This is a genomic window from Xanthomonas albilineans (assembly GCF_002939705.1).
In the GTDB taxonomy this organism is placed as follows: domain Bacteria; phylum Pseudomonadota; class Gammaproteobacteria; order Xanthomonadales; family Xanthomonadaceae; genus Xanthomonas_A; species Xanthomonas_A albilineans.
In genome coordinates this window covers 1-57,483 of the sequence record NZ_MDCB01000017.1, presented here as the reverse complement: position 1 = coordinate 57,483, position 57,483 = coordinate 1, and the positions used below count along the sequence as shown (strand labels likewise).

The following is a 57,483-nucleotide window of genomic DNA, read 5'->3' as shown; positions in this document are numbered from 1 at the left end:
GCCGCACGGCGCAGCGACCTGGGGCACCGGCAACGCCGCCACCGACTGGAACTCGGCGGCAGAGCGCGCCTCCGCGGTCGTGCTGAGCGCCGTGCCGAACTGGCTGATCTTTGTCGAAGGTATCGCCTCGAATTCGAGCTGCTCCAGCAACACCGCCCACTTCTGGGGCGAAGACCTGGAACCGCAGAAGTGCTCCCCGCTCAACATTCCCGCAGATCACCTGGTGCTGAGCCCGCACGTGTACGGCCCGGACGTGTACGGGCAGCCGTACTTCAGCGACTCGAACTTCCCGAACAATATGAAGGCCATCTGGGAACAGCACTTCGGCCAGTTCTCGCCCAACAATGCGGTGATACTGGGCGAGTTCGGTGGCAAATACGGCCAGGGCGACCCGAAGGACGTGACCTGGCAGAACGCGCTGGTCGATTACCTGATCGGCAAGCAGATCAACAGCGCGTTCTACTGGGCGTGGAATCCGAACAGCACCGACACCGGCGGCATCCTCAACGACGACTGGACTACGGTGCGCACCGACAAGGTTGCCTTGTTGCATAAACTGTGGGGCACCGACGGTTCCGGTGGTGGTGGCTCCACCGGTGGTGGCGGCTCCACGGGTGGTGGCGGCTCCACCGGTGGTGGCGGCTCCACGGGTGGTGGCGGCTCCACCGGTGGTGGTGGCTCCACGGGTGGTGGTGGCTCCACCGGTGGTGGTGGCTCCACGGGTGGTGGTGGCACCACCGGTGGTGGTGGCTCCACGGGTGGTGGTGGCTCCACGGGTGGCCCCAGCTTCAGCACTCATGTCATCGTCGATAACGATTGGCAGGCTGGCTATTGCGAGCGCGTGCAAGTCACCAACAACGGCACCACAGCAGGCGACTGGAAAGTGACTCAGACGATCAGCGGTACGGTCAACAACCTGTGGAATGCCAAGTGGACACAGTCAGATACCAAGCTCAGCACCAATGGCCTGGATTCGAACAAGACCCTGGCGCCCGGCCAAATGACCGAGTTCGGCTTCTGTGCCAATCGCTGATTCCATAGAGTAATACCTTCACCGTGCTCACTGGACGGTGACTTACCAACGGCAGCGTCGCCAGACGCTGCCGTTGGTACTTTGGGTCATCGCAACGCGTTGGCCACCAGACATTGCAGCAACCGATCATCAAGAACGAAGCAGTTACAGCCGTGCCGATCTGCATCCGGCGCAATGCATTTTCTTGCTGGCACCGGCGATAACCGGTATAAAGCCAACTATAGCGTCGGCAAGAACCAGGTCGATCGCACCGCCGGCGTACCGGACATTGCCCAGTTCCCTAGCCTGCGTTTCCCGCAGTTACAGCGCGGCAAGCTCAATAACGGCATCGAGGTGGTATTGGCCGAGCGCCACACCATTCCGGTCACCCAAATCAAACTGCTATTCGACGCCGGCGACGCGACCGACCAGGGCCACAAGCTCGGCACCGCCAACTTCACCGCGGCGCTGATGAACGAGAGCACCGGCAATCTGGATTCGGTGGACGTGGCACAGCGCCGCCAGCGCCTGGGCGCGATGACCAGCGTGTCCTGCGCACTGGACAGCTGCGACGCCTCGCTCAACGCACTCAACGACCAATTGACGCCGTCGCTGCAACTGTTCGCTGACATCGTGCGCAACCCTGGATTCAAGGCCGAGGACATCGCGCGCATCCGCAGCCAATGGCTGTCCTCCATCGCGCAGGAAAAAACCCAACCAAAGAGCCTAGCGCTGCGTATCCTGCCACCGCTGCTGTACGGTCCGCAGCATCCCTACGGCGTGCCGCTCACCGGCACCGGCACCGAAGCGGCAATCAAGGAATTGAATGCCAGCGACCTGCGCGCCTTCCAGAACAATTGGCTGCGTCCGGACAACCTGCGCATCCTAGTGGCGGGCGATACGACGCTGGCGCAGATCATCCCGCAGTTGGACGCCGTCTTCGGTGACTGGCATCCGCCGAAGAGCAAGCGCCCGGCCAAGCCACTGCCGCAAGTCGCCGCACAACCCAAGCCGTGGGTGTTCCTGCTCAACCGCGACGACGCGCCGCAATCGCTGATCCTGGCCGGCCTGCTGGCGCCCTCGACCAAGACACCGAACAATCTGGCCATCGACGTCGCGAACGGCGCATTCGGCGGCAGCTTCACCTCGCGGTTGAACATGAACCTGCGCGAGGACAGGCGCTGGGCCTATGGCGCCGAAAGCTTCATGCAGGATGCGCTGGGACAGCGTCCGTTCCTATTCTTCGCGCCGGTGCAGACCGACAAGACCGCCGAGTCCGCGTCGGAGATTCTGAAGGAGGCCAAGGCGGTGATCGGCGACAAACCCTTGACCAACGAGGAGATCGCCAAGACCAAGAACCAGCTCATCCATGCCCTGCCGGGCAGCTTCGAGACCACCAGCGCGGTACTCGGCGCAATGAAGGACATCGTCCAGTACGGGCGTCCGGACAACGATGTGCAGACCTTGAAGGCACGTCTGGAAGCGGTCGATCAACCCGCCGCAGAAGCGGCGATCAAGGACATCGTCGCGCCGCAGGCGATGACCTGGGTCATCGTCGGCGACCTTAAACAGATCCAAGTCCCGGTGCGCGCACTGAAACTCGGCGAAGTACAGGTGCTGGACAGCGACGGCCAACCGATCAAGCACTGATCCACGACCGCGTGCGCCGCGCCTGCGCCTAAATCGCAGCGCGGACACAGCACCCGTCGAGATGACCACGACCATGGAGGATACACGGCGGACGCACCATCACGCTCGACTCCCCATCGATGCCTTACTGTAGTCGTGTGAGTTATGGTATGGGGCGTTGCGCGATCTTTACCAGAATCGATGAACACCAGCGCCATGACCGACGAAGCAAGACGCCAGCACGTGCTCGACCGTTATCGCATCGTCGGCAGCCCGCCCGATGATGCCTACCAGGACATCGTGCAGGTCGCCGCGTCGCTATGCGATACGCCTATCGCACTGATCTCGCTCCTGGACCGCAACCGGCAGTGGTTCAAGGCACGAGTGGGACTGGAAGCACAGCAGATCGAACGCAGCCAGGCGGTGTGCGATTACGCCATCCGCCAACCCGGACAATTGCTGGAAATCCCCAACCTTGCCGAGGATCCGCGCTTCGCCGACATGCCCCTGGTGAACGGCGACATCAGCGCACACTTCTATGCTGGCATGCCGCTGGTCACCGGCGAGGGCATCGCACTAGGCACGGTGTGTGTGTTGGATATCGCACCACGCCTACTCAACGACACCCAGCGCGAGGGCCTGCACGCACTGGGACGCATGACCATGCGGCTACTGGAAGAGCGCCTGCACGCACTGCAACGTGAGCGCGAGGCGATCCTGCAACCGCACCAGCCGACCGATGTCCAGCACACCGACGTCGATAGTCGCTATTGGGTGGTCATCCTGGAAGTACAGGAACTGGCCGCACTGGCCGATCAGCAAAGCGAGCGCCTGCTAGGTAGTGCCCTGCAACAGCTCGACCGCACCCTCACCAGCTACGTGCAAGACGGAGGGAGCGACAGCGTGGATCGCGCGACCGAGCATGCGGAGTTCATCGTCATGCTGCACGGTGCAGATGCCGAGCGGAAACTGCACGGCTTACGCCAGATCGCAGCACGGCAGCGTGCATTGGGACTGACCGTGCTGATGGGCGATGCCGAAGCCACCTGTGCTGACGAACCAATCGGCCAAGTATTTATGCGCGCCGAAGCCGCACTCAGCGGCGAGAAAGACCGCTATCAACAAGACACCACCTAGGCGTTCGACGCCCATCCGCCGCACATGCGGCGACGGCATCGGACTCACGGCGATGCACGGCCATTGGCCGCATACGGCACATTTCTTGCATGTCATTACATCGCGACCAAGTATCGGCCTGCATCCGTTCGTAATCACATTATTGTTTGCGTCATTTACCATGCCCCACGCATCCTGCTCTGGACCCAACATGAGCCATGCTGCTCCTCCCTCCTGCACGCCGCTGCTGAGCTTGTCGCTCGGCCTGCTACTCGGCAACTGCGACGCCACTGCCAAACAGGCCGTGCCGGTGCTCACACAAACCAAGCAAGAACCACCGCAGACACCGGATCTGGCCTACCCGGAACTTTTCCAGGACGTGCAGGAACAAGCACTGTTCGACGACCAGAAGCACTTCGTCGATGCGACACCGCGACGTGATCCGGCGCTCATCAATACCGACTATTTGGCGCAACGCCAGAAACCCGACTTCGATTTGCGCCACTTCGTCGCAGCCAACTTCGAGGAGTCCGGCCCAGCGCTGCCCGAGGCGATCCACCAAGAGAGCGACCTGCGCACCCACATCGACGCCCTGTGGCCGCTGCTGGTGCGACATCAGACGGAAGTGCCGGCCTACAGCAGTCTGCTGGCACTGCCGCACCCGTACGTGGTGCCCGGCGGACGCTTCGGCGAGATCTACTACTGGGACTCCTACTTCACCATGCTCGGCCTGGTACACAGCGGCCAGACCGAACGTAGCCGGCAGATGCTGGACAACTTCGCCTATTTGATCGACACCTACGGACACATCCCCAACGGCAACCGCACTTACTACCTGAGCCGTTCGCAGCCACCGTTCTTCTCGCACATGGTCCAATTGCAGGCACAGGTGGAAGGCGATACGGCCTATGCGCGCTATCTGCCGCAGTTGCAGAAGGAATACGCGTACTGGATGGACGGCGCGCAGTCACTGACTCCGGGCAGCGCACAGGCGCACGTCGTACGACTGACCGACGGCAGCCTGCTCAACCGTTACTGGGATGCGCGCGACACCCCGCGTCCGGAAGCCTGGCTGCATGATGTGCGCACCGCCGCCGCGGCCAAGCGCCGCCCTGCCGCGGAGGTCTACCGCGATCTGCGCGCCGGCGCCGAAAGCGGCTGGGACTATTCCAGCCGCTGGCTCGGCGACCGCAAGACACTCGCCAGCATCCGTACCACCGCCATCGTCCCGGTCGATCTCAACAGTCTGCTTTATCACTTGGAAAGCACCCTGGCCCTGGCCTGCGCGAAGAACCCGGGCGCTGCCGGCTGCGACACCGACTACGCAGCCCTGGCCAGCGCACGCAAGACCGCGATCGACAAGCATCTTTGGAGCAGCGCCGGCTACTACGCCGACTACGACTGGCAAAAGCGCCAGTTGCGCGAGCAGGTCACCGCAGCGGCACTGTACCCTTTGTTTGTGGGTCTCGCCTCACAGGATCGCGCCAAGCGCAGCGCCGACACCGTGCAAGCGCAGTTGCTGCGCCCTGGTGGTCTGGCCACCACCCGCTTGCATACCGGCCAACAATGGGACGAACCCAACGGCTGGGCGCCGCTGCAGTGGATCGCAGTGGACGGCCTGCGCCGCTACGGCCAGGACGCCATCGCCCAACGCATCGGCAGCCGCTTTCTGGCACGAGTGCAGGCACTATTCGCGCAGCGGCACACACTGGTGGAAAAGTACGCGGTCGATGGCCAGACCAACGGCGGCGGCGGCGGCGAATACCCGCTACAGGATGGCTTCGGCTGGACTAACGGCGTGACCTTGTTGCTGCTGGATCTGTACGCACCCGAGAGTGCTACATCGCCACAGTCTCAACACCAACCGGTGTCTGAAGCGATGTTGGAACCGGCCATGCTCTGAGTAGACACGCACACGGTGGTGCCAGACATACCTCGCGGTGCTGCTCAAACTCGACCAGCGCCTGACGGGGTAAAGTCACTGGTTTCACCGCCCCGCCCAGACGCTTTTTCGAACGCAATCGGCGCGGCCTTATCAACATGATCAGCGGCATCGCTGCCGAGGTTGCTACTCTCTAGTTGCTGCTCTCTACATGCAAGGCCGCTTTGAAAAGCACGTCCGCAAACTGCCACGCCATCGCCAGTCGTGCAGGATCGCGCAGAAACCCGCTAAGGTAATACGCGTCGGCAGCGCGACAGCTATCGAATCGTCAGCGTACACAGACATCCGCATGCCATCGAGGAGAACCGCATGACCCGAGGCCTCGCCGCCGGCCTGCTAGGCACCATCCTCGCGCTGCCGCTACACGCCGCCCCGTCGCATCTGGACAGCATCGTGCACAGTGGCGCGCTACGCGTGTGCACCACCGGCGACTATGCGCCGTACAGTTTGCTGCGTGCGGACGGCAGCTACGAAGGCATCGACATCGCCCTGGCACAGTCGTTGGCGGCCAGTCTGGACGTCCCGGTGCAGTGGGTGCCCACACGCTGGCCGATGTTACTGCCGGATCTGCTTGCGGACCGCTGCGATATCGCGGTCGGTGGCATTTCGGTGTCGTTGCCGCGGCAACGCCAGGCCGGGTTCAGCTCCGTGCTCGAGGTCGACGGCAAGATCCCGCTGCTGCGTTGCATCGACCGCGATCGTTACCGCACCGTCGCTCAGATCGACCACCCCGAGGTCCGCGTGATCGAACCGCGCGGCGGCACCAACGAAGCCTTCGCGCACCGCGTATTGCCGCACGCGCAATTGATCTTGTCCGACGACAACCCGGCGATTTTCAACGAACTGCGCGAAGGCCACGCCGACGTGATGATCACCGACGCCTCGGAAGCCCGCTTCCAGCAGCGACGCACGCCTGGGCTATGCGCGGTGAATCCGCAACAGCCGCTGCAGTATGGCGAAAAGGCGTTCCTGCTGCCGCGCGACGACATCGCCTGGAAAGCCTACGTCGATCAGTGGCTGCACCTGAGCAAGGCCAGCGGCGCCTACGCAAGGATCGTGGCCGATTGGCTGGAGGAAATCGACACCTCCCCGCCCAAGCCAGCGGCGTTCACGACGCAAAAATAATGATGCCGAGCCAAAGAATCGGCATGCAAAAACCGCTCGGGGCGCGTTCGCGCATGATCCACTACTGGTCGTACACCGACCGTGTTCGCCGTCGAATCGACCCGGGCCATCGCGTAAGGCAAGCCACCCCGCTCGCAGCACGCAAGGATTTGTATCTCCAACCATTCGCCGCGCTCAGATCCAACCGCGGCGACGGAACCATGCCAGCGGCAACAGCACGCTCAGGACGATCACGCTCAATGCCCAGTAGTAAGCGTTGTGCCATTTCAGCTCGGGCATGTGTGCGAAATTCATGCCCCAAACACCCACCAGCACCGTCGGCGGAATGCCCACCACCGACGCCACCGCCATCACCTTCATCACGTTGTTCTGGTCCACGTTGATCATGCCCAGCACGCTGTCGAGCAGGAACTCGATGCGGTCGTTCAATTGCTGCTCGAATTCACTCAGGGTAACCAGATCCTTGCGCAGCAGACCGATGCGTTTGGCCGCATCCGCGCCGAACCACTCCGGCACGGCATCGTCCAGATACGTGGTCAAGCGCAGCAGCCCATGACCTGCGTTGTGCATCCCGCCAAGCCGCTGGCCCATGTCGCCGACATCGCGCAGCATCCGCTCCAGATGGCGCGACTTGTGCCGCGCATGCGGCTTGTCGAATGCCAAGCGCGTGGTCTCGGTGATTTGCACCTCCAGCGCTTCCAGCCGGTCGGCCAAACGTCCGACGAGTTGATCGAGCAGGCGCAGCAGCAGGTCATCGCTGCTGCGGCACGGGCTACGCTGCAACTGCGCGGCCAGCGCATCAAACGACTCCATCGGCTGCTCGCGCTGGGTCACCAGCACCCGCGGCGACACGGCAAACCCCAGCGGCGCAGTCGGGCCATCGTCGTCCTGGAAGCGCGGCACATTGAGGAACACCACATCGCCCTCGATGCGCACCCGGCTACTGAATTCGATCTCGCCGATCGCCGCACGCGTGGGCACGGCAAAGCCGACCTTGCGGTCGATCTCGACCAACTCCTCGGCGCTGGGCTGGCACAGATCCACCCAGCACATTGGCGCGTCGGCAGTTCCGCCAATGCGGTGGATCGTCATCATCGGGCGCGGCTCGCAGAAGGCATGAGCGCGAGCATCCGCTGCCGGGTGCGCAGCGTCAACGACGGCTGTGCGCGCATCGGCTCAAGCACCGTCGTTGCGACACTTGAGCGCATAGCCCACGCCGAGAATCAGGAACCATACCGGACTGGCCAACAGTGCCTGGCGGGTGTCGGTCTGCAAGGTCAGCAACGCCACGACAAAGGCGAAGAACGCCAGGCAGAGGTAACACATCGCCACGCCGCCGGGCATCTTGAACGCAGATGCCGCATGCAACTGCGGACGCTTGCGCCGGTAGGCAATATACGCGCACAGGATCAGCGACCAGACGAACATGAACAACACCGCCGCCAACGTGGTGACCAGGGTGAAGGCGGTGACCAGGTTCGGGATCAGATACACGAGCGACGTGCCGCCGAGCAGGCAAGCGCACGAGAACAGCAACCCACGCGCTGGCACCGCCGCGTGCGAGAGCCGGGCAAAACCACGCGGCGCATGCCGCTCTTCGGCTAGGCCATAGAGCATGCGGCTGGTGGAAAAGATGCCGCTGTTGGCTGAGGAAGTGGCCGAAGTCAGCACCACGAAATTGATCAGACTGGCGGCGGCGGGCACGCCGGCGAGCACGAACAATTCAACGAACGGGCTCTTGCCCGGCACCACCTCGCGCCACGGTGTCACCGCCATGATCGCCACCAGCGCCAGCACGTAAAACACCAGAATCCGCACCGGGATCGAATTGATCGCCTTGGGCAGGTTGCGGCGCGGGTCGGCGGTTTCGGCAGCGGTGGTGCCGACCAGTTCGATGCCGACGAAGGCGAATACCGCGATCTGGAAACCAGCGAAAAATCCGTTCAGACCCTTCGGGAACAGCCCACCATCGTTCCACAGGTTCGCCAACGAGGCCACGTGCCCGGACGGCGCGCGGAAGCCCCAGGCGACCAGACCAGTACCGGTGAGGATCAGCGCGCAGATGGCGACGATCTTGATCAGCGCGAACCAAAATTCCATTTCGCCGAACAGCTTCACCGTCACCAGATTCAAGCTCAACAGTACCAGCACGCACAGCACCGCCGGAATCCAAGGCGCCAGCGTCGGGAACCAGAACTGCGCGTAGGCGGCGATCGCAATCACGTCGGCGATGGCGGTGATGATCCAGCAGAACCAGTAGGTCCAGCCGCAGAAAAACCCGGCCCACGGCCCCAGCAAGTCGGTAGAAAAATCGATGAACGACTTGTATTCCAGGTTCGACAGCAACAACTCGCCCATCGCGCGCATCACGAAGAACAGCATCACCCCGATGATCAGGTACACGAACAGGATCGACGGCCCGGCCAAGCTGATGGTCTTGCCCGAGCCCATGAACAGGCCGGTGCCGATCGCGCCGCCGATCGCGATCAGCTGCAAGTGACGGTTGGACAGGCTGCGCTGCAGGTGGTCGGGTAGAGCGGATGGATCGGTCATGGGCACAGGCCATCGCGGGGGAATGGCCTACCAACATAAAAGATGGTGACAGCGCGCGCCAGCATTACCGCACCTTAGCAGGGCCTGCATGCGTTCCCGGCGGCGATGGCATCGCTGCGCTGCACACGCGGGCGTATGGCGATTTCCTGATCGATGCCGGTCTGGCCGGACTGCGCGTCGTTGTGCCTGAAACGCTGACAGGATTCAATTACACGATCTTGGTCCGCCGCCACCATTGGGTGACTTTTTCCTCGCGCACGAGCGTGAACAACCCGGCGCCCAGGATCAACGCGATCCCCACCGCCATCGGCCAATCCAGGCGATCGTGAAACACCCAGTAGCCGAAGCCGATGGCCCACAGCATCTGGCTGTACTGGGTCGGCGCGACCGCGCTGACCGGCGCCGCGTGCGAAGCACGCATCATGAAGATCGCCGCCAGGCCGGCCAACAAGCCATAGCCAATCAGCAATCCCCATTGCGTCAGCCTCGGCCAGACGAAGTGCGGCAACATCAACAACCCACCCATCAGCAACGGCCCAAACACGCTGGCGCCATAGAGGGTCAACCGCTTCTCGCCTGGCCCGGCCATGCGCAAGCTGATGACCGACACCGCACCCACCAGTCCGCAGACGATGGCCGCGACATGCCCCTCGCTCAAGTGTCGGAACCCTGGGCGCAACACGATCAGCACGCCAATGAAACCCACGATCACCGCCAGCCAGCGCCGCCAGTGCACCTCCTCCTTGAGCAGCAACACCGACAGTACAGTGACAAAGATCGGCATCAGGAAAATCAGCGCGAACGCCTCGGCCATCGGCAACAAGGTGAACGCGGTCACCGCCGAGAGATTGCCGGCCGCGCCGGTGAACGCGCGCAGCAGCCAGATACTCGGCCGCCGGGCCACCACCACCTCGCGCCAGCGGTCGCCCGGCTTCTTCAGGAACGGCAGCGCCGTGAGCATCAGCAGCGCACCGAAGAACACCACTTCATAGGCCGGCAGCGTACCCTCCAGGCCTTTCACGAACGCATCGCTGATCGAATAGGCAGCATAACAGGCGAAACCAAGCAACACACCTTTAATCATCGACGATATTGACCGCCGCGACACCGCGACGCCCTGCAGATGGAGGAGTTGCAGTATCCCTTTTTTCCCACGCGCCTGCCGCCGCGACCAGCCACCACGCTGCGGAGGCGCAGTCGGAACGGGATCCGCCATAGCGGCCACCTGCAATCTCCACTTGAATGGACCATGACGGTGAAGCCGGCCCTGGCACCGCGCGCTCGGTTGGAGTCCCGATCGCGCGCAAGCGGCACTGCGCACGGTGGCGTAGCCGATCGCAGCGACCATGGCGATGCCCCGACGCAGAGGCATCGGTTACGATGCACTCCCGCTTCCGAACAGCATGCCGCGCCGTCCGCGTCGGCAGATCCGACGTGACCCACTACTGCGGCCCCCTGCTGACCAAACCACTCGCTGCGGCGCTGCTCGCCGCCCGCGATGCCGGTGACGCGCTCTGGTCCGGATCGCTGGATCTGCAGCGCAGCGAACAACAAGCGCAGCTCGCCGACGACCACTGGCAGTGGCGCAGGCAGAACTATCCCTACCCGCCCAAGCTCAAAGAGCGCACGCTTTACTATTGGGACGGCGAAGACTTCGCGGCAGTCTCGCGTTTTGGCGACGCGCTGATCAAGCTGGTGCCGACCGAATGGGGTGCGCCCACCTTCGAGATCGACGGTATCAAGATGCTACCCAGCGCGCAGTTGTCGCCGTTCGAAGATGCGCGGCGCAAAGTCGCACTGATCGAACCACGCGGCAAACAGGTGTTAGACACCTGTGGCGGGCTGGGCTACTTCGCTGCCTGCGCGCTGGAGGCGGATGTGGCGCGGATGCACTCGTTCGAAAAGAACGCCGACGTGCTGTGGCTGCGCACGCTCAATCCATGGTCGCCAGACCCTGCCGCGAGCGACGGTCGCCTGCAACTGACCCACGCCGATATCGTCGAGGGCATCGCCGGGATCGCCGATGCGGCGATGGACGCAATCCTGCACGACCCGCCGCGTTTCGGCATCGCCGGCGAACTCTACGCGCAGACATTCTACGATCAGCTCGCGCGGGTGCTGCGTCGCGGCGGCCGCCTGTTCCACTACACCGGCAGTCCGAACAGGCTCACCAGTGGCCGCGACGTGCCGCGGGAGGTCGCCAAACGCCTGGAGAAAGCCGGGTTCACCGCGCAACTGGCGCTGGACGGCGTGCTGGCGACGCGTCGCTAAAGTCGCGGCACAGGGCATGGCGGTCTCGACTTGCAAGCGCAACACATAAGAGTAGCTAACAAAACGACTGCATCGCTGTCGTTTTGTTAGCTACTCTAAATTGAATTGAGCGATCTCTTCTTCCAACGTCTGATTTGGTGTCTTCCAGCCGAACGTCTGACGTGGTCGAGCGTTCATCAGGTCAACAACGTTGTTGAGATATTCCTGACTTGCCTTGGAAAGGCCCGCCTCATTGAGCATGAACTGGCGCAGCAGTCCGTTGATATTCTCATTGCTCCCCGTTAACAAGGTGGATGCGGGTCGGCGAATCAAAAATCGATGTTCAGTCGCTCCATCAGCTCTGGATAACACATTATCTCAGTGCCAAGATCGCAGGTCAGGCTACCAAGCAGAAAATGAGGGAACTTCTTCATCTGCCGCGTAAAGCCCTCCAACGCAAGGGCTACGACACTGCCTATAGCGCTTGGCCGCGAGACTGGCAGTGTACACAGGCTCGTTCTGTCGTATCACTTCACGCGACAACGTAGACGTGCTTCGTCCGAGTCGGCGCGCAATGAAGCGAATGCTCTCAACGTTACCGAGCTCGATCTGCAGCAACGCGCGCTCTTCGAAACTCATATGGCGATATTGTTTCCCCATGCACACACCCTACGTGATTGCACGGTGTTGCAGTTGGAAGTGATTCTAAGATGCATTGCGTCGCACCCTCTGGTGCGCATCTTGGCAGGCCGGGACAATGCGACTACACCTGAAAACCGTTGCGCAAAGTGCAGCACAATGTTTTGTGATACATGATTCAATTGTGTTCTAAATATTTCCTTTGTGGTAGACGCAATGGCAAGTAATTTGATAAAACAACCAGCACTTTCCATTAGTGCAGTGCTCCCAACAGTTGACAAGCAGGCCGCATCCTCCCGTCAAATTGAGCGCAATCATCATGACAACACATTCATCCATTCGTCATTTCCGCAAATCCGCGCTGTTAATCGTGTTCGCACTGGTGGCGACAGGCACCTCCACATGGGCTAGTGCACAACAAGCCGCGCAGCTTCGCATAAAAAGTTATAACTCCAACGTGAAAGGCATTTGGATACAAAACGAAATTTATGCTAACGGATGGGCGTGCCTTCCCTTGACAAGCCCCGGCGAAACCCCTGGCCCAGGATTATTATTCGGCAGTAAATTCAGTGCGTATGCCTTGAGCTCAACTGACTGCACAAATGGTGGTCAACGCATACAAAACCTGTACAGTGAACATTACACCGTACCAAATACTAATCGTGTAGTTATTGTTATTAGCACCAAGAGACTGTACTTCCAACCGTAAAGTGACAGACAATAACCGTTAATACGCGCGGCGGCCAATCGCGTCACGGGCTGCCTCATTGCCGATGTCAGTGCTGCCGCGCAAAATCCAACAGGCGGCGGAGTTTTGATGGCATGCACGCCTTGCGTGATTGCGCGGTGTTGCACTTGGGAAGTTGAGTCTAAGCCTGTGGATGACACAGATACAGCGCAGCAAGATCGCCCGCGCTGATGACTGCGTCCTCGTTCGCCGGCGCACGGTATGCAGCACCACGGGGTTCGGGGGCTACATCGCTGCGACACCCACGCCCAGCGCACGCACGAGTCGCCAGATCGAAGTCGCCATCACCGATGTGCCGAGGCTCCCCATCCCGCAACGCTGCGGACGAGCCCACGAGCTTGGCGCATGCTTGCTTAGCGGCGCTGCTCCAATACCGCCACGTCGTCGGGGTCCAGACGCACCAACTCGCTGGCGGCGTCCGCATGCAACAGCGAGCGCATCGGTACGGGCAGGCGCACCGTCTGCGCAACCGTGCCGTGGTTGATCAGCATCACGATACGGCGCGCACCTGCGCTACGCACGCCCACTTCCACTTCCGCTGGCACATCTGGTAACGGCGCACGCACCTGCGCTTGGCGCAACCACGCAGCGGTGAGGCGATCCTGCGTGGCCTCGTCGAACCAAGCCCCGACATACGTGATACGGCCCTTGCCGACACGCCGGGTCAACAGCGACGGGGTGCCATCCAGCCAACCATTGGCCTTGCCGTAGTGCATCGGTGCCTCGGTGTCGGACCCGGTCGCCTGCAACTGTTCCGCCCAGATCCTGGCGCTGCCGTCGGCGCCGTCGCCAACAACCGGAATCGGTGTGTCCAACGCATAGAACTGCTGCACACGGCCACCGAGCAACGCCGCCAGCGGGCCGGGCTGACGCTGCGGATACAGGCCGTTGTCGCTGTTCTTCATTGCGCTACGCGGCCCCAGCACCAAGTGACCGCCATGTTCGACATACGCTTTGAGACGCTGTACCTGCACCTCGCTGAGCACGTTGAGCGAAGGCGCGACCACCAGCTTGTAGCCATCCAGCGGCGCCAGCGCCGAAACCACGTCGACCACCTGCGCCTGCTGGCGCAGCGGGCGATAAAACGCCTTCATCTGCGCGACCGGATCGAAATCGGCCGCATGCTTCTGGAAACCGATCGCCCAACGGCTGTCGAAGTCGTTGATCAAGGCCACCTGCGCCTGCGGCGTGGTCCCCGCCAGCGCGGCGCCGGCCTTGGCGAACTCCGCACCGATCTGCTGGATCTCGGCATACACCGGCACCGGCTCGCCATCGGCACCCACCAGCGTGCCGTGGTATTCCTCCTGTCCGTTGGGCGCGGCGCGCCACTGCCAGTACGACACCGCATCGGCGCCATGCGCCACCGCCTGCCAAGCCATCGCCCGCACTTCTCCCTTGTGCAGCGCCACGTTGGTCGCGCGCCAGTTGACGAAACCCGGCTGGGTTTCCATCACCCAGTAATTGCGCCGCTTGTAGCCACGAGCCAGATCGTGACGCGCGGCGTTGTCCACCCAGTCGTAGCGCTCGCCGGCGACGTAATCGTCCCAGGCGGCGATATCCAGCGGAGCATGCACGGTGTAGGCATCGAAACCGGCGAACCAGCCCATGGTATTGGTGGTGATGAACTGGCGCGGATCGGCATGCGGGCGAATCGCCTCGATCTGATTGCGCGAATAATCGGCCCAGGTGTCGCTGACGAAGCGCTTCCACTCCAGCAGCAACGCCGGGTTTTCCTCGTTCTCGCGCACCGGGATCTGCGCGAAATCGTTGTAGGTCTGGCTCCAGTACGCAGTCGCCCAGCGCTGGTTCAATGTGTCGATGCTGCCGTATTTGCGTTGCAGCCACGCGTGGAACTGCGCCTTGGCCTCGGGATCGAACGAGGCCTGCGCATATTCGTTATCCAGTTGCCAGCCGACCACATTTGGGGTGTGACCATAGCGCTGCGCCATCTGCTCGGCGATGGCGTGCGCGAACCGACGGTAGCGCGCACTGGCGAAGGAGAACTGCTGACGGTTGCCGTGTTCGTCGCGCACACCGTCCTGGCTCACCCGCAAGGTCTCCGGATAGGCCTGGGTCAGCCATGCCGGCGGCGCGGCGGTCGGCGTTCCCAGCACCACCATGATGTGATGGCGCGCGGCGGCGGCGATCGCGCGGTCCATCCAGACAAAGTCGTACTGTCCTTCGCGCGGCTCCATCCGGCTCCAGGCGAACTCGCCGATCCGCACCACCCGGATATGCGCGGCTTCCATCAGCGCCAGATCGCGCTCCCATTGCGGCTCCGGCCACTGCTCCGGATACCAAGCCGCACCGAGCAGCAGCGGTGGCGCCTGGCGATAGCGTGTCGCCTGCGCGTGCAGCGACGGCATCAGGCAAGTGGCGAGCAGCAGCGCAACGCACAACGCAACGCCCACGCGTTGCGGAAACCGGGACTGGGGCATAGAGCACTCGTCAGATGGCGGAAGCCCGCACGTCATCGTGCAACGCGCGGCGCCCAGGCATTGTGCGCGTCCACACCCGCAGGCACTTGTGCATATTGCCGCACCCTGGTGCGCAACTACGCACAATCACCCCGCATGCAGAGGCATGCGGACAATCACAATCACCGCATTGTGCGGCGATAGCAGCATGTATCTTGGAATGCAGGGCAACCCGTGTTCTAGGGCGATCCGCAGAACGTCGTCACCCTGATCCGGTGAATAACCGCACGCGCGCAGTCTGCAACGAGAACGCCACTGCCACTGACAGCCACAGGCCAGCGGCAACAGCCTAATGCCACTGGCCTAGACATCGCGCGCGCGGCACCGACGGCCAAGCGTCGTACTCGGCCAAGGTGAACCGAAAAGCCTGCAATGCCCGATCAGCAGGCCTCTCAGACCCAGTCGTCGCCGCCCATGTCGGCATCGTCCTGGTAATCCTGGCCGACGTCCTGGTCATCCTGCATCGGTGCGTCGTAGTAGTTGTTGGTGACATTCTCGACCACCACATCCTGCTGCCCACCACCACCACCGAAGAGACCACCACCGTGGTGTCCACCGAGCAGGCTTTCCACACCCTCGAACAAGAACATGCCACCGGCCACACCCGCTGCGGTGGTGGCCGCCGTGCTGAGGAAGCTCGGACCACGGGCCGCCGCAGGTGCGGGTGCCGGTTCGGGCGCCGCCGCACCACCACCGAACCAGCGCTCACGCCACCCTGGTGCCGCAGCCGCGGCGGCAGGCGCGGACGGCATCGGCGGCGGCGCGGCATTGAAGCCCTGACCCAGGAAACTGGTCGGCGGCGGCGGGGGTGGAGCGGCTTGCTGCAACTGCGCGATCTGCGCCTTGGCCGCCTCCAGCGCGTGTTCCAGTAACAACGCCCGCTGCACCAGCAAATAAGCCGCATCAGGCTGATCGGCCAGGCGCGCATGGATCAACGCGTCGGCCTGCGGGTCTTTGACCACCCCGCCAGCGCTGCGCAAGCGCGCCAGGAAGTCTTCGAGAAGCTGCTGCTCTTGCGGAGTCATACGCGTATCCGAATGTGATGACCGGCCCACTGCCGGCACCGCACGGTATGGGGATCACCTCGCCCACGCCAAGGGTGGCGCTCCCCGTCGGTGCGATGGCATTCATCCACGCGGCCGATATCAGCTTGACAGGCGGGTCCATGCGGTGAATGTGGGCGCTGCGGCGAACGCTTTTCCTGCCAATCTACGACATCCCTACCCAGATCCTGTCGCCAGACCCGAGCATCTGCAACTCGCACCGCTGCCGCCCGGGCGGCGGTGCTGGTATGCATCGATGGTCCGTCCACAAGCCACGACACACCGCTTCGCCAGGGTCAAACCCGCTCATCGGCTAATAAAGGCAACTCCCTACTGTTGATAAATCATCTGACCGTTACTACTCCAACGCAGTTGTCATTGGGCATCTGCGAGAGGAAAAACCCCATCATCATCGCTACTATGCAAGCGTGCTGTCGTGTTAGACCGTTTCATAGCAATGCATTCATACGCCCGAGCACCACTGCATGGGTGGACTGTTGTGGGTCTAACGCACGCCACCTCCGCTACCGAGCATGACCTGTTACACGTAGCGAAAGGTGTCTGTGGCGTGTTGTACTGTGAAAGCGCAAGGGCGGCCGCAGCATTGCATTTGCGTATCATTGCGCGGCAACACCTCTCATTTTCAACAGACCACGACCGATGATGTCTTCCGATATGCCACCTGCCGCCATGGATGCTCCACCCCATGGCGCCGCCGCTGTGTTCCGCGTGGTCACCGGCAATTTCCTCGAAATGTACGACTTCATGGTCTATGGCTTCTATGCCACCGCCATCGGTCATGCGTTCTTCCCTGCGCACAGCGCATTCTCCTCGCTGATGCTGTCGCTGGCGACGTTCGGCGCCGGCTTCCTGATGCGCCCAATCGGTGGCTTGGTGTTGGGCAGTTACATCGATCGGCATGGGCGCCGCAAAGGTCTGACCCTGAGCCTGATGTCCGTGGGCGTTTTGTTGATCGCCTTTGTGCCGGGTTACGCCAGCATCGGCATACTCGCACCGGCGCTGGTATTGCTCGGTCGCCTGCTACAGGGCTTTTCCGCTGGCGCGGAACTGGGCGGCGTGTCGGTGTATCTGGCCGAGATCGCCACGCCGGGCCGACGCGGTTTCTATGTGGCCTGGCAATCGGCCAGCCAGCAGGTCGCGGTGGTGTTTGCCGCGGCGCTCGGCGTCGCCCTGCATACGCTGCTATCCGAGAGCGCGATGGACAGTTGGGGATGGCGCATCCCGTTCTTCATCGGCAGCCTGATCTTGCCGTTGATTTTCCTGATCCGCCGTTCGCTGCAAGAAACGCCGGAGTTCGCCGCGCGCCAAGCGCCAGACCTGGCTGGCATCGCCCAGTCGCTGCGCGCCAATGCCGGGTTGGTGCTGGCTGGCGTCGGGCTGGTGCTGATGACTACCGTGTCGTTCTATCTGATCACCGCCTACATGCCGACCTATGGTCGCTCGGAGCTGCACTTGAGCGAGCTGGACAGCTTGGTGGTCACTGGCTGCATCGGTCTGTCGAACTTTGTGTGGCTACCGGTGATGGGCGCGCTGAGCGATCGCATCGGTCGCAAGCCGTTGCTGGTGTTCGCCACGGTGACCATGCTACTGACGGTATGGCCGGCGCTGCATTGGCTGGTCGACGCTCCTTCGTTCGCGCGGCTGCTGCTGGTCGGCGAATGGCTATCGCTACTGTATGGCGCCTACAACGGCGCGATGGTGGTGGCCTTGACCGAAGTGATGCCGGCAGAGGTGCGCACCACCGGCTTTTCGTTGGCCTACAGTCTGGCCACGGCGACGATGGGCGGCTTCACCCCGGTGGTGTGCACGTGGTTGATCCACACCACCCACAGTCCGGCCGCGCCCGCCTTATGGCTGTCGTTGGCGGCGCTGATCGGCCTGAGCTGCTCGTTGCTGCTGTTCCGTCGTCAGCGCGGCATGCTGAGCGCCAGCGCCGGTTGAGCGTGTGCTGCCAGCACGCCACTGCCGCATAGCGCGAGCAATGCGGTGGTGCCGATGCGATGCGGAGCATGCAGCACGCTCGCAACGGCGTGCATGCTGCGTGCAACTTGGCCTCGGCTGGCTTAGCCGAGGTCCAGCGCAGCGGTCAGATCGCCCGGGACCACGCCACTGGCAGCATGCATCGTGCGTTCCCGCTCGGCCAGACCAGGTAGCTTCTCCAGCCCGAAACGGCGGGTGATGAAACGCAGAATCGAGCCGGTGTCGTACACGGTGTGATCGACATGACCACGCTTGGCGTAAGGCGAGACCACCAGTGCCGGGATGCGCGAGCCAGGACCCCAGCGGTCGGCTTTCGGTGGTGCCACGTGGTCCCACCAGCCGCCGTTCTCGTCGAAGGTGATGAAGACGGCGGTCTTCTCCCACAGCGGACTTTTGCGCAGGGCGTCGATCACCATCGCGATGTGGCGATCACCCGCGGCCACGTCCGAATAGCCAGCGTGCATGTTGAGGTTGCCCTGCGGCTTGTAGAACGTGACCGGTGGCAGGGTGCCGGCCTGTACGTCGGCGAGGAAGCGGTTATCCGGAGCGCTGTCGCCCAGCCCGCCGTCGCGTAGGCGCTGCGCACGCGCAGGCGTGCCGGGGGCGAGATTGGCAAAGTAGTTGAACGGCTGGTGGTGGATCTGGAAATTAGGGCTGGTCGGGAACTCGCTGGTGTCGCCGGTGTCGCCCTTGCCTTGCACTGCCAGGCCCCAGCCGCCGGCGTACCACGCCCACTCCACGCCCTTGGCGTCGAGCGCGTCGCCGATGTGGCGATGGGTCTGCGGCGGCAAGGTGTTGGGGCTGTCCGCTGCGGCGTAATCCCGGCGCGTCGGATCCTGGCTGGTGCTGGGCTGGAACGGCGGACTCATGGTGTTGATCGCCCAGAAGTCCGGGGTCAACGCGCCACTGCGCACGAAGCGCGGTTTGCCGTTGAGGGCGGAAGCGGGCGAATCTTCCTGCTCCGCCAGATGGATTTCGTCGGGCCGGTCGCTGGCCAGTTTGCTGATTTGCAGCCGCGCCGGGCTATTGTCGGCGTTCGGGTAGTACGGCGCCTGTGCGGCCACTAGGTATTGGTGATTGAGGAACGAACCGCCGAACGCACCCATGAAGAAGTTGTCGCACAGCGTGTACTCGCGCGCCAGGCTCCACAGCCGCAAGGTCGCCGGCGCATCGCCATAGTGGCCCATCACCAAACCGCCGGCATCGCTCCAGGCCGCGAAGCGGTCGTTACGGCCGCCATTGATCTGCATCTGGTTCTCGTAGAAACGGTGGACCAGATCGCGGGTCACCACGCCGTGTGGCAACGGCTTGCCGTCGGCCGTGCGCAGTGGGTAGGGCGCGTTGGGCAACGGCCCGATCGCGTCCTCGCCGATCTTGTAGCGGCGGTGCTCCACCACCTGTTCGTTCGGCGCCAGCCCGCCCCAGATCGGCGGCAGGATGTCGAGGACATTGCCATCGCGATCGACCTGCCGCGCCTGCGCTGGCGTCACCTGCGACAGCGGGTGTTGCAGTCCTGGAAAGTCCGGGAACAAGTTGTTGAAGCTGCGGTTCTCGGCGTAGATCACCACGACATGCTGGATCTTCTCCTGCAACTGCCGATCCACCGCGGTGGCCGACAACGCACGCTTGGGCGTGTGCTGCGCGGTGTCGGTGCGCGCCTGGGCCGGGCCGATCGCCAACGCGCCGCCGGCCAAGGCCATGCCGCCGAGCAGGCGCCGGCGTTGCGGGTTCTCGGGAGTAGGGTCGGTGGGTGTGGACGTTGGGTCCTGAGGCGATTTCTTCACGATGTCATAAAGGGCGGAAAAGGACAGCCACCAGTGTGGGCTGGGTGAATGACAAGCGGAAGCCCGTGAAGCGGGATATGTATGACGCATTCAGTGTCCGTCTCGCAGGCCAGTGGGGATGCGCCATCGTGCGGGTTCAGCCGCGCGACGGGCCACCGGCTATCCGTCGCCCGGATCACACCGTCGTCGCGGCGGACTCGGCTTCCTCGGCATCGCCCAGCGCATGCTGGACGTACAGGCGCTTGATCAGCACGAAGATCACGACGGTGAGGGGCGCTGCCAGGACCACGCCCATCGGCCCGAGCAGCATGCCGATCCCGAACAACGAGAACAGCAGCAGCGCCGGCGGAAGATCCACCGCGCGTGCCTGGATCAGCGGTTGCAGCAGATGCCCCTCCAGTTGCTGCAACACCACGAACAGCAGCAACGCGCCCAGCGCCACCTGCGGACTGACGGTGAAGCCCAGCAGGATCGCCGGGACCGCAGCCGCGATTGGACCGACGATCGGAATGAAGTCCAGCAACGCGGTCAACAAGCCAATCCCCAGTGCCACTGGTACGTGCAGCAGCCACAAGCCCACCCCGGTCAAAGTGCCGATCACCGCCATCGCCAGCAATTGACCCGCCAGCCAGGCGCGCAGGGCCTGGCCGCTGGCACCCAGGGCCGCATCGGCGACACCGCGCTGGTCGCGCGGCAGCAGCCGCAGCAACCCTTGCCGATACAGCCGCGGTTGCGCTGCCAGATAGATGCCGCCGACCGTCATCAGCACCGCGTTGGTGACGCCGCCGCCAGCGGACATCACGATGGCGCCGGCATGCGCGGCGACGGTTGACGCGCCATTGCGTAATTGTTCGGGGATACGATCGATCTGCGGCCCCAGCGGGCCGGATTGCAACCAGGCATGGAACTTGTTCCAGGCTGCCGGCAGGGTGGTGCGGAAGGCGTCGATCTGCGCGGCGACTTCGGAGCCGAACAGCAGCACGATCGCCGACAGCGCCAACAACAACGACAAGATCACCAGCGCCAGCGCCGCCCACTCCGGGACCGGCAGCCGTTTGCACAGTACAGACGCTAGGCCGTGCAACAGCACACCGACCACGATGGCGCCGAACACGATCAGCAGCAGTTCGGACAATTGCCAGGCGAGCAGCGCGAGCCCGCCGAGCGCCATGACGACCAGGACACGTGCCACGAATGGCCGTAGAGGAGAGGCGATGCTGGGGGCCGTGGTTTTCATATGGGTGCAGATGCAGATCGAAGTTGATCGTGATGGAAACAGTAACGCCATGTCGGTGGACGGTGGGCGAAGATGGCCTGCGCGGCTTGGTACCGGAACTTTCGTTGCGGATCGAAAGCGATGCTCGTCCACTTGTGCAGAGCGTATCGCGCTCCTGCATCGCGTGTGGTCGTGGACAGCGCTGTGCTCGATGTCCACGACGCGCTCGGCCAGGATAAGTCCGGGCGTGGTGCATGCGGTACGACAGCCGCCAAACACACCGTGTCCTGCCGACACTCAATCTTGCGAGGCAATACCAAGATCATCCATCCAGCACGCTGCGCCCGACTGCGACTCGGGCTGCTGGGATGTCGGCACCGAGAAAACGTGTCGCATGCATTTTCCCGATCCGATGGCCTCGCCGCTTCACCCCTCCAGCATCGCCCGATCCCGCACCGCACCCTTGTCCGCACTGGTGGCCAGGAGCGCATACGCCTTCAGCGCGGTGCTGACCTTGCGCGGACGCGATTCGGCCGGTTTCCAGCCACGGGCATCCTGATCGACGCGGCGGGCAGCCAGTACCTCGTCGGAGACCAGCAGGTCGATGCGGCGCTTGGGGATGTCGATGAGGATCCTGTCGCCGTCGCGGACCAGGCCGATGGCGCCGCCGGCCGCGGCTTCGGGTGAGGCGTGGCCAATGGATAGACCAGAGGTGCCGCCGGAGAAGCGGCCGTCGGTGAGCAAGGCGCATTGTTTGCCCAAGCCTTTGGACTTCAAATAAGAGGTGGGATACAGCATCTCCTGCATGCCCGGGCCGCCTTTGGGGCCTTCGTAGCGGATCACCACCACGTCGCCGGCCTGCACGTCGTCGGCGAGGATGCCCTTGACCGCTGCGTCCTGGCTCTCGAAGACCTTGGCATTGCCTTCGAACACGTGGATCGATTCATCCACGCCAGCGGTCTTCACCACGCAGCCGTCGCGGGCGATATTGCCGTACAGCACCGCCAGGCCGCCTTCCTGCGAGTAGGCTTGTGCCACCTCGCGGATACAGCCGGCGGTGCGGTCAGTGTCCAGGCTCGGCCAGCGAGTGGCCTGACTGAAGGCAACCTGGGTGGGAATACCTGCCGGACCGGCCTTGTAGAACGTGTGCACGGCGTCGTCGTTGTTTTGCGTGACATCCCACTGGGCGATGGCGTCGGCCAGGCTGCGGCTGTGCACGGTGGGTTGATCGGTGTGCAGCAAGCCGCCGCGCGCCAGTTCGCCGAGGATGGCGACGATGCCGCCGGCGCGATGCACGTCCTCGATGTGGTACTTCGGCGTGTTCGGCGCGACCTTGCACAGCTGCGGCACGCGCCGCGACAGACGATCGATGTCGTACAGGGTGAATGGCACCTCGGCTTCCTGCGCGGCGGCGAGCAGGTGCAAGATGGTGTTGGTGGAACCGCCCATGGCGATATCCAGGGTCATCGCATTTTCGAAGGCTTTGAAGGTGGCGATGCCGCGTGGCAAGGCGGTCGGATCTTCGGCACCGTACCAGCGGTGACACAATTCGACGGCGGTGCGTCCGGCCTTGAGGAACAACTGCTCGCGATCGGCATGGGTGGCAACCACGGTGCCATTGCCGGGCAGGGCCAGGCCGAGCGCTTCGGTGAGGCAGTTCATCGAGTTGGCGGTGAACATCCCCGAGCACGAGCCGCAGGTGGGGCAGGCGCTGCGTTCGAAGGCGGCGACTTTTTCGTCCGATGCATTGGGATCGGCGGCGATCACCATCGCATCGATCAAGTCCAGGTTGTGATCGGCGAGTTTGGTCTTGCCCGCTTCCATCGGCCCGCCGGAAACGAACACGGTGGGGATATTGAGGCGTAGCGCGGCCATCAACATGCCGGGCGTGATCTTGTCGCAGTTGGAGATGCACACCAGTGCGTCGGCACAATGCGCATTGACCATGTACTCCACCGAGTCGGCGATGATCTCGCGGCTGGGCAGCGAATACAGCATGCCGTCGTGGCCCATAGCGATGCCGTCGTCCACGGCAATGGTGTCGAATTCCTTGGCCACGCCGCCGACGCGCTCGATCTCACGCGCAACCAACTGGCCGAGATCCTTCAGGTGTACGTGGCCCGGCACGAACTGGGTGAAGGAATTGGCGATGGCGATGATCGGCTTGTGGAAGTCGGCGTCCTGCATGCCGGTGGCGCGCCACAGCGCGCGGGCGCCGGCCATGTTGCGGCCGTGGGTGGAAGTCTTGGAGCGATAGTCGGGCATGGCGGGTGTTGTGTGATCGAAGGTGGGCCAAATACTGGCGGAAACGGTCGGCACGGCGGATGTTTAAAGGAGGCATTCACCGCCACCGCCATCCGCGCAGGATACGCGGCTATTGCCACGTTATCATGCGATCCCCAGTAGCTGCTCTTGCCAGATCTTCATCTGGGAAAAACGATGGGAGCGCCGCCCGGCACGAGCAGGCGCGTGCTACGGAAGACGAAAGGACTCAGCGAGCGCAGGGCGATGGCGATGGCGATGGCGATGGCTGGAAGAACTGAGCTTCACCATCTGAATGTCCAGCGGTTTTGTAGGCACTCAGAACCGTCGTTGTGCGTAGCGCCGCTCGAACTCTAAAGGCGACAGGTCGCCGTTTGAACTATGAGCCGTCAGGAAGCTCTGTTCGTCATCGCGGGTGTAGACCGAGTCTTGGTCCGAATGAACCAAGGCACCGAGCTTGGGCTTACGCCGCCAGGTCACCTCAAACCGGCTCGAGTAGATTGCTCGCCACCGCGCATGTCGCTCTGCGCAGGAAACGTGGCTTGCCCCCGTCGCCTGCCTGAGCAGGCAGGCCTTCCGCGCGCACCAAACGATGTCCTCAAGGCGGCTGTAGCTTTCGTTCAGATCCCGCAAGTCCTGGGTCGCTTTGCAATGCCCGTATGCACTGCCGCTGGCCAAGCATTGCTGCTTAATCAGCCGCATCCTCCCTGGTTCGCTCACTCATCGGCGAGCGCAGCCAAGAGTCGTCGCCAGACCAATTTACCCGTGGCACCCGGCACATCCTCAGTCGCCCGAACTCCTGACAATGTGCGTACATGAAAGCTTACTTTCCCGCTCCCCCTTGGCAAAGTAGCCGGCGGCTTTTTTAGTGTGTCGCGCTCCTCGGTGACCCGGCGCAGCTCGGCCTTCAGACGCAGAGCCTCGGCACTTGGACCGACTTCAGACCGCTGCACGACACCCGACTTACCGAACTTGCGCAGCGACAGCTCCGAATTCAACACTCCCCATGATCATGCGATGTCTAGGAAAAAATGGATGATTCAACACTTCACTGGCAAGTTATAGAGGAAAAATTCTCTTCGATCACCCCAGCGAAGTTATCGCAATGTGAATTCAAAGTGATTTTCCGCCAATTAATTTTGATGTTTATCTTGGAATTTTAAAAATTTTCCTAGTCGGCATCTATTCAAATTTCCTGGGCTATGCTTATCACCCAACCGCTTATAAAATCAAGAGGATTTGACATGTACAGCAAAGGCATTGATATTTCGCATAAAAATGGAAATATAGATTTTGAAAAAGTTGCAGATGCGGATGTAAATTATGTTTTTATGAAAGCCACAGAAGGTGGAACATATCAGGATCCAAACTATGGGCTTTATCGTGGCAATGCATTGTCTGCAAATTTGCGGCTCGGGACTTATCATTACTTCCGTGGATTGAGTAGCACCCCCGAAGAGCAACGGGACAATATCGTTTCAACACTTAGCAAAAATGATTTCGACGCATCTTGCGAACATTTCGCGATAGATGTGGAGCTCACCGGTAATGAAAATGCAACGCCGGAATTGATGGCCGACAACCTTTATGCATTGCTTCAGCTACTCGAAAACGAGGCAATACTTGGAGGCAAAAAACCACTGATTTATTGCGCAGCACGCTTCTGGGACGAACATGTGGCTGGAGACAAGCACGATTTTAGTCAATATCCATTATGGGTTGCCAGCTGGGATGTCGATCAACCTAGAATCCCGAAGGTGTGGAGTGATGCTGGTAAAACCTGGTCGATCTGGCAGTACACCAGCAAAGGAAATGTTCCTGGCATTAGTGGTGACGTAGATTTGGATCATGTCCAACTCTAAGAGTGGCTAACAAAACGTCGTGAGCAGCCGCCACTAGGGTGCGGACAGCGCGCAGGAACCGCAGTGTACGCGTGGTACATGAGGATTCCGAGCACCGTCCGCGCCCGCTTGGCGGCTGCGCAGTAGTTTTGCGGTCTACTCTAAGGCAAGGATTCGAACAATATGCCAAGCCGATCGCAGGCCGGCGGCATCAATATAGATGGCTTATAATCAAATTTCATGCACAACGTCCTGCAATCACGCCGTGTGGCTGCATGGGAAATCAAAAGCAGTAGCGTCATTTGATCTCTGAGTCTTAACATGCTGCAAATCGGGATCGGCAACCTGCAAGCATCCGTTGCCAGACAGACGTCCCCGAGTCCCGAGCAGCATCCGGATTTGGAATCCAATTCCTAAAGAAGCGCTTTTCCGAATAATAGATCATCGGCTTCCTGCACGAGGCGGAAGCAACGCTTCAAGTCATCGGCAAACTGGCGCGTTACCAATCAGTCGGCGCGTAATCCTTGAGAAACTGGCCCCAAACGTGCTCACCGGTGTTGAAGCCGTGGATGATGGGATCGACGATGCGCGCCGCACCATCGACGATGTCCAGCGGCGGATGGAAGCGTTCCTCGTGCACCTTGCGCGCAGCGATCTCCGCCGGATCCTCATCGGTGACCCAGCCAGTGTCCACGCTATTCATGTGGATGCCATCGTTGTGGTAGTCCGCCGCCGACGTGCGGGTCATCATGTTCAACGCGGCCTTGGCCATGTTGGTATGCGGATGCCGGGTCGTCTTGAAGTTGCGATAGAACTGTCCTTCCATCGCCGACACGTTGACGATGTGCTTGTCGCGCTCGGGCGTGCGCAGCAACAGCGGCTTGAGCCGCGCATTGATGACGAACGGCGCAATCGCGTTGACCAACTGTGTCTCCAACAGTTCCACCGACGACACCTCAGCCAAGAGCAGACGCCAGGAATTGCGCCCGCGCAGATCCACCTGCTGCAGATCCTGGTCTAGCCGCCCTTCCGGAAACACATGCTGTTGGCCGAGCAGATCGTCGGCCAGCAGCGGCATCTGCGATAACGCCGCTGCATGCAACAAGCCATCTGTACCACTGAGACCATACCCGGCACTAGTCTGCAGCGTGGTCGCCGACACCGCCGGCAGCAGTTCCGGGCCGCGCAACCCTTCGTAACTGCCGACCAACCGGCGCACGTGCTCGGGCAATTCTTGCAGCGTGGCGGTTTCGCCAGCCATCATGTGCGCATAGAACTGCGGTGGTCGACGCACGGTCTGACACGCGTTGTTGATGATGAAATCCAGACGCGCACGGGTGGCGAGCAAGTGGCTACAAAACGCCTCAACGCTGGGCGTGTGGCGCAGGTCCAGGCCGAACACCTGCAGCCGATGCCCCCAATCGGCGAAATCCGGCTCTTGCGCATAGCGCGCAGCCGAATCGCGCGGGAAGCGTGTGGTCACGATCAACTCGGCACCGGCACGCAGCAGTTTCAATCCAGCCTGATAACCGATCTTGACCCGTCCACCGGTCAACAGCGCCACGCGTCCGCGCAGATCTGCCGTTTCGGTGCGCTTGAGGTAATTCATCTCGGCGCAGGGCGGACACATCTGGTCGTAGAAATGATGCAGCTGGGTGAACTTCTGCTTGCACACATAGCAGTGACGCAACTCGGGCGATTGCGGCGCAGGCTCTTGCGCAACAGCCTGCACGCAACTCAGCGCAGTGGGCGACTGCGGGGGAAAATAGTTAGGCGTACTGAACACCGGTTTGCGGCGCAACGCGCGGATACCGGTCTGCTCCAGCAACGCCTCGGCCTTGCGCACTTTCTCCTGATGGCGTTCGCGCGCCTGTTGCTTGAGCAACTTGCGCCGTGTCTTGGGTTCGGGATGGAAAACCTTGGCCACCGCCTGATGCAGGCGCACGCGCTCGGCTTCGGGCAGGGCATCGAGGACAGTGCGGTCGGCCTCGATGGCGTCGAGCAATTCCAGGGTGATGCGCAGGCGCTCGGATAAGGGCAGCTCGTCGGTGGAAGCAGGGGCGTTGGTGTTCAAGACAGATCCGGGGTGGGCGACGGCGAACCGTGGCAAAGGCCGGCACGATGCCGGCATGGGTAACGCGCTACCGCGTTGCACACCAACCCATCATCGCAAGCGGGAGGCGTAACAGCGCAGATAGCGACGACGCGTGGCCAGTGGAAACCGGCCACGTCGGTATTTTCGCCGATCCGAGGGGCCCGATGCCATGCCGCCCTTGCCCATCGCGGCATGGGCTGCGCCCGCCGATGCGCCAGCCGACGGCGCACCAGCCCAATCGCGGTTCGCTCAACGCGCAGGTAACGGCGCGAATTGGCCGTGCCGCAGTTTGGCCACGTCGTTGCCCTGCGCGTCCTTGGCCTGCAGGTCGGCGCCCTTGGCAGCGAGTTCCTTCAGCACCTCGGTGCGCTGGAACAATGCTGCGTACATCGCCGCGGTCTGTCCTGCGTTGTTGCGCTGGTCCGGTGCGCAGTCGGCTTGCATCAGGCGCTTGGCAATCGCCAGTTCGCCTTTGAAGATCGCGCCCATCAGCGCGGTGTTACCGCGCTTGTCCTGTGCGCACGGGTCGGCGCCAGCGCGCAGCAACTGTTCCACCGCTGCCTGATGGCCGTGGTAGGCGGCCAGAATCAGCGCGGTATACCCCTTGTCGTCGCGAGTATCGAGATCGTAGTGGGCACGGATGAATTCGGCCAGCATGTCCTGCCGGCCTTCGCGTGCGGCGTCGAAGAAATAATCGCGCAGTTGCGCCTGGATCCTCGCCGGATCCGGCGGCACAAGCGCAGGAGGTGCGGCGGTGGCGGTCGCCACAGTGACCAGGCTGACCAAGAGAACAGCAAAACGGCGCATATTCGGTCTCCGTCTCGGTGAAAATGCGCAACGCGTGCGGCGGGGAAGTGCCGCCGCGCTGCGCGGTGAACGCTCAGTCCTGCAACTGCGCGGCCAACTGTTTGACCCGCGCCAGATCGCCCTTGGCGACACGCGTCACCCCTGTGCCATAGTCCGGGTCGGCCTTGTACAGGAACGACAGCATGATGTGCTTACTGGCATCGTCGGTTCCAGACAGCGATTCGCCGAAGCTCTGGATCAGATCCTGTTGCTCTTTCTTGCTATAGCTGCGGAACAGGTCGCCGGCCTGTTTGAAGTTCTGCTCGCGGGCGATCTTGGCCTGTTGGGTCGTACCGGAAAGCGGCAGTTGGCTATAACGGGCATTGGGATCTTGCGGACGCGGAGCGAGCCGGCTCGGTTCGTAGTTCACCGCGCCGACGGTGCTGCCGGCGTTCATCGCACCGTCCTGATTGCCGTTGTTCACCGGCACCCGCGGCCGGTTCACCGGCAGGCTCAGACCATTGGTGCCAACCCGGTACAACTGGGTATCGGCATAGGAGAACAGTCGTCCTTGCAGCAGCCGATCTTCGGAAGGCTCGATGCCGGGCACCAGATTGGCCGGCGCCATCGCGACCTGCTCGGTTTCCTGGAAGAAATTCTCCACGTTCTTGTTCAAGACCAACTGGCCGATCTTGCGCTCGGGTATACCGGGCCAGATCTTGGTCGCATCCAACGGATCGAAATCGAAGCTGGCCAGGTCTTCCGGCTTGAGCACCTGGATGTACAGATCCCACTTTGGATAATCGCCACGCGCGATCGCCCCGACCAGATCATTGGTCAAATGGCTGTAGGCCTTGCCCTGCATCGCAACGACCTGCTTGGGATCGAGATTGCGAATGCCCTGCAACGACTTCCAATGAAACTTGACGTAATGCACCTGACCTTGCGCGTTGACCAGTTTGTAGGCGTGGACGCTGTTGCCATCCATGAAGCGATAACCGGCCGGCGTGCCTTCGTTGGAGTACAGCAGGGTCAGCGTGCGCGTGGCCTCGGGCACGTGCGAGAAGAAATCGAAGCGACGCGCGTCATCGTCCAGATTGGTGCGCGGATCCGGCTTGAATGCATGCACCATGTCGGGAAACTTGATCGCATCGCGGATGAAGAAGGTCGGAAAATTGTTGCCGACCAGGTCCCAGTTCCCCTCGCGGGTGTAGAACTTGGTCGCGAAACCGTGCGGGTCGCGCATGGTTTCCGGCGAATGGTTCCCGTGCACGACCGAGGAGAAGCGGACGAACACCGGCGTGATCTCGCCCGGCACGAATACCTTGGCCTTGCTCAGGTCGGAGATATCGGCTGTGGCGGTGAAAATGCCACGCGCCCCAGTGCCGCGCGCATGCACCACGCGTTCCGGGATACGCTCGCGGTCGAAGCGCTGCAACTTTTGAATCAATTGCACATCTTGTAGCAGGGTCGGGCCATTGGGACCGGCGGTCTGCGAGTTCTGGTTGTCGCCCACCGGTGCGCCGTTGTCGCGGGTGAGCGTGGACTGCGCGGCTCCCGTCGAAACGATCAGGAACTGCGACAGCAAGACGATTATCAGCAAGGGAACAGTGCGCATGGCATCGGCTCGCGTTTGGGGAATTGCAGCATCGCAACGCCTTCGCATGCAGAGAATTCGTTCGTTGCAATCGCTGCCATCGACACGTTCAATCCATGCACTACAACGTGATGGCGATCGCCCTTGAAACGCATAATTCGCCATGAATTACAGCAAGTAGCACGCTATGACGATCGCCACGACGATGCGCATTGACATCAAAATGTAGACGCCACAACGCCATCTACCGTGCTCAAACAACTCGAACAACGGCACGCGCAGACCGGCAACGCGTTCGGCTGCAACACGATGGTGAAGCGAGGTGTCGCTACATTCCTGCCGGCGATGTCTATCGCGGCGTTATCTAGCCGATCACCCGCTTGAACGGCGGCAACGCATCGATGATGCGTTTGCCGTAGCGCTTGGTCAGCAGGCGCGAATCGAGAATGATGACGCGACCATGGTCGCTGGAGGTGCGGATCAGGCGGCCGGCGAACTGCGTCAAGGTGCGCAGTGCATGCGGCACCGCGATCAGGTTGAAAGCGTTGAGACCACGGCTTTCGAACCATTCACCGAGCGTGGCGGTCTGTGGATCGGTCGGCACCGCGAACGGCACCTGGGTGATGACCACGGTGGTGCACGCCTCGCCGGGCAGGTCCAGGCCTTCGCCGAAGGAATGCAGCCCGAACAGCACCGACCCTTCGCCGGCGCCGATGCGGCGCAGGTGCTCGCCAATCATCTGCGACTTGGAACCCTCGCCCTGCACCAGCACCCGGTTGCGCTGCGCGATGGGCAGCAGATCGGCGACCTTGAGCATCTTCCAGCGCGAGGTGAACAGCACGATCGATCCCTTGCCCCAGTCCAGTTCACGGACCAGGTAGCGCGCCACTTCGCGCGGATGGCCATCGCGATCGTCCGGCGCCACGGGAAACGCCGGCACGATCAGTTCGGCCTGATTGGGCAGGTCGAACGGCGAGGACAGCGACACCATTTCGGCGTGGTCGGGCAGGCCGTTGTCGATCGCCAAGGACTGAAAATCGCCGCCGCCGGTGAGCGTGGCCGAGGTCAGCACCGCCGCATCCACTTCGCTCCACAACAGCGAGCGCAACACCTGCGCAGCCGAAACCGGTGAGCAATGACAGATCACGTCGGCATCGCGCGAGGCGGTGATCCAGCGCGCCATCGGCGGCTGGCCTTCCTGATCCTCGCGGCGCCAGCCCAGCCATAACCCGTACTGCTGCTCGACCATCTCCAGGGCCATGCCGAGATTCCGCTGCAGGCGTTCCTTGGCCGCGTCCTCCTGCTTGGACTTGACCACCATTTGGTGCGCGGCCTGCACCCAGTTCAGCAACGCGGCGGTGTCCTGCGCCTGCGCGTCGATCAGTGGCATCCACTCCTGCGGCAGGCGTCCGTTGGGCGCACGCCACATCGGCGCGTCGTGGTCCGGCTCGGGTACCCACACGCGTTCGACCTCGGCACGGAACGCCTTCAGCCCCTTGACCACTTGCGCAGCCAACTCGATCGCCTCGTTGGGCAACTGCTGGCCGATGGTGTCCTTGTCGGTCAGTCGATACGCCGCAGCGATCAACGTCTGCAAGCGCCCGGTGCGTTGCGCCATCTCGTCCAACGGTAGGCTGGCGGCGCCCTGATCGATGGCGACACTGCCGATATGATGGCCTTCGTCCAGCACCAACAACATGTCCGACGGCGGCGCGATCAACGGCTGGCCGTTGTCGCTGTCGCCCAGCGCCAGCGCCGACAACAGCAATGCATGGTTGGTCACCACGATCTGCGCGTCGCGCACCTCGCTGCGCGCCTTCAGCACCGGGCACTGCGCCGCGAACGAACAGCGGCGCCCAGCGCAACCGGCGGCGTTGGTGGTGATGCGCACACGCAGCGACGGCGCAATCGGCTCCGGCGCGGCATCCAGATCGCCGTTCCAGGTTTTTTCGGCATAGGCCTTGGCCAGCGCGCGTGCCTGCTCGGCCTCGGCTGGACTAGGCGGGCGGTCGTACAGCGGCGCCTCGTCCTCGAACATGCTGTCTTGCGCCGCTTCGCCGTGCAGTTCGGCCACATTGCGCGGACACAGGTAGCGGGTGCGCCCCTTGGCCAAGGCCACCGTGGCCTCCAGCCCGGTGGCCTTGAGGAACGCCGGAATGTCGCGTTCCACCAACTGCGCCTGCAGCGCCACCGTGCCGGTGCTGATCACCAGTTTCTTCTTGCTCGCCAGCGCGATCGGCACACCGGCGGTCAAGTAGCCCAGACTCTTACCGACGCCGGTGGGCGCCTCGGCCACCCCCACACCGCCAGACGTGCCCAGCGCGCGCGATACCACGCCGATCATCTGACTCTGCGCACGGCGCACGCGGAATCCTGGCGTATTGGCCTGCAACTTGGCGTAGGCATCGCGGATCGCCAGCTTGACCGGCTCGGTGAGCTGACGCGGGGATGACACGGGCGCGCGCGGTGCCGACGGCGTAGGAGTTTCGGTCATCGCCGTCGCAACAGCGAAACGCTCAATTGGCGCTGACCAGCACAGCTTCGCGTTCGCGCAACGCGGCATACACCGGATCGGTCTCCGGACGCACACCATGCCAGCCCGCGAAACTCTCGGCCGCCTGTTCGACCAACATGCCCAGGCCATCCACGGTATCGCGACAGTGCGCCGCGCGCGCCCAGGCCAGAAACGGAATCGCGACTTCGCCGTAATTCAGGTCCACCGCCAACGTCATACTGTTGACCAACGACAACGGCAGGGCGAATCCCACCGTCGGATCGCGACCGATGGTGGTGGCATTGAGGATCAGTTCGAAATCGCCCAGGTCACGTAGGTCGTCCCAATAACGCGAGATCGCGCGGGCCGGTTCGCCCAGCGCATCGATCAGGACGTCGGCGCGTTCCGGCGAGCGGTTGACCACCACCAATCGCTGCACGCCGGCTTCCAGCAACGCCGGCGCCACGCCGCGCGCGGCACCGCCAGCGCCCAGCAACAGGGCACGACGGCCGCGAAGGTCCAGGCCCTGGCGCCCGGTCAGGTCGCGTACCAGACCGGCGCCATCGGTGTTATCGCCGTGCCACTGCCCATCGCGGTAACTGAGCGTATTGACCGCGCCGGCACGTTGCGCACGTTCGCTGTGAACCGCGCTAACGGCGAACGCGGCCTCCTTCAACGGCACGGTCACGTTGGCGCCGACCCCACCCTCGGCGACGAACGCGGCCAGCGCCGACGCGAACCCCTCCAGGGAAGCGTCGAGCGCGTCGTACTGCATGGCGATGCCGGTCTGCTTGGCAAACGCGGCGTGGATACGTGGCGACAGCGAGTGGGCGACAGGGTGACCGAACACGGCAAAACGGGAGTTGGGCATGGAACGCTCGTTGGTTGTTTTAGACTGGAGGCGACATTTCACGGAATTCCAGATGCGGACCCATGCTTTGCCAATCGCGCTGGCGGCGAGTTTACTCTGCGCACCGTCGGCGTTCGCGCTTTCCGAATTCGGCATGGAAGGCATGGGCGTGGTTTCCACCGCCGACGACGAGACCCGCGCCAGCGTGGCGGCCGATGGCCAGCACATCGTCTGGGCCAGCCCCGACCGTGACGGAGGCCCAGGCGGCGGCGATCTCTGGCAGGCCGTATTGCGCGACGGCCGCTGGCGTGACCCACAGCCGCTGCCGCCGCCCGTGAATTCGGCCAGCGCCGAGACCGATCCGTTTTTCAGCGCCGATGGGCGATGGCTATATTTCGCCTCCGACCGTCCCGGTGGAAACGGCGGCAGCGATCTGTATCGCGCCCCTGTGCTGGCCGACGGCCGCTACGGCCCCCCGCAAAACCTGGGGCCGGGGGTGAATTCGCGCGGCGACGAACGCGCACCGACGCTCTCGCTGGACGGGACACGGCTCTTGTTCGCCAGCACAGGTCACGGCGGCGCCGGCGGCCTGGATCTGTTCGTCGCACGCCTGGACGGCCAGACGTTCGCGCACCCGCAAGCGCTGGTCGGGGTCAACAGCGCCGACGACGAGACCGATGCGGCCTGGCTGGGCGATGGCCGCGCGCTGCTGTTCGCCCGCGCACGCGACGGCCAGGGCAGCCAGGTGCTGCTCGCGCAATGCGCCGACGGACACTATGCGTCACCGCAGCCACTGACGCTGTCGTTCAACAACGCCGATGGCCATACCGCTGGCGCCGTGCTGGATGCCTCCAAGCCAGGCGAACTGCTGCTGACCGGCAGCGCGCGTGCGCCGAAGGCCGGCAAACGCGACGTGTACCGGATGAAAACCCCGCGCGCCAGCGGCAGCGGCGACTGCATGGAAACCCGTTGACCGGCGATCGCGTCGTGGTGGATCGCTAAACGCATCACTCCTGTCCATACCATCCGCACGCGACGCGGCGATGGCCGGCTTGCCATCCCTCACATGGCGAACGTGGCTGCATGCACAACGGCTGGCCAGACCAACAGCAACACGCCAGCCCGCTCAGTACACGTCGCGCCGATAGCGCCCGGCCGTGCTCAGCGCGTCGAGGGTGTCCTCGCCCAGGATCTCGTGCAAGGCCGCCTCCACGCCATGCGCCATGCCATCCAGACTGCCGCAGACATGCACGGTGGCGCCGCGCGCGATCCAGTCGCGCACTGTTTCGGCCGCGTCACGCAAGCGATCCTGCACATACTGCTTGCCCGCTTGGTCGCGCGAAAACACCAACTCCAGGCGTTGCAGATGACCACTGGCCTGCCATGCCTGCAGTTCATCGGCGAACAGCGCATCGTGGGCCGCATTGCGTTCGCCGAACAGCAACCAATGTCCGTGCACCCCTGCCTGTTCTGCCTCGCGCAGCAAGCTGCGCAAGCCGGCAATACCGGTGCCGTTGCCGATCAACAGCATCGGCACGGCGCCCTGGCGGCGAAACCCAGGATTGGCGCGTACCCGCGCCCGCAGGACCGCATTCGCTGGCGCATGCACACACAGCCAGCCCGACCCCAGGCCGATGCGACCGTCATCGCGCAGGCGCAGCCGCACCACTAGGTGCAGCGCGCCATCGGCCAGGGTCGAGGCAATCGAATACTCGCGCAACGGCAAAGGCGGCAGTGTCTCGAACCAATCCTGCAATGCCTGCGTCGGCGCCATCGGCGGCGACAGCACCCGATCGGCCAGCGCCTGCCACAGCGGTCGCCACACGCCCTCGGCCTGCACCGGCGCATCCGCATCCAGCGCCTGCGCGGCAAGCCAGGTACGCACCGCGTCCTCGGCATGGCAAGGCTGCACTTCCAGAATGTCGCCGGCCTGCCAGTGCGCCGACGCTGGCGGCGCCAGCGCGATCCACCACAGCGGTTCCCCGGCACTGCCAGGATTGAGCAAACGCCGCTCAAGCAGACGCCAGTCCAGCGACTCGGGCACCTGCAACACCGGCATCGCCATCGCCACACCGGTGAGATCGGACACCTGCCGCTGCCACTGCGCCAGTGCCTGCGGGTCGGCACGATCCACCTCCACGGTCGGGAACAGTGCCCGTGCGCCCTGTACGTCCAGCCACCGCTCCAGTTGCCGTGCGAAGCCGCAGAACTGCGGGTAATGACGATCGCCCAGAGCCAATATCGCGTAGTCCAACTCAGGCAGCGCCTGAGCCTGACGCAACACGCGCTTGGCGAAGCCGCGCGCCGTATCCGGCGACTCACCGTCGCCGAAGGTGCTGACCACGAACAACGCGCGCTGCCGGTTGCGCAACTGCGCCGCATCCAGCTGCGCCAGCGCACGCACCTGCACCCCCAGGCCAGCAACTTGCAGGTGGCGCGCCGCCTCCCAGGCCAAGCGTTCGGCGAAACCGCTCTGGCTGGCGAAACCCACCAGCCAGTCACCGGAGCCAGTGGTCGAGGGCACTGCCAGATCGCCGCGTACGCTGCGCAACTCCTGCTGTTTACGACGCCTGTCCAAGTACAGCATCCAGCCAGTGACGCAGAACAGCGTCATGCACAGGCTCGACAGCAGCATCGCCACTCGGCCCGGTAGACCGAAGAAACTGCCGGTATGCAGCGCAAACATGCTGGTCAGCAGTTGTCGCCCCAGCGGTTGCCGGCGGTAGTGCTGGCGGCGCTCGATACGGCCAGTGGACGGATCGATCTCCACGCTGTCATAGGCCCGGCTGTGCGGCGGATCCGGTGGCAGGTAACGCGCGATCACCGGCTGGTCGCGACGGCTGGGCAGACGCATGTCCAGATAGGCGCGATGGGCGGCCGGCAGCGTGTCCAGCGCGGCCTGCAACCGCACATAGTCGACCAAGAGCGGCGAACCGCCATCACCGCCCTCCTTGGGTACCGGATCGCCCCCCAGCATCGCCACCAGCCCCTGCCGGTACCAATCGTAGGACCAGTACAACCCGGTCGCCGCAGTCATCAGGTACATCGCCAGACACCAGGTGCCGGCCACCGAGTGCAGACTCCACAGGAAATTGCGTCCCTGCCGCGTCCACTCCACCACCCACCATGCGCGCCAGTTCCACCAGCGCCGCGGCCAGCGCAGGTATAGGCCGGATAGGCAAAAAAAGAACAACGCGATAACGCAGGCCCCGGTGACGGCCTTGCCGCGCTCGCCAGCGGCCAGCCGACGATGCAGGTTCTCCACGAACGCGAAGAAGCCGCTCAGACGCGGCGCCGCCACGATCGCGCCGGTGTAGGGATCGAAGTACAGCCGTCCGCCCGCGCGCCCAGGCAGGCGCAGGTTCGACGGGCGCGTGCCGGTGGGATCGACCAGCAATCGGTTGGTCCGGTGCGCGCCGCCCAGATCCAGCCGCCGTGCCAGTTCCGCCAACGGCAGCGGCTGTTCGCCGGCCGCATACCGCGCCGCCGTGGCGGCCAGCGGCGGATTGACCAGACGCACAATCTCGTCCTCGAAAGCGAGCGTCGCCCCGCTCAGCCCCATCACCGACAACACCAGTCCGGCACTGATACCGAGCAACCAATGCAACTGGAATAACAGCCTCTTGATCACGGCGCAGAGCGGAACGGAGAACGATCGCATATTGTAGATGAGAATGCTTATCGAATTCGAAAACTCGCTTGCACATTGCGTCTACCGTTAAGCGTGATAAATACCTTGATTTGCATTCCGACCACATCGAACTGTCGCTAAAACGCCACCCATCCTAGTCATTTTGCTCACCTCACTTCTGAGCCGAAAAAGGAGGTTGCGCATGTCCGTTTTCCTGCGCAGTTGTGTTGCGCTGATGGCGCTGTCCGCGGCGCATGCGGCGAACGCCACAACCGGTTGTCCCGCGCTCTATGCCGACGGCCAGGCACCGAACCTGGACGCGTCGATCAGCGCACGCACTACCGAGGTGTGCTACACCGAATACGTCTTGCTCGCCTCAGGCGTGACCAAGGGCCCGCTGTATTCGGCCGAGCACCTGACCGACCAACAGGTCGCCGGCTCCGAGACGATCAATCGGGTCGGCAGCTTCCACGACGAAACCGCAATCCCGGTCGCGGATCGCTCCAAGAGTTCGGACTACACCAATTCCGGCTACGACCGCGGCCACATGACCCCGGCTGGCGATGCCTCCACCATCAACGCGGAGAAGGAAACGTTCTCGATGGCCAACGTGGTGCCGCAGAACCACATGCTCAACGTCGGCGAATGGGCGCGGATCGAAGAGCAAGTACGACAACTGGCCACGCAGCGCGGCGAAATCTACGTGGTGACCGGGCCGGCGTTCGTCAGCGGCACCCGCCGCGACATCGGCGTCGACAACGTCGAGGTGCCGGACGAGGTGTGGAAAGCGGTGTACGTGCCAGGCATGGGCGCGGCCGCCTACCTGTGCGTCAACGACAGCAGCATCCATTGCGATGTGGTATCGATCAACGACTTGATCGCTATAACCAAGCTGGATCCGTTCCCGTCGCTCAGCGCGAGCATGAAGGCCAATCCGATCGCACTGACTCTGCCGTGACCACTGGGGTTGCAGCGTCGGCAGAACCCAGGGCGGTCATCCATACCAGCGCCCTGGAACGTCAGTCGCACGCTACGCCGGGGCCGGGGTGTGGCGATCAATCCACGGCCACACCCTCACGCAAACCTCAGCGGGTCTCGCGCAGCCAGCGCGCCACCTGCGGCGCAAAGTAGGTCAACACGCCGTCGGCGCCGGCGCGTTTGAACGCCATCAGCGATTCCAACACGCAGGCGCGCTCGTCCAGCCAACCGTTGCCGGCCGCCGCCTTGAGCATCGCGTACTCGCCACTGACCTGGTAGGCGAAAGTCGGCACCCGGAAGGTGTCCTTCACTCGCCGCACCACATCCAGGTATGGCATGCCCGGTTTGACCATCACCATGTCCGCGCCCTCCTCCAGGTCCAGCGCGATCTCGCGCAGCGCCTCGTCGCCGTTGGCCGGGTCCATCTGGTAGGTGGTCTTGTCGGCCTTGCCGAGGTTGCCGGCGCTGCCGACCGCCTCGCGGAACGGGCCGTAGAAGGCCGAGGCATACTTGGCCGAATAGGCCATGATGCGCACGTGCAGATGCGCATCGGCATCCAACGCGCGACGGATCGCACCGATGCGTCCGTCCATCATGTCCGAGGGCGAAACGATGTCCGCGCCGGCCTGCGCATGCGACAACGCCTGTTGGACCAGCGCCTCGACGGTGACGTCGTTGAGCACGTAGCCGCGCGCGTCGATGATGCCGTCCTGGCCGTGGGTGGTGTACGGATCCAGCGCCACGTCGGTCATCACCCCCAATTCCGGGAAGCGCGTCTTCAGCGCCCGCACCGCCCGCTGTGCCAGGCCGTCGGGGTTCCAGGCCTCGGCCGCATCCAGGCGCTTGCTGGCCGGGTCGATCACCGGGAACAGATCGATCACCGGGATACCCAGCTCCAGCGCCACCTCGGCTTCCTGCAGCAGCGCGTCGATCGACAGCCGCTCCACCCCGGGCATGGCGGCGATCGGCGCGCGACCGGGCAGTTCGTGCACGAACACCGGCCAGATCAGGTCGTCGACGGTCAAGGTGTGTTCGCGCATCAGGCGACGGGAAAACGCATCGCGGCGCATGCGCCGAGGCCGATAGTGGGGATGCGCCACGGGCAGATTCCTTGAGAACGGATACGGAGCATGGCGGAAGCGGCCCATTACTACCAGACACGCTCGCCAGCATCGGCGTGCTGCAAGTCGGCCCGCGCCGGCCCGCCATCGACTGCGGCATGTTACTCCTGCCGACGGCGCACGCAGCACGCGGATGCATCGCGACAGGGCATGCCGCGCGCGCAGACGCACAACGGCTCAGATCACCCCGCCCCCCAAGCTCAGGCGGATCACGCCGACCACCATCGCCAGCGCGTTAAGTAACAGGCCGGTCTTGGCGCGGCCGCGGTTCGGCGCCTGGGTGAAGAGCAGGCCGATCGCCGCGATGATCGCCCCGACCGCGGCGAACGGAATCACGAACCAGTTGCCCCAGCCCAGCAAGGGCACGAAAGCCAGAATCATCCACAACAACGCCACGATGCCCCACAACAGACTGATCAGGCCCATGCCCGGCTCCGCAAAAAAGCTGACCACGACCATAGCACCTGCGGGAAACGGGTCAACACCACAGCTGGCAAGGCATGCACGGCACACGCATCACGATGACGCGACGACGGGTTCGGCGCGATTCACCCGGCCCGCCTATGATCGCGTGGTGATCCGCCCACGGAGCTAATGCCATGCACGTCCGTCCGTTGTTGCCGCTGGCCCTGCTGTTCGCGCTGGCCGGCTGCGCCAGTTCTTCCAAAGTGATGGTCGGTGCGGCGCGTCCAGCAATCGACCCGGCGCTGGTGCAGATTTACTCGACCCCACCCGCGGGCGCGGTCGATATCGCCCAGTTGGAAGCCTCCAGTGCGGCAGGCTTCGGGACCCAGGGCCAGACCGACGCGGCGCTGGCACGACTCAAACAGGAGGCGGCCAAACTCGGTGCCAACGGCGTGGTGCTGATAGGCGTGAGTTCGCAACGTTCAGGAGGCGGCGTCTCGCTCGGCGGCGGCAGCTATGGCGGCCACGTCGGCGGCGGCCTGGGCATCGGCATCCCGACCACGCAAAAACGCGCCGCCGGCATGGCGATCTGGGTACCGCCAGGCGCAGGCAAACCAGCCACTGCGCCACCGGCAGGGCGATGAAGCGGACGGCGTCGCCAGCGATCCGAACCGGTCGCTGACCCGGCAAACAGCCACATCGGGGTCGGCATCGAACCGCACCTGCAACTTCGTGTGCGCGTGACCTCAGGGTTTCAGGCAACGCGCCAGGAACGCCTCGGTGGTGCGGTAGCGATGCAGGGCATTGGTGCCGGACAGGCCGTGCTTGGCGCCGGGATAGGTCATCAGCTCGAACAGCTTGCCGCGCTTTTGCAACTCACTCATCAGCGAGGTGGAATTGGCGAACAGCACGTTGTCGTCCGCCATGCCGTGGATCAGCAGCAAAGGCGAGGTCAGGCCATCCAGATGCGCGGCCACGCGACCGTCGCGATAGCCGTCCGGATTGGCTGCCGGCAGATTCATGTAGCGCTCGGTGTAGTGGCTGTCGTACAGCGCCCAATCGGTAACCGGCGCACCCGCCACACCGCACGCGTAGGCGTCGCTGTGCTTGGCCAGCAGCATCAGCGTCATATAGCCGCCATTGGACCAGCCGTACACGCCGATATGCGCCGCATCCACCCATGGCTGCGCCTTCAACCAGGCAATGCCGCGCAGTTGGTCGTCCACTTCCACCGTGCCCTGGCGCGCATACAGTGCGCCGCCGAAGTCGCGGCCGCGGCGCGGCGTGCCGCGATTGTCGAGCGAGAACACCACGTAGCCGTGCTGGGCCAGATACTGGTCGAACATGTCATCGCCACGGCCGGGCCAGCTATCGAGCACGGTCTGCGCCGCCGGACCGCCGTAGACGTGGACCACCACCGGGTAGCGCTTGCTCGGATCGAAACCAGCCGGCTTGATCAGCAGGTAGTGCAATAGCGTCTTGCCATCAGCCGCGGTCGTGCTGCCGAACTCGACCGGGCGCTGCGCATCGCGATACTTGGCAAAGGGATGTTGTGGATCGGCCAAGTCGTTGACCAGGAGCGTGGCGATTTTCTCGCCATTGGCGCGAAACAACCCAATCTGCGGTGGCGTGGTGGTGTTGGACCAGCTATCGACGTAGACGCTGGCGTTGGTGGCGAAACTGGCCGCATGCATACCGTCGGGTTGCGACAGCCGTTCGATCGCGCCACCAGCCAACGGCACGGCATAGACATTGGCCTGGGTCGGCGATTCCTTGGTCCCGGAGAAATAGACCTTGCCGACGTTCTCGTCCACTGCGAGCAATGCGTCCACGACCCATTCGCCCTGCGTGAGGGGATGCAAGGTGCGGCCATCTTCCGAAGCCAGGTACAGGTGCTCGTAACCACTACGCTCCGAACCCCAGACGAAGCGCCCGTCCTTGAGGAAGTGCAGGTCGTTGGTGAGCGGCACCCAGGTCTTGCTGGTCTCGGTGACCAGTACGCGCTGCTTGCCGTTGGCCAGCGTGGTTTCGATCAATTCCAGTCGTTTCTGGTCGCGCGACTGGCGCTGAAAGGTCAGCCGTTGCGGATCGCGCCAGTCCACCCGCGCCAAATAGATATCCGGGTTCTTGCCCAGGTCGATCCACTGCGGCTGCGTGCCCGCGTGCGGCGCGATCACGCCCAGCTTGACCTTGACGTTGGGCTGCCCGGCCTGCGGATAGCGCTGTTCCACCACCTCGCTGTGGTCGGCGTAGACCTCCTGACGTTTCTGCACCGGCACATCGGTTTCGTCGATGCGCGCGAAGGCGACCGCCGAGTCGTCCGGCGCCCACCAGTAGCCGGTGTGGCGGTCCATTTCCTCATCGGCGACGAATTCGGCCACACCATTGCCGATGGTCTGGCTGCCGTCGTGGGTCAGCGGATATTGCTGGCCGCTGGCCAGATCGATCACCCACAGATTGCGCCCACGCACGAAGCTCACGTAGCCGCCCTTGGGCGATATCCTCGGATCGGTGGCGAAACCTTCGCCATGGGTGAGCTTGCGCACCGCGGCGCTGCCGGTCTTGGACAAATCGTACAGATACAGTTCGCCACCCAGTGGGAACAGCAACGCGCGCGCATCCGGCGCCCACTGGTATTCGACGATGCCGGTGTAGGCCGCGATGCGCTGACGCTCGCGCCGTGCTTTTTCTTCGTCGCTCAGGGTCTCGGCGCCAGGCAGCACCAGCTTGGAATCGACCAGCAAGCGGGTCTGGCCGCTGGCGATGTCGTACTCCCACAGGTCAAGCTGGTTGCGGTTGCTGTCCTTGCCGCGCAGGAAGGTCACGCGCGAGCCATCCGGCGCCACTTTGGGTTTCATCAGCGTCGGCCCGGACAGCGGCTTGCTGCCGGTGATGGCCTCCAGGGTCAGTTTTTCGGCATGTGCGGGGACGAGAGGCATGGCAAGCACGAGGGCGAGGGCGGCGAACAGAGAGCGCATGAAGGTTCCTGATGGAGCAGCAAGCGCAGGGATGATGCGCGTGCGCAGAGCATTTGAGAAGTGCGCCAGCTCAGCGTTGGCCGAACAATTGCTTGCGCTCGGCCTCGCTCAGCGGCTTGCCGGCGTTGGGGTTGACCCGCTCCTTCAACGCATAGGCGCGTTGCGTTGCCGGACGCGCGGCAATCGCAGCGTGCCAGCGTTGCAGGTGCTGAAATGCCGCGTAGTCCGGCATCAGCCCGTTGTATACCTCGATCCACGGGTAGCTCGCCATGTCGGCGATGCCGTACTCCTCGCCAGCCAGATACGCGCTGTGCGCCAGACGCGTGTCGAGTACGCCGTGCAGACGCCGTACCTCGTTGCCATAGCGCTCGATCGCATAGCCGATCTTTTCCGGCGCATAGACGTTGAAATGGCCCATCTGTCCGGTCATCGGGCCAAGACCGGCCATTTGCCAGAACAGCCATTGCAATGCGACGCTGCGCCGACGCGGATCGTTCGGCAGAAAACGGCCAGTCTTCTCGGCCAGATACAGCAAGATCGCGCCGGACTCGAACACGTGCTGCGGCGCGCCACCATCGGCCGGCGCATGATCGACGATGGCCGGTATCTTGTTGTTCGGCGAAATCGACAAAAACGCGGGTTGGAACTGGTCCCCAGCGCCAATGTTGACTGGCTTGAGCGTGTAATCGAGCCCGGCCTCCTCAAGGAACAGGGTGATCTTGTGCCCGTTGGGCGTCGGCCAGTAATACAGATCGATCATGAGGGCAGTCCTGTCCTGGAGAGGAACTCGCAGTGTAGCCGCCGCCTGCGCTTGGCAGCATTGCCGCAGGCCGGGTAACCTGAGCGTTTGACGCAACGCGACATTCATACCCCCATGACGCCCCAGCGCCCGCACCCCCGCCTTAGTCCACTGTCCAGCCTGATCTTCGCCTCGCGCTGGCTGCAATTGCCGCTATACCTGGGATTGATCGTGGCCCAGGGCGTGTACGTTTTTCTATTCGGCAAAGAACTGTGGCACCTGATCCACGAAGCGCCGAGCCTGAGCGAGCAGCAAATCATGCTGATCGTGCTGGCCCTGATCGATGTGGTGATGATCTCCAACCTGCTGGTGATGGTAATCGTCGGTGGCTACGAAACCTTTGTCTCGCGGTTGCGCCTGGAAGGCCATCCCGACCAGCCGGAATGGCTGAGCCACGTCAACGCCAGCGTGCTGAAGGTGAAGCTCGCGCTGTCGATTATCGGCATCTCTTCGATCCACCTGCTCAAGACCTTCATCGCCGTCGGTGCGCTCGGCGCTATGCCGCTGTGTTCACCGGATCAATTAGCGAGTGCCGCAGCGACAGTGGACCTGAAAAGCTGCGCGACGCTGACACAGGCCGGAGTGATGTGGCAGGCCATCATCCATGCCATCTTTATCCTATCGGCGATCGGCATCGCCTGGACCGACCGGCTGATGGCCTCGCCAGCGAAACCAGCGCACTGACCAGCGTGCCCGGGATCACGCTTTTTTCCGCCACCCGGCGAGAACGGGCACGCATGCAAACCAGCGGATGCTAGATTGACTCACGCAGTGCACTGACGGCACGGGGAATGGAAATGCCGTCGCAAACACGCCAGCAACACCATTGGCATCGTTACATCGTCACCATCGGGGATCAAAGAAAAGCATGCCGCACGACACCACATTCGCCAGGACGCGCCGCATCGTAGCGATCCTGCTGCTGGCCGCGCTGACGGCGTGTTCCAAACAAGAAGAGGCCGCGCCCGACGCCACACCGGCCCCCACTGCGGCAAGTGCGCCGGAAATGCCCGCGGTATCGAGCAAAGTGCAATCGATGGACACCGAGCAGTTGCACGCCTCGGCTAGCCAGGCGCTACGCGAGAACCGCATGTATGCACCCGCCGGCAACAACGCCGTCGAATACTACCTGGCGCTACGCGACAAGCAACCAGACGATGCCGGGGTGAAGAGCGCACTGACCGATTTGATGCCGTACACCTTGATCGCCGCCGAGCAGAGCATCAACCGCGAGGATTTCGCCGAAGCCGAGCGCCTCATCGGCTTGATCGAGAAGATGGACAGCCAAGCACCGGCCTTGCCACGGCTCAAACAGGGCGTGAGCAAAGGCATGCAGACCGTGGCACAGCGCAGCCAGGAGGAAGCCGTAAAAGCAAAGAAAGCCGCCGAAGAGAAAACCAAACTGGCGAGCGAGCAACAGAAACAGGCGCAAGCGCAGACCAGCCAGGCGCAGGTGTCGCCACAGATGGCAGAGCAGCAGGAGGCCGCACACCGCGAAAGCGCGCGCCAGGAAACACCACGCCAGCTCGCGCCTAGCGCCACGGCTGCCGCGCACCAACCAGCAGCGCAGCAGCAACAAGCCGCGACGCTGGCTCCATCGCCGACGCCCGCGGCACCCACGGCCAGCGCACAGACGTTGCGTCCGATCAGCACTCCGGCGCCTCGCTATCCGCCAGAAGCGCTGCGCTCGGCCATCGCCGGCGAAGTGCTGGTGGAGATCACCGTCGGCACCGATGGCGCGGTCACCAACGCGCGCGTGTTGCGTTCCACCCCGGCGCATGTGTTCGACCACGAGGCGTTGAGCGCGACCAAGCGCTGGCGCTTCGAGCCAGTCAGCGCACCGGTCACCACGCGACGCACACTGGCCTTCAATCCCGGCGGTTGAGCCAACGTGCGCGCCATCGATGTGCGCGCACACAATCAATGCCGGGCCATACATGCCAACGACACCAAGGCACGCAAACCCCACGACCACGTCCGAGGCACGCGGCCGCATCCGCTCAACCGTTTCTCATCCGGCAATCGCCAACTGCTCCTGACGGTAACGGCGGACCGCAGCCAACCACAGCACTGCGGCGAGGCCGAAACCGGCGACCAAGTACACCGCCCAGATCTGCGGGCCGATCGGCTCGCGACGGATGATCTTCAACAACATCTGGTTCTGCGCCAGGAACGGCACCGCGAACTGCCATGGCATGGTTTTCAACGGATACACCATCAGCGCGTAACCGGGCAGCATCGGCAATAGCATCAGCCAGGTCATGTGACTCTGCGCCTCCTTCATGCTCTTGGCCGCTGCGGCAAGCACGGTCAGCAGCGAGGTCCCGATGAACAACATCGGCAACAGCACGAACAGCATCTGCAACATGGCCACGACACTGACGTTGAGTTGCTGGCCGATGCCGCTGGCGACTTGCGCGCTGAGCTTGAACGCGAGCAAGGTCAACAGCAGCGAAACCAGACCGACCACGCAGGCGGCGGCGATCTTGCCACTGACGATCGCGCTGCGCGAGGCCGGCGTGGCCAGCAATGGCTCCAGCGACTGCCGCTCGCGCTCGCCGGCGGTGGCGTCGAGAATCAGGTGGGCACCACCGATGAACGAGGTAATGGTCAACAGCACCGGCAGCAACATCGCCAGCAACGCCGCACGCTTGGCTTCGGGCGTGGCCAGGTCCTGGGTGGCCACGTCCAGCGGCCGCGCGACCTGCGCGTCGATACCACGCGCCATCAACCGCAGCGCGCCGACCTGCTGGCTGTACATGCTGAGCGCCGCCTGCACCCGGGTGGTCGGGATATCGGCATCGCGGCGGGTGCTGTCCTTGATGATCTCCACCAGCGCCGGGCGTCCCTGGTGCCAGGCGTTCGGATAGTCCTCGTCGATCTTCAACACCAGATCCACAGCTTGACTGCGGATCGCCTCGGTCAGGTCCTTGGGCGGTGCGACCGCATTCAATCCCTGCATGGCGAGGAACGCCACTAGGTTCGGCGCACGCTCGCGGCCGATCACCGGAATGTCCAGCGGTTTGTCGATCTGCGTGCGGACCCGGCTCTCGGCCAGCGCCCCCATTCCCAGAATCAGCGTCGGGTAGAGCAGCGGGCCGACCAACAAGGCCAGCGCCAAGGTGCGACGATCGCGCGCGAGATCGCGCAGTTCCTTGCGCATCACGGTGAATACGGTATGGAGCAGGCTCATGCGTGCAATCCCTCCTCGCTGCCGATCGCCTTGACGAAGGCATCTTCCAGATTGTCCTCGCCGGTCAGGGCGCGTAGCTCGTCAGCGGTGCCCGCGGCCACCACCGTGCCGTTGGCGACGATAACGATGCGATCGCACAGCGCCGCCACCTCCTGCATGATGTGGCTGGAAAAGATCACGCAGCGTCCCTGCGCGCGCAGTCCGCGCAAGAAACCGCGTAGCGCGCGGGTCGTCATGACGTCCAGGCCGTTGGTGGGTTCGTCGAGAATCACATTGCGCGGATCGTGGACCAGCGCGCGCGCGATCGCGGTCTTGGTCCGCTGCCCCTGGCTGAAGCCTTCGGTCTGACGGTCGAGGATGTCGTCCATGTCCAGCGCCGCCGACAACAGCCGCGTGCGCTCGACAATGCGCGCCGCCGACAAACCATGCAGTTCGCCGAAGTAAGCGATGTTCTCGCGCGCGGTCAAGCGCTTGTACACGCCACGCGCGTCCGGCAGCACACCCAGCGCGCGCCGCACCGCCAACGGATCATGAGCGACGTCGATGCCGTCCACGCGCACCTGGCCCTGATCGGGCGCCATCAGCGTATAGAGCATGCGCAAGGTCGTGGTCTTGCCAGCGCCATTGGGACCGAGCAAACCGGTGATCTGGCCGTCCGCGGCCTCGAAACTGACACCTTGCACCGCCTGCACGATACCGGCCTTGGTCTTGAACGCCTTATGCAAGTCATCGACGACGATCATGCACGGCTCTCCCGATCGAATGATGCGTAGCTCATGGCTCCCATCCATTGAATGAAGTGAAAGCCGGCACGCCGCGCATCGCGTCCAGGCAGCTGGCATCGAGATGCTTGGCATCGGCGGTTTCGAAGAAGCGGCCCAGCAACTTGGGCATGCAGCCCAGGGTCATGGTGCCGTGCCCCTGTCCGCGCAGCAGCAGATGGCGGCCGTTGGGTAGACCGCGTAGCACACGCTCGGCGTAGCGCGGTGGGGTTACCGGATCCAGTTCGCCCGAGGTCAGTAACACCGGCAGGTTGGAGATCAACGGCGCGGTGAAATCGGCAGGACGGGGGCCCGTCGGCCAGGCGGGGCAGGCCGCGAAGAACATCCGCGCCACCTCCGGCCCGAGCAGGGTGTCGTGCCTGGCCGGTTCGCGGTAACGGTCGGCGTCTTCGGCGCAGATCACCGACCACTGCATGCCACGGTTTATTTGATCCTGCATCTGCGAACCCATCATCCGTGCCAGGGACATCAACGGGGCATAGCGCCCGTGGGCGGCCTCGTCCAGGGTCAGCGGCAGCAACGCCGAAGTCTGCGGCGCATAGGAGAAGGAAAACGCCAGACTGGTGACAGTGTCGGCAGTGACCCGGTCGTGCGTACTCTGCCCACTGGCCGGATCGCGATAGTCCACCTCCACCGGCGTCTGCCGCAGCCGCTCCACCACCGTGCGCAACTGCATGCGCGTATCGACCGGGAAGCGTTTGGCACACGCCGGCGTGGCCTTGCACTGCTGTGCCTGCAAGGTGATTGCATCTTCGAAGGTGGTGGCGAATTCGCCGCCGACCACCAGATCGTTTGGCACCACGCCGTCGAGTACCACACTGCGCACATGCGCCGCATAGCCACGCGCGTACTGCTGGGCGACACGGGTACCGTAGGAGCCACCGATGAGATTGATCTTGTCCGCGCCCAGCGCTGCGCGCACCGCATCCAGATCGGCAATCGCCCGGGTGGTGGTGTAGTCGCGCGGATCGGCGCGGCCTTGGAGCGATTGCGCGCAGCGCCTGGCGTCATCGAGCACTTCGGCAGCGCTGGGCGCGCGCACCAGGTCGGCCGGCGGCAACGCCTTGCCGTCCGCGCCGAGGCAGGTCAACGGATTGGACTGCCCAGTGCCGCGCTGGTCGATCAGGAACACATCGCGACGCTTGCGCGTTTCGTGCAGCGCCAGATCGACAATGTTGGCGACCTGGGTGGCGGCCTGACCCGGGCCGCCGGCCAGAAAGAACACCGGGTCCGGGTCGCTGCTACCCTGCCCCGTGACCGGCAACCAAGCGATGTTGAGCGCGATCTTGCGCCCGTTCGGTGCCTGCGCATTCTCAGCAACCGGCATGCGCGTGCACTGCGCCTCGACGTTGTTAGCGGCGAGCGGATTGGTCAGCGTGCAGGGATGGAAGCGCAGCGCGCCATAGGTACGTCCCGGCGTCTGTGGTGCCGGCGTCTGATTCGCCTGGCAAGCGGCAAGCAACAACGTAGCCGCGACGATCGTCAACGGCGTGGAACGGTATCGCATGGGTCGCATCCTTGAGGTCATGCCGCACAGGATGCCATCCTGGGGCATCAACTCGTTGCTGCGCAACCGCCAGCGTAACGCAGCACCGATGAAAATGGGCCACCGCGCTGCTTCGGCGACACGCTCACTTGCTGCTGACGTACTTCTCGCGACGAATGTGCTGCACCGGCAGACCAGCGTCCTTCAACGCCTCGAAGCAGGCATCGACCATATTCGGGTTGCCGCATAGATACGCGATGTCGCCCTCGGCCTGCGGTGCGAATTCGGGCAACCACTGCTGCACGTATCCATGGCGCACATCGGCATGCGGCGCCTGCGGCAATTCGCGCGAAAAACACGGCACGAAGCGGAAACGCGGATGCGCGTCGGCGAAGGCGCGGAACTCGTCGCCATACAACAACTCGGCCGGGGTACGCGCGCCCAGCAGCAGCACCACCTCCACGCCACGTTCTGCCATCGCCGCCTCCAGCAACGGCAGCATCGAGCGGTACGGGGTGACGCCGGTACCGGTGGCGATGAGCAGATAACGCCGATTGGTCTCGTCCGGTTGCAGACAAAAACGCCCAAAGGGACCGCTGGCCGACAGCTGGCCGCCGATCTCCAGCCCCTCGAACAAGGCGGTGGCCGCGCCACCGGCGACGAAACTGACCGCGATCTCCACCGTCGCATCGGCCGCCTGCGCCGGGTCGTGGCGAGTCGCCAGCGAATAGCTACGCTTGGTCGCGGTGCCATCGGCATAGTGGAAATGCACCTGTACGAACTGGCCTGGCAGGAACGGCAGCGGCTCTCCGTCATCGCGAACGAAGCGGTAATGGCCGACGGATGGCGCCAGCATACGGCGTTCGACCAACTTCAGCGGGAATTGGGCAGGCACGTCGTTGCAACAGTCTATGGCCGTGGGCAACCCCACGCGGTCTTCTATAATACCCGCTGCACTTCTCCAGCGCCGTCGACGCGGCGCGAAGGTTCACTTTGACTCCCGCATCCCCCCTGCCCTCGGATTCGTCAACGCCCGCACTGCGGGTACGCGACCTGCACAAGACCTACGGCAACGGCGTGCAAGCCTTGCGCGGGGTATCGCTGGACGTGATGCCCGGCGACTTCTTCGCCCTGCTTGGCCCCAACGGCGCCGGCAAATCCACCCTGATCGGCATCATCAGCTCGCTGGTCAATCTCAGCGCCGGTCAGGTGGAGGTGTTCGGCACCGACCTGAGCAGCCAGCGCAGCGCCGCAATGCGCCTGATCGGCCTGGTGCCGCAGGAAATCAACTTCAATCTGTTCGAAAAACCGTTCGACATCCTGGTCAACTACGCCGGCTTCTACGGCATGCCGCGCGCCGAGGCCGAACAACTGGCCGAGGCAGAACTGCGCCGCGCGCACCTGTGGGAGAAGGCACAGATGATGAGCCGCACGCTGTCTGGCGGCATGAAGCGACGCCTGATGATCGCCCGCGCGATGATGACCCGGCCACGCCTGCTGATCCTGGACGAACCCACCGCCGGCGTGGACATCGAAATCCGCCGCGACATGTGGCGCGTTTTACGCGAGATCAACGCAGCCGGCACCACCATCATCCTGACCACGCATTACCTGGAGGAAGCGGAGAATCTATGCCGCAACCTGGCGATCATCGACCGGGGCCACATCGTCGAACAAGGCCCGATGCGCACATTGCTGGCCAAACTGGACGTGGAAGGTTTTCTGCTGGACATCGATGGCCAATTGCCAACGCAGTTGCCGACCATCGAAGGCACCACCCTGTTGGCGCAGGACGCGCACACCCTGGACCTGGACATGCCGCGCGCGATGGACCTCAACCGGGTGTTCGCCGCACTCGGCGATGCCGGCATCCGCGTGCGTTCCATGCGCACCAAGAGCAACCGTCTGGAAGAACTGTTCGTCCGCCTCACCGGCGAACACCGCAACGCCGGATCGGGCAATACCGCCGCGCCGCAACCGCCCGCCTCCTCCTGACCACACGGCGACGACCATGACCACGCCTCCCGTATCCCCGCAACGCTTCTCCGATTCAACACCCGCGCAACGCAACTGGGTCGCGCTGCTGACCATCGTGCGCCGCGAGGTCAAGCGTATTCTGCGCATCTGGGGCCAGACCCTGGTGCCGCCCGCGATCACCATGACCCTGTACTTCCTGATCTTCGGCGGGCTCATCGGCTCGCGCATCGGCGAGATGGGCGGCTACAGCTACATGCAATTCATCGTGCCCGGCCTGGTGATGATGAGCGTGATCCAGAACAGTTACGGCAATATCAGCTCCTCGTTCTTCGGCGCCAAGTTCGGTCGCCATGTCGAGGAATTGCTGGTCAGCCCGATGCCCAACTGGGTGATTCTGTGCGGCTATATCGCCGGTGCGGTACTGCGCGGGCTGATGGTCGGAGTGATCGTGCTGATCATCGCCATGTGCTTCACACCGCTGCGCATTCCGCATCCGCTGGTGACCCTGAGCACCGTCCTGTTCGGCGCGACCATCTTCTCCCTGGCCGGCTTCATCAACGCGGTATACGCGAAAAAATTCGACGACATCGCGATCATACCGACCTTCATCCTGACCCCGCTGACCTACCTTGGCGGCGTGTTCTACTCGACCAAACTGCTGCCGGGCTGGGCCGAGGCCGCCACCCACGCCAACCCGATCTTCTACATGGTCAATGCTTTCCGCTATGGCTTGCTTGGCAGCAGCGACGTGCCGCTTTGGGTGGCCTATACGCTGATGCTGGGCTTCGTCGCCGTACTGGCGGCACTGGCGCTGTGGCTGCTGCGACGTGGGGTCGGGTTGCGCAGCTAAAAGGGACGAACAAGACCGCATGCGCATCCTGATCCTCGGCGCCGGTGCGACCGGCGGTTACTTTGGCGGACGTCTGGCACAGGCCGGGGTCGATGTCAGCTTCTTGGTGCGGCCAGCGCGTGCTGCGCAATTGCGCAGCAACGGCTTGCGCATCCACAGTCCGCGTGGCGACGCGACGATCGCGGTGACCGCACTCACCGCCGACACGCTGGCGTCGGTTATCGATGCGCCACCGTTCGATCTGATCCTGCTCAGTTGCAAGGCCTACGACCTGGGCAACGCATTGGAGGCCGTCGTTCCAGCCATGCACACCGATACCAGTGTGCTGCCGATCCTCAATGGCCTACGCCACTATCCGCTGCTGGATACCCGCTTCGGCGGCGAACATGTGCTGGGCGGACTGTGCTTCATCAATGCCGTGCTCGACCACGATGGCACGGTACAACATCTGGCCAAACCCGCATCGCTCACCTTCGGCGAGCGCGATGGACGGGGCAGCGACAGCGCGCGCGTGCGCGCCTTCGCCGCCGCCTGCACGCAGGCGGGGCTGGATCACCTGGCAACACCACGGATCGCACAGGAGCAATGGATCAAGTACACGTTCCTGACCACGCTAGCCGCAGCGACCTGCCTGATGCGCGCGCCAATCGGGGCGATCGTCGCCAGCGATGACGGCGTGGCACTGTTGCGCGGGCTGTATACCGAGTGCATCGCGGTCGCCGAAACAGCCGGCGAGCCGATCCCAGACACGGCGCAGGCCCGCGCGCTGCAGTTGCTGACCCAGCCCGGCTCGCCGATGAAAGCCTCGATGCTGCGCGATCTGGAAGCAGGGCGCCAAGTGGAAGCGCAACACATCGTCGGCGATATGTTGGAGCGTGCCCGCAGCGCCGGTCACGCTGTGCCGCTGCTGATGGCCGCGTACTGCCATCTGCAGGCGTACCAGGCCAGTCTCCCTGAGCGCTAGAACATGCGTTGCACTGGCGCCGCCAGCGGATCGCATCCGAGCGCCAACACAGCGCATGCAGCATCCGAGGCGCCAGCCACTCGTGCATGCGCCTGGTTTGCACAAAGGCGGGAATTGAAAATCGCATTCCGCCCCAAAGGACTGCTCACGCCACGCCCGGCAAACGGAAGAACGCCCGCGCCGCTGCGGTACTGGTCATCGCGGTGGTCGCCACGTCCTCGCCACGGTCGCGCGCCACTTCTTCGGCAATATGCGCAAGAAACGCCGGCTCGTTGCGTCGGTCCTTCGGTGTCGGTTTGAGCGTGCGCGGCAGCAGGTAGGGCGCATCGGTTTCGATCATCAGCCGTGCGGCGGGAATGTGCCGGACCAACCCACGCAAGTGCTCGCCACGACGCTCGTCGCACAGCCAGCCGGTAATGCCGATGTACCAATCGCGATCAAGATAATCGAACAATTCCTCGCGCGTGCCGGTGAAGCAGTGCACCACCGCCGGACCAAGCTTGCCGTCGAACTGGCGCATCAACGCCAGGAAATCGGCATGTGCGTCGCGTTGATGCAGGAACAGCGGCTTGCCGATGTCGGCGGCCAGTTGCAGTTGCCGCTCGAAAGCGCGGTGCTGCGCCGGGCGTGGAGAAAAATCGCGGAAGTAATCCAGCCCGCATTCGCCCACCGCTACCACCTCGGCATGTGCATGCAGCGCGCGCAGCTCGGCATCGCACTCGGCGGTGTATTCCAGCGCATGATGCGGGTGCACGCCGGCGGTGGCGTAGAGCAGGCCGGGATGCTGCTGCGCGAGTTGCAAGGCCAGCGGCGAGTGTTCGCGGCTGGCGCCGGTGACCACCATCTGCGCGACGCCAGCGGCGCGGGCACGCTGCAGCACCGCGTCGCGGTCGCGGTCGAAGGAGGCGTGAGTGAGATTGGCGCCGATATCGATCAAGGTCATACGGATACGCGGAAGATCAGCAAGAAAGCAGACGATTGTACGGGGCCAGGCCGGCACTGCCGCTCTACAGCGGCGCGCCGGCCCCGTATCCTTGGCCGATGACGTCCGCTGTGTTTCCGATCGATCCACTACTGCCGCAGATTCGCGACAGCCTCGCCGCCCACCCGCGCCTGGTGCTGGAAGCCCCGCCCGGCGCCGGCAAGACCACCCAGGTGCCACCGGCATTGCTGGACGTGCCATGGCTACAGGGCCGTCGCATCGTGATGCTGGAACCGCGCCGAGTCGCCGCGCGCAGCGCCGCCACGTTCATGGCCCGACAGCGCGGCGAGGCTCCGGGCGAGACGGTGGGCTACCGCATCCGCTTCGAGAACAAGGTCTCCGCGCGCACCCGCATCGAGGTCGTCACCGAGGGCATCCTGACCCGCATGCTGCAAGACGATCCGCTGCTGGACGGCGTCGGCGCGCTGCTGTTCGACGAGTTCCACGAGCGCCACCTGGCCGCGGACCTGGGCCTGGCGCTGGCGCTGGACGTGCAGGCGCAAGTGCGCGAGGACCTGCGCATCGTGGTGATGTCGGCGACGCTGGACGGCGAGCGCCTGGCGCAGTTCCTCGATGCACCACGGCTGTCCAGCGCCGGACGCAGCTTTCCGGTGGAGATTGCGCATTTCCCGGCACGGCGCGAGGAATCGCTGGAAGCGCAAACGCGCCGCGCCATCGACCACGCGCTACAGCAGCATCCCGGCGATGTGCTGGTGTTCCTGCCCGGGCAACGCGAGATCGCGCGAGTAAAAGCGGCACTGGAAGCAGGCGGGATTGCGACGGGCAGCAGCGCAGATGCCATCGTGACGCATCCGGCGGCGGCCCCGTCAGCACACGATGCTGTACACACTGCGCTCCACATGGGAGCAACTCACGGCGTGGACGTGTTGCCCTTGCACGGCGAGTTGCCGGTCGAGCAGCAAAGCAAGGTCCTGCAAGCCGATCCGCATGGCCGGCGACGCGTGGTGCTGGCGACCAACGTGGCCGAATCGTCGGTCACCCTGCCCGGCGTGCGCGTGGTGATCGACGCGGGGCTGGCACGCGAACCGCATTACGATCCGAACAGCGGTTTCTCGCGTCTGGACGTGACCACCATCGCGCAGGCTTCCGCCGACCAGCGCGCTGGCCGTGCCGGTCGCGTTGCCAGCGGCTGGGCGTATCGGCTATGGCCGCAATCGCAGCGCCTGGAGGCGCAGCGGCGCGCGGAAATCCTGCAAGTGGAACTGGCCAGCCTGGCACTGGAACTGGCCGCCTGGGGTAGCGACGGACTGCACTTCGTCGATCCGCCGCCGGCGGGCGCACTGGCAGCCGCACGCGAACTGCTGCAGCGGCTCGGCGCGCTCGACGCGAACCAGATCATCACCGCCCATGGCAGGCGCATGCTGGCACTCGGCACGCATCCACGCCTGGCGGCGATGCTGTTGGCCGCCACGGATGCGCGCGCGCAAGCATTGGCCTGCGACCTGGCCGCGCTGATCGAGGCGCGCGACCCGCTGCGCCAAGGCGGCGATGCGCTGGCGGCACGTTGGCGCGCGCTGGCCGCATTCCGTCGCGGCCGCGTGCCGCACGATGCCAACCGTGGCGGCCTGGCCGCAATCGACGCGGCCGCCACGCAATGGCGGCGGCGCCTGCGTGGCAATGCCGTCGCGCCGGAGAGCGTGGACGCGCATGTACTGGGCGACCTGCTCGCCCACGCGTTTCCCGACCGTATCGGCGTGCGCCACCCGCACGATCCGCTGCGCTATCTGCTCGCAAACGGACGCAGCGCGCGCCTGTTCGAACACAGCGAGCTGCGCGGCGAACCCTGGCTGGTCGCCACCGAACTGCGTCACGAGGCCAAGGACGCATTGCTGCTGCGCGCCGCGCCAGTGGACGAAACTTCTCTGCGTGCACAGTTTCCGCAACGATTCGTGCAACAAGACGTGGTGCGCTGGGATGCCGAACGGCGTGCGCTGAGCGCGCTGCGCGAAAGCCGCTTCGATCGCATCGTGCTCGACAGCCGCCCTGCCGGTCGCGTCGACCCGGCGCATGCGGCGACGGCACTGACCGAAGCGGTGCGCGAACTGGGCTTGCAAGTCCTGCCGTGGAGCGAGGACCTGCGGCAATGGCGTGCGCGCGTGGCCGGGCTGCGCGCGTGGATGCCGGAACTGGATCTGCCGGATCTGAGCGATACAGCGCTGCTGGACAGCCTGGAGGACTGGCTGCGTCCGGCCTTCGTCGGCAAGACCCGGCTCGACGCACTCGGCGAGGACGCGCTCGCCGAGGCATTGAAAACACGCCTGCCGTGGGACCGACGCCAAGCCATCGACCGCCACGCCCCCACGCGCATCGCCGTGCCATCGGGCATGGAGCGGCGCATCGACTACGCGCTGGACCACGCCGGCCAACCACAGCCACCGGTACTAGCGGTCAAACTACAGGAACTGTTCGGACTGGCCGACACCCCACGTATCGCCGACAGTCGCGTGCCGCTGGTACTGCACCTGCTCTCGCCCGGCGGACGCCCACTGCAAGTCACCCAAGACCTGCGCAACTTCTGGTCCAACACTTACCCGGAAGTGAAAAAGGAAATGAAGGGCCGTTATCCGCGCCATCCGTGGCCGGACGACCCCTGGACCGCCACCGCCAGCCACCGCGCTAAACCGCGCGGCACTTAGCGTCGCTAACAAAACGACTGCGGCGCTGCCGGACGAGCGCGGACAGTGATCGGAATCCTCATGTACCACCTGTCACCCAACGGCAATTGGCGAGGTTTTGCAAGCCACTTTCAGCACGTGATCGGTTGCGCGCAACGGCATTCAGCCCGCAGACCCATCGGGATCACAGCGCTAACGTGCTGTATACGGTGTGCGAGGGAGACTACGCCTCTTCCTTCCTGCACGTAGGAACGCCCATGAGCAAGCTGACCATCATCACCGACCGCGCCCTGGATCTTGCCAGCCACGCCGGCGACAGCCTCAAGCATCTCGGCCCGCAGGCAAACAAGTGGCTACAGTCGGGCATGACCATCGGCGCAATCAAGGCCGGCGCGGCGCTAGGCGCGGTGAAGACCGGCGGCAAGGCCACGCGCAATGCAGTGCGCCGCAATCCGGCATTGGCGATCGCAGCGGCAGCGGTGGGCGTGGGCTTGATCGGTTATGCCATCTATCGCAAGCGCCAGCGCGACAAGACCGCGCCCATCGAGGGCAAGGCACAGCGCATCGAAACCGAAACCACCAAGCAAAGCAACGGCGGCACGCGGCGCAGCGCATCGGCCACGCACCGCGTGCGTCGTCGCAGGACCGCACAGGACGCCACCGAGCAATAAGCCGCACCGTCGCGACATCGCCCGGCCGCACCAAGACACGGCGCCGCGACCGGGCCATCCCACGGGATGGCGTTTTGTGCGCACAGCGGCTGCCAAGCCTAGCGACGACCTCCGCAGCGATCCACCACGCCTGCCTACGACGGATCGCCACGCACACCATCGGGCTGCTGAGTCATGTTCAGCGCCGCCAGTGCAGATTCGATGGCGGAGGTAAAGGTTTCCGAAGCAAGACCAATCTGGTTGTTCAGGCCGGTACGCGCCTGCGCGCCTGGGTATGGATTGCGTGAGTCGTTCGCCCAGGTAATGTTGCAGCGACTGGCCGGGCTTGAGGTCTGCGCCGGCGAGCAGTCGATAGATTGCTACCCAGCGTGGGAAACTTTTTGGGAAATCGGGCGTGAGGGATGCTGCAACGCCTTGCGGCGGGTGAAGTCGTCGGCGCGGTGCGGTTCAGCGCACGGCTGTCCATGCGGCATACCTAGATGACCTTCGATTACCGCCTACAGCTTCATGACCAGCCCCTGCCCTTGCATCTGCGCCGCGCGCTGGGCCAGCATCGCCTGCTCGGCGAGG

41 protein-coding genes, 1 other RNA gene and 3 pseudogenes are annotated in these 57,483 nt (G+C 63.8%); 18 read left to right on the top strand and 27 right to left on the bottom strand.

Annotated elements, in window-relative coordinates:
- From XalbCFBP2523_RS13760 to XalbCFBP2523_RS13740, 5 genes and pseudogenes are all read left to right on the top strand, one after another.
- The coding region (locus XalbCFBP2523_RS13760) for a cellulase family glycosylhydrolase (RefSeq protein WP_158250787.1) at positions 1-1,033 on the top strand (1,033 nt) is incomplete at its 5' end.
- A 243-nt stretch (positions 1,034-1,276) separates the two neighbouring features.
- Positions 1,277-2,662, top strand: a pseudogene (locus tag XalbCFBP2523_RS13755) (M16 family metallopeptidase); the annotation flags it as partial.
- A gap of 180 nt (positions 2,663-2,842) precedes the next feature.
- Positions 2,843-3,778, top strand: coding sequence for a GAF domain-containing protein (locus XalbCFBP2523_RS13750; protein ID WP_045766426.1), 936 nt, complete (start codon positions 2,843-2,845; stop codon positions 3,776-3,778).
- 190 nt (positions 3,779-3,968) lie between these two features.
- A complete protein-coding gene (gene treA / locus XalbCFBP2523_RS13745) occupies positions 3,969-5,660 on the top strand; it encodes an alpha,alpha-trehalase TreA (RefSeq protein WP_045766427.1) in 1,692 nt (563 codons plus the stop codon).
- Positions 5,661-6,008: 348 nt separating this feature from the next.
- A complete protein-coding gene (locus tag XalbCFBP2523_RS13740; RefSeq protein ID WP_045766428.1) occupies positions 6,009-6,824 on the top strand; it encodes a transporter substrate-binding domain-containing protein in 816 nt (271 codons plus the stop codon).
- A gap of 174 nt (positions 6,825-6,998) precedes the next feature.
- Here the strand turns inward: XalbCFBP2523_RS13740 and XalbCFBP2523_RS13735 are convergent, their stop codons facing one another.
- The 3 genes from XalbCFBP2523_RS13735 to XalbCFBP2523_RS13725 all read right to left on the bottom strand — a co-directional run bounded on the left by XalbCFBP2523_RS13735 (position 6,999) and on the right by XalbCFBP2523_RS13725 (position 10,461).
- Positions 6,999-7,919, bottom strand: coding sequence for a CorA family divalent cation transporter (locus tag XalbCFBP2523_RS13735; RefSeq protein ID WP_045766429.1), 921 nt, complete (start codon positions 7,917-7,919; stop codon positions 6,999-7,001).
- Between the two features lie 81 nt (positions 7,920-8,000).
- Positions 8,001-9,377 (bottom strand): D-serine/D-alanine/glycine transporter, encoded by a 1,377-nt coding sequence (gene cycA, locus XalbCFBP2523_RS13730; RefSeq protein WP_045766430.1) that lies wholly within the window; start codon positions 9,375-9,377, stop codon positions 8,001-8,003.
- 208 nt (positions 9,378-9,585) lie between these two features.
- A complete protein-coding gene (locus XalbCFBP2523_RS13725; RefSeq protein ID WP_045766431.1) occupies positions 9,586-10,461 on the bottom strand; it encodes a DMT family transporter in 876 nt (291 codons plus the stop codon).
- A 296-nt stretch (positions 10,462-10,757) separates the two neighbouring features.
- On the opposite strand from XalbCFBP2523_RS13725, the gene XalbCFBP2523_RS13720 reads away from it, so the two are divergent.
- Positions 10,758-11,648, top strand: a complete 891-nt coding sequence (locus tag XalbCFBP2523_RS13720; RefSeq protein WP_196297601.1) for a class I SAM-dependent methyltransferase — start codon at positions 10,758-10,760, stop codon at positions 11,646-11,648.
- Positions 11,649-11,738: 90 nt separating this feature from the next.
- Here the strand turns inward: XalbCFBP2523_RS13720 and XalbCFBP2523_RS17445 are convergent.
- The 3 genes and pseudogenes from XalbCFBP2523_RS17445 to XalbCFBP2523_RS13705 all read right to left on the bottom strand — a co-directional run bounded on the left by XalbCFBP2523_RS17445 (position 11,739) and on the right by XalbCFBP2523_RS13705 (position 16,516).
- Positions 11,739-12,287: pseudogene (locus tag XalbCFBP2523_RS17445) on the bottom strand (helix-turn-helix domain-containing protein).
- 1,080 nt (positions 12,288-13,367) lie between these two features.
- Complete coding sequence (locus tag XalbCFBP2523_RS13710) at positions 13,368-15,452, bottom strand: beta-galactosidase (RefSeq protein ID WP_045766433.1); 2,085 nt, start codon at positions 15,450-15,452, stop codon at positions 13,368-13,370.
- Between the two features lie 431 nt (positions 15,453-15,883).
- A complete protein-coding gene (locus XalbCFBP2523_RS13705) occupies positions 15,884-16,516 on the bottom strand; it encodes a DUF2076 family protein (protein ID WP_045766434.1) in 633 nt (210 codons plus the stop codon).
- Between the two features lie 678 nt (positions 16,517-17,194).
- Here XalbCFBP2523_RS13705 and tcuC point away from each other — a divergent pair.
- Positions 17,195-18,496, top strand: a complete 1,302-nt coding sequence (gene tcuC, locus XalbCFBP2523_RS13700) for an MFS transporter (protein ID WP_104629977.1) — start codon at positions 17,195-17,197, stop codon at positions 18,494-18,496.
- Here tcuC and XalbCFBP2523_RS17355 read toward each other — a convergent pair.
- From XalbCFBP2523_RS17355 to XalbCFBP2523_RS17440, 5 genes and pseudogenes are all read right to left on the bottom strand, one after another.
- Positions 18,463-18,591 (bottom strand): hypothetical protein, encoded by a 129-nt coding sequence (locus XalbCFBP2523_RS17355; RefSeq protein WP_268988930.1) that lies wholly within the window; start codon positions 18,589-18,591, stop codon positions 18,463-18,465. The genes tcuC and XalbCFBP2523_RS17355 overlap by 34 nt on opposite strands.
- A 27-nt stretch (positions 18,592-18,618) precedes the next feature.
- Entirely contained in the window at positions 18,619-20,319 is a 1,701-nt protein-coding gene (gene acpA / locus XalbCFBP2523_RS13695; RefSeq protein WP_045766435.1) for an acid phosphatase, read from the bottom strand.
- Between the two features lie 175 nt (positions 20,320-20,494).
- Entirely contained in the window at positions 20,495-21,490 is a 996-nt protein-coding gene (locus XalbCFBP2523_RS13690) for an AI-2E family transporter (RefSeq protein WP_045766843.1), read from the bottom strand.
- A 471-nt stretch (positions 21,491-21,961) separates the two neighbouring features.
- Positions 21,962-23,800 (bottom strand): dihydroxy-acid dehydratase, encoded by a 1,839-nt coding sequence (gene ilvD / locus XalbCFBP2523_RS13685; protein ID WP_045766436.1) that lies wholly within the window; start codon positions 23,798-23,800, stop codon positions 21,962-21,964.
- A gap of 315 nt (positions 23,801-24,115) precedes the next feature.
- Positions 24,116-24,777: pseudogene (locus XalbCFBP2523_RS17440) on the bottom strand (transposase family protein); the annotation flags it as partial.
- A gap of 264 nt (positions 24,778-25,041) precedes the next feature.
- On the opposite strand from XalbCFBP2523_RS17440, the gene XalbCFBP2523_RS13675 reads away from it, so the two are divergent.
- Positions 25,042-25,659 (top strand): glycoside hydrolase family 25 protein, encoded by a 618-nt coding sequence (locus XalbCFBP2523_RS13675; RefSeq protein WP_080928228.1) that lies wholly within the window; start codon positions 25,042-25,044, stop codon positions 25,657-25,659.
- Positions 25,660-25,663: 4 nt separating this feature from the next.
- On the opposite strand, the gene XalbCFBP2523_RS13670 is transcribed toward XalbCFBP2523_RS13675, so the two are convergent.
- The 6 genes from XalbCFBP2523_RS13670 to aroE all read right to left on the bottom strand — a co-directional run bounded on the left by XalbCFBP2523_RS13670 (position 25,664) and on the right by aroE (position 33,481).
- Positions 25,664-25,739: non-coding RNA, sX9 sRNA (locus XalbCFBP2523_RS13670), on the bottom strand.
- A 398-nt stretch (positions 25,740-26,137) separates the two neighbouring features.
- Positions 26,138-27,712 (bottom strand): SDR family NAD(P)-dependent oxidoreductase, encoded by a 1,575-nt coding sequence (locus XalbCFBP2523_RS13665; protein ID WP_012917459.1) that lies wholly within the window; start codon positions 27,710-27,712, stop codon positions 26,138-26,140.
- A gap of 270 nt (positions 27,713-27,982) precedes the next feature.
- Complete coding sequence (locus XalbCFBP2523_RS13660; protein WP_012917460.1) at positions 27,983-28,540, bottom strand: ankyrin repeat domain-containing protein; 558 nt, start codon at positions 28,538-28,540, stop codon at positions 27,983-27,985.
- A gap of 73 nt (positions 28,541-28,613) precedes the next feature.
- Positions 28,614-30,137, bottom strand: a complete 1,524-nt coding sequence (katB, locus tag XalbCFBP2523_RS13655) for a catalase KatB (protein ID WP_012917461.1) — start codon at positions 30,135-30,137, stop codon at positions 28,614-28,616.
- A 343-nt stretch (positions 30,138-30,480) separates the two neighbouring features.
- Positions 30,481-32,610, bottom strand: coding sequence for an ATP-dependent DNA helicase DinG (gene dinG / locus XalbCFBP2523_RS13650; protein ID WP_045766437.1), 2,130 nt, complete (start codon positions 32,608-32,610; stop codon positions 30,481-30,483).
- 22 nt (positions 32,611-32,632) lie between these two features.
- Positions 32,633-33,481 (bottom strand): shikimate dehydrogenase, encoded by an 849-nt coding sequence (gene aroE / locus XalbCFBP2523_RS13645; RefSeq protein ID WP_045766438.1) that lies wholly within the window; start codon positions 33,479-33,481, stop codon positions 32,633-32,635.
- Between the two features lie 52 nt (positions 33,482-33,533).
- Between aroE and XalbCFBP2523_RS13640 the strand changes: the two genes are divergently transcribed.
- On the top strand, positions 33,534-34,433 hold the full coding sequence (locus XalbCFBP2523_RS13640; RefSeq protein WP_045766439.1) for a TolB family protein: 900 nt from the start codon (positions 33,534-33,536) through the stop codon (positions 34,431-34,433).
- Positions 34,434-34,586: 153 nt separating this feature from the next.
- On the opposite strand, the gene XalbCFBP2523_RS13635 is transcribed toward XalbCFBP2523_RS13640, so the two are convergent.
- Positions 34,587-37,091, bottom strand: a complete 2,505-nt coding sequence (locus tag XalbCFBP2523_RS13635) for a PepSY domain-containing protein (RefSeq protein ID WP_045766844.1) — start codon at positions 37,089-37,091, stop codon at positions 34,587-34,589.
- Positions 37,092-37,293: 202 nt separating this feature from the next.
- Between XalbCFBP2523_RS13635 and XalbCFBP2523_RS13630 the strand changes: the two genes are divergently transcribed.
- On the top strand, positions 37,294-38,049 hold the full coding sequence (locus XalbCFBP2523_RS13630) for a DNA/RNA non-specific endonuclease (protein WP_045766440.1): 756 nt from the start codon (positions 37,294-37,296) through the stop codon (positions 38,047-38,049).
- Between the two features lie 127 nt (positions 38,050-38,176).
- Here the strand turns inward: XalbCFBP2523_RS13630 and hemB are convergent, their stop codons facing one another.
- Together hemB and XalbCFBP2523_RS13620 are read right to left on the bottom strand one after the other, a co-directional pair.
- Positions 38,177-39,169, bottom strand: coding sequence for a porphobilinogen synthase (hemB, locus tag XalbCFBP2523_RS13625; RefSeq protein ID WP_012917467.1), 993 nt, complete (start codon positions 39,167-39,169; stop codon positions 38,177-38,179).
- A gap of 198 nt (positions 39,170-39,367) precedes the next feature.
- The gene (locus XalbCFBP2523_RS13620; RefSeq protein ID WP_012917468.1) at positions 39,368-39,616 is read right to left on the bottom strand and encodes a hypothetical protein; all 249 of its coding nucleotides are present in this window, start codon (positions 39,614-39,616) and stop codon (positions 39,368-39,370) included.
- Between the two features lie 173 nt (positions 39,617-39,789).
- On the opposite strand from XalbCFBP2523_RS13620, the gene XalbCFBP2523_RS13615 reads away from it, so the two are divergent.
- Positions 39,790-40,239 (top strand): hypothetical protein, encoded by a 450-nt coding sequence (locus XalbCFBP2523_RS13615; protein ID WP_045766441.1) that lies wholly within the window; start codon positions 39,790-39,792, stop codon positions 40,237-40,239.
- A gap of 102 nt (positions 40,240-40,341) precedes the next feature.
- On the opposite strand, the gene XalbCFBP2523_RS13610 is transcribed toward XalbCFBP2523_RS13615, so the two are convergent.
- The gene (locus tag XalbCFBP2523_RS13610) at positions 40,342-42,573 is read right to left on the bottom strand and encodes a S9 family peptidase (protein ID WP_045766442.1); all 2,232 of its coding nucleotides are present in this window, start codon (positions 42,571-42,573) and stop codon (positions 40,342-40,344) included.
- A gap of 70 nt (positions 42,574-42,643) precedes the next feature.
- On the bottom strand, positions 42,644-43,333 hold the full coding sequence (locus XalbCFBP2523_RS13605) for a glutathione binding-like protein (RefSeq protein WP_045766443.1): 690 nt from the start codon (positions 43,331-43,333) through the stop codon (positions 42,644-42,646).
- A gap of 114 nt (positions 43,334-43,447) precedes the next feature.
- Between XalbCFBP2523_RS13605 and XalbCFBP2523_RS13600 the strand changes: the two genes are divergently transcribed.
- Both XalbCFBP2523_RS13600 and XalbCFBP2523_RS13595 read left to right on the top strand, forming a co-directional pair.
- Complete coding sequence (locus tag XalbCFBP2523_RS13600) at positions 43,448-44,056, top strand: TIGR00645 family protein (protein WP_045766444.1); 609 nt, start codon at positions 43,448-43,450, stop codon at positions 44,054-44,056.
- Positions 44,057-44,240: 184 nt separating this feature from the next.
- A complete protein-coding gene (locus XalbCFBP2523_RS13595; RefSeq protein WP_045766445.1) occupies positions 44,241-45,257 on the top strand; it encodes an energy transducer TonB in 1,017 nt (338 codons plus the stop codon).
- Positions 45,258-45,383: 126 nt separating this feature from the next.
- Here the strand turns inward: XalbCFBP2523_RS13595 and XalbCFBP2523_RS13590 are convergent, their stop codons facing one another.
- From XalbCFBP2523_RS13590 to XalbCFBP2523_RS13575, 4 genes are all read right to left on the bottom strand, one after another.
- A complete protein-coding gene (locus tag XalbCFBP2523_RS13590) occupies positions 45,384-46,565 on the bottom strand; it encodes an ABC transporter permease (protein ID WP_045766446.1) in 1,182 nt (393 codons plus the stop codon).
- On the bottom strand, positions 46,562-47,308 hold the full coding sequence (locus XalbCFBP2523_RS13585) for an ABC transporter ATP-binding protein (RefSeq protein WP_045766447.1): 747 nt from the start codon (positions 47,306-47,308) through the stop codon (positions 46,562-46,564). Before XalbCFBP2523_RS13585 ends, XalbCFBP2523_RS13590 begins: the two co-directional genes overlap by 4 nt.
- Positions 47,309-47,339: 31 nt before the next feature.
- Positions 47,340-48,854, bottom strand: a complete 1,515-nt coding sequence (locus XalbCFBP2523_RS13580) for an alpha/beta hydrolase (protein ID WP_045766448.1) — start codon at positions 48,852-48,854, stop codon at positions 47,340-47,342.
- Positions 48,855-48,978: 124 nt separating this feature from the next.
- The gene (locus XalbCFBP2523_RS13575; protein WP_045766845.1) at positions 48,979-49,689 is read right to left on the bottom strand and encodes an FAD-binding oxidoreductase; all 711 of its coding nucleotides are present in this window, start codon (positions 49,687-49,689) and stop codon (positions 48,979-48,981) included.
- Between the two features lie 137 nt (positions 49,690-49,826).
- On the opposite strand from XalbCFBP2523_RS13575, the gene XalbCFBP2523_RS13570 reads away from it, so the two are divergent.
- Genes XalbCFBP2523_RS13570 through panE form a run of 3 tightly spaced genes read left to right on the top strand, consistent with a single transcriptional unit; the run spans position 49,827 to position 52,624 of the window.
- The gene (locus tag XalbCFBP2523_RS13570; RefSeq protein WP_045766449.1) at positions 49,827-50,828 is read left to right on the top strand and encodes an ABC transporter ATP-binding protein; all 1,002 of its coding nucleotides are present in this window, start codon (positions 49,827-49,829) and stop codon (positions 50,826-50,828) included.
- Positions 50,829-50,844: 16 nt separating this feature from the next.
- Positions 50,845-51,660 carry an ABC transporter permease gene (locus XalbCFBP2523_RS13565; RefSeq protein ID WP_045757737.1) on the top strand — a complete coding sequence of 272 codons (816 nt, stop codon included), beginning with the start codon at positions 50,845-50,847 and terminating at the stop codon, positions 51,658-51,660.
- Positions 51,661-51,679: 19 nt separating this feature from the next.
- Positions 51,680-52,624 carry a 2-dehydropantoate 2-reductase gene (gene panE / locus XalbCFBP2523_RS13560; RefSeq protein WP_045766450.1) on the top strand — a complete coding sequence of 315 codons (945 nt, stop codon included), beginning with the start codon at positions 51,680-51,682 and terminating at the stop codon, positions 52,622-52,624.
- A gap of 145 nt (positions 52,625-52,769) precedes the next feature.
- Here the strand turns inward: panE and XalbCFBP2523_RS13555 are convergent, their stop codons facing one another.
- Positions 52,770-53,567, bottom strand: coding sequence for a TatD family hydrolase (locus XalbCFBP2523_RS13555; protein ID WP_045766451.1), 798 nt, complete (start codon positions 53,565-53,567; stop codon positions 52,770-52,772).
- A 98-nt stretch (positions 53,568-53,665) separates the two neighbouring features.
- On the opposite strand from XalbCFBP2523_RS13555, the gene hrpB reads away from it, so the two are divergent.
- Both hrpB and XalbCFBP2523_RS13545 read left to right on the top strand, forming a co-directional pair.
- A complete protein-coding gene (hrpB, locus tag XalbCFBP2523_RS13550) occupies positions 53,666-56,263 on the top strand; it encodes an ATP-dependent helicase HrpB (protein WP_045766452.1) in 2,598 nt (865 codons plus the stop codon).
- A gap of 236 nt (positions 56,264-56,499) precedes the next feature.
- Positions 56,500-56,913, top strand: a complete 414-nt coding sequence (locus tag XalbCFBP2523_RS13545; RefSeq protein ID WP_045757057.1) for a hypothetical protein — start codon at positions 56,500-56,502, stop codon at positions 56,911-56,913.
- The last annotated feature ends 570 nt before the right edge of the window (positions 56,914-57,483 follow it).

Coding starts and splice junctions, on each gene's coding strand:
- XalbCFBP2523_RS13750 (WP_045766426.1), top strand. CDS start 2,843: ATGAACACCAGCGCCATGACCGACGAAGCAAGACGCCAGCACGTGCTC.
- treA (WP_045766427.1), top strand. CDS start 3,969: ATGAGCCATGCTGCTCCTCCCTCCTGCACGCCGCTGCTGAGCTTGTCG.
- XalbCFBP2523_RS13740 (WP_045766428.1), top strand. CDS start 6,009: ATGACCCGAGGCCTCGCCGCCGGCCTGCTAGGCACCATCCTCGCGCTG.
- XalbCFBP2523_RS13735 (WP_045766429.1), bottom strand. CDS start 7,919: ATGATGACGATCCACCGCATTGGCGGAACTGCCGACGCGCCAATGTGC.
- cycA (WP_045766430.1), bottom strand. CDS start 9,377: ATGACCGATCCATCCGCTCTACCCGACCACCTGCAGCGCAGCCTGTCC.
- XalbCFBP2523_RS13725 (WP_045766431.1), bottom strand. CDS start 10,461: ATGATTAAAGGTGTGTTGCTTGGTTTCGCCTGTTATGCTGCCTATTCG.
- XalbCFBP2523_RS13720 (WP_196297601.1), top strand. CDS start 10,758: ATGCACTCCCGCTTCCGAACAGCATGCCGCGCCGTCCGCGTCGGCAGA.
- XalbCFBP2523_RS13710 (WP_045766433.1), bottom strand. CDS start 15,452: ATGCCCCAGTCCCGGTTTCCGCAACGCGTGGGCGTTGCGTTGTGCGTT.
- XalbCFBP2523_RS13705 (WP_045766434.1), bottom strand. CDS start 16,516: ATGACTCCGCAAGAGCAGCAGCTTCTCGAAGACTTCCTGGCGCGCTTG.
- tcuC (WP_104629977.1), top strand. CDS start 17,195: ATGATGTCTTCCGATATGCCACCTGCCGCCATGGATGCTCCACCCCAT.
- XalbCFBP2523_RS17355 (WP_268988930.1), bottom strand. CDS start 18,591: ATGCACGCCGTTGCGAGCGTGCTGCATGCTCCGCATCGCATCGGCACC.
- XalbCFBP2523_RS13690 (WP_045766843.1), bottom strand. CDS start 21,490: ATGGCGCTCGGCGGGCTCGCGCTGCTCGCCTGGCAATTGTCCGAACTG.
- ilvD (WP_045766436.1), bottom strand. CDS start 23,800: ATGCCCGACTATCGCTCCAAGACTTCCACCCACGGCCGCAACATGGCC.
- XalbCFBP2523_RS13675 (WP_080928228.1), top strand. CDS start 25,042: ATGTACAGCAAAGGCATTGATATTTCGCATAAAAATGGAAATATAGAT.
- XalbCFBP2523_RS13660 (WP_012917460.1), bottom strand. CDS start 28,540: ATGCGCCGTTTTGCTGTTCTCTTGGTCAGCCTGGTCACTGTGGCGACC.
- katB (WP_012917461.1), bottom strand. CDS start 30,137: ATGCGCACTGTTCCCTTGCTGATAATCGTCTTGCTGTCGCAGTTCCTG.
- dinG (WP_045766437.1), bottom strand. CDS start 32,610: ATGACCGAAACTCCTACGCCGTCGGCACCGCGCGCGCCCGTGTCATCC.
- aroE (WP_045766438.1), bottom strand. CDS start 33,481: ATGCCCAACTCCCGTTTTGCCGTGTTCGGTCACCCTGTCGCCCACTCG.
- XalbCFBP2523_RS13640 (WP_045766439.1), top strand. CDS start 33,534: ATGCGGACCCATGCTTTGCCAATCGCGCTGGCGGCGAGTTTACTCTGC.
- XalbCFBP2523_RS13630 (WP_045766440.1), top strand. CDS start 37,294: ATGTCCGTTTTCCTGCGCAGTTGTGTTGCGCTGATGGCGCTGTCCGCG.
- XalbCFBP2523_RS13620 (WP_012917468.1), bottom strand. CDS start 39,616: ATGGGCCTGATCAGTCTGTTGTGGGGCATCGTGGCGTTGTTGTGGATG.
- XalbCFBP2523_RS13615 (WP_045766441.1), top strand. CDS start 39,790: ATGCACGTCCGTCCGTTGTTGCCGCTGGCCCTGCTGTTCGCGCTGGCC.
- XalbCFBP2523_RS13610 (WP_045766442.1), bottom strand. CDS start 42,573: ATGCGCTCTCTGTTCGCCGCCCTCGCCCTCGTGCTTGCCATGCCTCTC.
- XalbCFBP2523_RS13605 (WP_045766443.1), bottom strand. CDS start 43,333: ATGATCGATCTGTATTACTGGCCGACGCCCAACGGGCACAAGATCACC.
- XalbCFBP2523_RS13600 (WP_045766444.1), top strand. CDS start 43,448: ATGACGCCCCAGCGCCCGCACCCCCGCCTTAGTCCACTGTCCAGCCTG.
- XalbCFBP2523_RS13595 (WP_045766445.1), top strand. CDS start 44,241: ATGCCGCACGACACCACATTCGCCAGGACGCGCCGCATCGTAGCGATC.
- XalbCFBP2523_RS13590 (WP_045766446.1), bottom strand. CDS start 46,565: ATGAGCCTGCTCCATACCGTATTCACCGTGATGCGCAAGGAACTGCGC.
- XalbCFBP2523_RS13585 (WP_045766447.1), bottom strand. CDS start 47,308: ATGATCGTCGTCGATGACTTGCATAAGGCGTTCAAGACCAAGGCCGGT.
- XalbCFBP2523_RS13580 (WP_045766448.1), bottom strand. CDS start 48,854: ATGCGATACCGTTCCACGCCGTTGACGATCGTCGCGGCTACGTTGTTG.
- XalbCFBP2523_RS13575 (WP_045766845.1), bottom strand. CDS start 49,689: ATGCTGGCGCCATCCGTCGGCCATTACCGCTTCGTTCGCGATGACGGA.
- XalbCFBP2523_RS13565 (WP_045757737.1), top strand. CDS start 50,845: ATGACCACGCCTCCCGTATCCCCGCAACGCTTCTCCGATTCAACACCC.
- panE (WP_045766450.1), top strand. CDS start 51,680: ATGCGCATCCTGATCCTCGGCGCCGGTGCGACCGGCGGTTACTTTGGC.
- XalbCFBP2523_RS13555 (WP_045766451.1), bottom strand. CDS start 53,567: ATGACCTTGATCGATATCGGCGCCAATCTCACTCACGCCTCCTTCGAC.
- hrpB (WP_045766452.1), top strand. CDS start 53,666: ATGACGTCCGCTGTGTTTCCGATCGATCCACTACTGCCGCAGATTCGC.
- XalbCFBP2523_RS13545 (WP_045757057.1), top strand. CDS start 56,500: ATGAGCAAGCTGACCATCATCACCGACCGCGCCCTGGATCTTGCCAGC.